General features: G+C 69.0%; 49 protein-coding genes, 1 tRNA gene and 2 pseudogenes (1 of these 52 running past the window's edge). 15 read left to right on the forward strand and 37 right to left on the reverse strand.

Translation table 11 applies throughout. From position 1 onward, the window contains the following. Positions 1-40 precede the first annotated feature (40 nt). The 5 genes from EKE94_RS09255 to EKE94_RS09275 all read right to left on the reverse strand — a co-directional run bounded on the left by EKE94_RS09255 (position 41) and on the right by EKE94_RS09275 (position 2,689). Entirely contained in the window at positions 41-982 is a 942-nt protein-coding gene (locus tag EKE94_RS09255; protein ID WP_127906349.1) for an alpha/beta fold hydrolase, read from the reverse strand. Positions 983-1,135: 153 nt separating this feature from the next. Then, positions 1,136-1,321 carry a hypothetical protein gene (locus EKE94_RS09260; RefSeq protein ID WP_127906350.1) on the reverse strand — a complete coding sequence of 62 codons (186 nt, stop codon included), beginning with the start codon at positions 1,319-1,321 and terminating at the stop codon, positions 1,136-1,138. A gap of 51 nt (positions 1,322-1,372) precedes the next feature. After that, a complete protein-coding gene (locus EKE94_RS09265; protein WP_206615049.1) occupies positions 1,373-2,062 on the reverse strand; it encodes a lysozyme in 690 nt (229 codons plus the stop codon). Between the two features lie 88 nt (positions 2,063-2,150). Further along, a complete protein-coding gene (locus EKE94_RS09270) occupies positions 2,151-2,468 on the reverse strand; it encodes a hypothetical protein (protein ID WP_127906351.1) in 318 nt (105 codons plus the stop codon). Between the two features lie 144 nt (positions 2,469-2,612). Next, positions 2,613-2,689: transfer RNA gene (locus EKE94_RS09275), tRNA-Arg, on the reverse strand. A gap of 141 nt (positions 2,690-2,830) precedes the next feature. On the opposite strand from EKE94_RS09275, the gene EKE94_RS09280 reads away from it, so the two are divergent. Then, the gene (locus tag EKE94_RS09280; protein WP_127906352.1) at positions 2,831-3,352 is read left to right on the forward strand and encodes a superoxide dismutase family protein; all 522 of its coding nucleotides are present in this window, start codon (positions 2,831-2,833) and stop codon (positions 3,350-3,352) included. A gap of 176 nt (positions 3,353-3,528) precedes the next feature. Here the strand turns inward: EKE94_RS09280 and EKE94_RS09285 are convergent, their stop codons facing one another. The 11 genes from EKE94_RS09285 to EKE94_RS09335 form a co-directional block, all read right to left on the reverse strand. Further along, positions 3,529-4,353: a GNAT family N-acetyltransferase gene (locus EKE94_RS09285; RefSeq protein WP_127906353.1), complete on the reverse strand. Its 825-nt coding sequence runs from the start codon at positions 4,351-4,353 to the stop codon at positions 3,529-3,531. Positions 4,354-4,765: 412 nt separating this feature from the next. Further along, a complete protein-coding gene (locus EKE94_RS09290) occupies positions 4,766-6,004 on the reverse strand; it encodes an MFS transporter (protein WP_127906354.1) in 1,239 nt (412 codons plus the stop codon). Continuing rightward, entirely contained in the window at positions 6,001-6,255 is a 255-nt protein-coding gene (locus EKE94_RS09295) for a hypothetical protein (RefSeq protein ID WP_127906355.1), read from the reverse strand. Before EKE94_RS09295 ends, EKE94_RS09290 begins: the two co-directional genes overlap by 4 nt. A 688-nt stretch (positions 6,256-6,943) precedes the next feature. Continuing rightward, positions 6,944-7,609, reverse strand: coding sequence for an aspartate/glutamate racemase family protein (locus EKE94_RS09300; protein ID WP_127906868.1), 666 nt, complete (start codon positions 7,607-7,609; stop codon positions 6,944-6,946). Further along, positions 7,609-8,475: an ABC transporter permease gene (locus tag EKE94_RS09305; RefSeq protein WP_127906356.1), complete on the reverse strand. Its 867-nt coding sequence runs from the start codon at positions 8,473-8,475 to the stop codon at positions 7,609-7,611. The genes EKE94_RS09300 and EKE94_RS09305 overlap by 1 nt, the downstream gene beginning before the upstream one ends. 18 nt (positions 8,476-8,493) lie before the next feature. Beyond that, positions 8,494-9,327, reverse strand: a complete 834-nt coding sequence (locus EKE94_RS09310; RefSeq protein WP_127906869.1) for an ABC transporter permease — start codon at positions 9,325-9,327, stop codon at positions 8,494-8,496. A gap of 107 nt (positions 9,328-9,434) precedes the next feature. Beyond that, entirely contained in the window at positions 9,435-10,682 is a 1,248-nt protein-coding gene (locus EKE94_RS09315; RefSeq protein ID WP_127906357.1) for an ABC transporter substrate-binding protein, read from the reverse strand. A 60-nt stretch (positions 10,683-10,742) separates the two neighbouring features. After that, complete coding sequence (locus EKE94_RS09320; RefSeq protein WP_127906358.1) at positions 10,743-11,735, reverse strand: ABC transporter ATP-binding protein; 993 nt, start codon at positions 11,733-11,735, stop codon at positions 10,743-10,745. A 338-nt stretch (positions 11,736-12,073) separates the two neighbouring features. Continuing rightward, positions 12,074-13,612, reverse strand: a complete 1,539-nt coding sequence (locus tag EKE94_RS09325; protein ID WP_127906359.1) for a tripartite tricarboxylate transporter permease — start codon at positions 13,610-13,612, stop codon at positions 12,074-12,076. Between the two features lie 10 nt (positions 13,613-13,622). Continuing rightward, positions 13,623-14,057: a tripartite tricarboxylate transporter TctB family protein gene (locus EKE94_RS09330; RefSeq protein WP_328590481.1), complete on the reverse strand. Its 435-nt coding sequence runs from the start codon at positions 14,055-14,057 to the stop codon at positions 13,623-13,625. 79 nt (positions 14,058-14,136) lie between these two features. Beyond that, the gene (locus tag EKE94_RS09335) at positions 14,137-15,126 is read right to left on the reverse strand and encodes a Bug family tripartite tricarboxylate transporter substrate binding protein (RefSeq protein ID WP_127906360.1); all 990 of its coding nucleotides are present in this window, start codon (positions 15,124-15,126) and stop codon (positions 14,137-14,139) included. 154 nt (positions 15,127-15,280) lie between these two features. Here EKE94_RS09335 and EKE94_RS09340 point away from each other — a divergent pair, with 154 nt between their 5' ends. The 4 genes from EKE94_RS09340 (at position 15,281) to EKE94_RS09355 (ending at position 20,294) form a co-directional block, all read left to right on the forward strand. Beyond that, positions 15,281-15,958, forward strand: a complete 678-nt coding sequence (locus tag EKE94_RS09340) for a response regulator (RefSeq protein ID WP_127906361.1) — start codon at positions 15,281-15,283, stop codon at positions 15,956-15,958. A gap of 175 nt (positions 15,959-16,133) precedes the next feature. Next, positions 16,134-17,699, forward strand: a complete 1,566-nt coding sequence (locus EKE94_RS09345) for a sensor histidine kinase N-terminal domain-containing protein (RefSeq protein WP_235855965.1) — start codon at positions 16,134-16,136, stop codon at positions 17,697-17,699. Then, positions 17,696-18,805 carry an ABC transporter substrate-binding protein gene (locus EKE94_RS09350; protein WP_235855966.1) on the forward strand — a complete coding sequence of 370 codons (1,110 nt, stop codon included), beginning with the start codon at positions 17,696-17,698 and terminating at the stop codon, positions 18,803-18,805. Before EKE94_RS09345 ends, EKE94_RS09350 begins: the two co-directional genes overlap by 4 nt. A gap of 313 nt (positions 18,806-19,118) precedes the next feature. Continuing rightward, positions 19,119-20,294, forward strand: a complete 1,176-nt coding sequence (locus EKE94_RS09355; protein ID WP_127906363.1) for a BaiN/RdsA family NAD(P)/FAD-dependent oxidoreductase — start codon at positions 19,119-19,121, stop codon at positions 20,292-20,294. Between the two features lie 635 nt (positions 20,295-20,929). On the opposite strand, the gene EKE94_RS09360 is transcribed toward EKE94_RS09355, so the two are convergent. Continuing rightward, on the reverse strand, positions 20,930-22,003 hold the full coding sequence (locus EKE94_RS09360) for a TAXI family TRAP transporter solute-binding subunit (protein WP_164870872.1): 1,074 nt from the start codon (positions 22,001-22,003) through the stop codon (positions 20,930-20,932). Between the two features lie 182 nt (positions 22,004-22,185). On the opposite strand from EKE94_RS09360, the gene EKE94_RS09365 reads away from it, so the two are divergent. From EKE94_RS09365 to EKE94_RS09375, 3 genes are read left to right on the forward strand one after another with little or no spacing between them, the layout of a single operon-like run. Beyond that, the gene (locus EKE94_RS09365; RefSeq protein WP_164870873.1) at positions 22,186-22,746 is read left to right on the forward strand and encodes an ATP-dependent zinc protease family protein; all 561 of its coding nucleotides are present in this window, start codon (positions 22,186-22,188) and stop codon (positions 22,744-22,746) included. Next, positions 22,746-24,281: a UUP1 family membrane protein gene (locus EKE94_RS09370; protein ID WP_127906366.1), complete on the forward strand. Its 1,536-nt coding sequence runs from the start codon at positions 22,746-22,748 to the stop codon at positions 24,279-24,281. Before EKE94_RS09365 ends, EKE94_RS09370 begins: the two co-directional genes overlap by 1 nt. 3 nt (positions 24,282-24,284) lie before the next feature. Continuing rightward, a complete protein-coding gene (locus EKE94_RS09375) occupies positions 24,285-25,235 on the forward strand; it encodes an alpha-L-glutamate ligase-like protein (RefSeq protein ID WP_127906367.1) in 951 nt (316 codons plus the stop codon). 341 nt (positions 25,236-25,576) lie between these two features. On the opposite strand, the gene EKE94_RS09380 is transcribed toward EKE94_RS09375, so the two are convergent. The 11 genes from EKE94_RS09380 to EKE94_RS09430 form a co-directional block, all read right to left on the reverse strand. Further along, entirely contained in the window at positions 25,577-26,395 is an 819-nt protein-coding gene (locus EKE94_RS09380; RefSeq protein ID WP_164870874.1) for a GNAT family N-acetyltransferase, read from the reverse strand. A 286-nt stretch (positions 26,396-26,681) separates the two neighbouring features. Beyond that, entirely contained in the window at positions 26,682-27,836 is a 1,155-nt protein-coding gene (argE, locus tag EKE94_RS09385) for an acetylornithine deacetylase (protein ID WP_127906369.1), read from the reverse strand. Positions 27,837-27,977: 141 nt separating this feature from the next. Continuing rightward, positions 27,978-29,837 (reverse strand): adenine deaminase, encoded by a 1,860-nt coding sequence (locus tag EKE94_RS09390; protein ID WP_127906370.1) that lies wholly within the window; start codon positions 29,835-29,837, stop codon positions 27,978-27,980. Further along, entirely contained in the window at positions 29,834-30,760 is a 927-nt protein-coding gene (locus EKE94_RS09395; protein WP_127906371.1) for a nucleoside hydrolase, read from the reverse strand. Before EKE94_RS09395 ends, EKE94_RS09390 begins: the two co-directional genes overlap by 4 nt. Further along, complete coding sequence (locus EKE94_RS09400; protein WP_127906372.1) at positions 30,753-31,775, reverse strand: ABC transporter ATP-binding protein; 1,023 nt, start codon at positions 31,773-31,775, stop codon at positions 30,753-30,755. The genes EKE94_RS09395 and EKE94_RS09400 overlap by 8 nt, the downstream gene beginning before the upstream one ends. Beyond that, positions 31,768-32,541 (reverse strand): ABC transporter permease, encoded by a 774-nt coding sequence (locus EKE94_RS09405; protein WP_127906373.1) that lies wholly within the window; start codon positions 32,539-32,541, stop codon positions 31,768-31,770. The genes EKE94_RS09400 and EKE94_RS09405 overlap by 8 nt, the downstream gene beginning before the upstream one ends. Then, positions 32,538-33,368 carry an ABC transporter permease gene (locus EKE94_RS09410; RefSeq protein WP_127906374.1) on the reverse strand — a complete coding sequence of 277 codons (831 nt, stop codon included), beginning with the start codon at positions 33,366-33,368 and terminating at the stop codon, positions 32,538-32,540. Before EKE94_RS09410 ends, EKE94_RS09405 begins: the two co-directional genes overlap by 4 nt. Before the next feature lie 52 nt (positions 33,369-33,420). Then, complete coding sequence (locus EKE94_RS09415; RefSeq protein ID WP_127906375.1) at positions 33,421-34,449, reverse strand: ABC transporter substrate-binding protein; 1,029 nt, start codon at positions 34,447-34,449, stop codon at positions 33,421-33,423. Positions 34,450-34,453: 4 nt separating this feature from the next. After that, a complete protein-coding gene (locus EKE94_RS09420) occupies positions 34,454-35,464 on the reverse strand; it encodes a LacI family DNA-binding transcriptional regulator (RefSeq protein ID WP_127906376.1) in 1,011 nt (336 codons plus the stop codon). A 659-nt stretch (positions 35,465-36,123) separates the two neighbouring features. Further along, positions 36,124-36,984: a 3-deoxy-8-phosphooctulonate synthase gene (gene kdsA / locus EKE94_RS09425; protein ID WP_127906377.1), complete on the reverse strand. Its 861-nt coding sequence runs from the start codon at positions 36,982-36,984 to the stop codon at positions 36,124-36,126. A 16-nt stretch (positions 36,985-37,000) separates the two neighbouring features. Continuing rightward, positions 37,001-37,807 carry a 3-deoxy-manno-octulosonate cytidylyltransferase gene (locus EKE94_RS09430; RefSeq protein ID WP_127906872.1) on the reverse strand — a complete coding sequence of 269 codons (807 nt, stop codon included), beginning with the start codon at positions 37,805-37,807 and terminating at the stop codon, positions 37,001-37,003. A 592-nt stretch (positions 37,808-38,399) separates the two neighbouring features. Here EKE94_RS09430 and EKE94_RS09435 point away from each other — a divergent pair. Then, a complete protein-coding gene (locus EKE94_RS09435) occupies positions 38,400-39,566 on the forward strand; it encodes a nucleotide sugar dehydrogenase (RefSeq protein ID WP_127906378.1) in 1,167 nt (388 codons plus the stop codon). 176 nt (positions 39,567-39,742) lie between these two features. On the opposite strand, the gene galE is transcribed toward EKE94_RS09435, so the two are convergent. Further along, positions 39,743-40,729, reverse strand: coding sequence for a UDP-glucose 4-epimerase GalE (galE, locus tag EKE94_RS09440; protein WP_127906379.1), 987 nt, complete (start codon positions 40,727-40,729; stop codon positions 39,743-39,745). 241 nt (positions 40,730-40,970) lie between these two features. On the opposite strand from galE, the gene EKE94_RS09450 reads away from it, so the two are divergent. After that, positions 40,971-42,590, forward strand: a complete 1,620-nt coding sequence (locus EKE94_RS09450) for a mannose-1-phosphate guanylyltransferase/mannose-6-phosphate isomerase (RefSeq protein WP_235855967.1) — start codon at positions 40,971-40,973, stop codon at positions 42,588-42,590. A 223-nt stretch (positions 42,591-42,813) separates the two neighbouring features. On the opposite strand, the gene EKE94_RS09455 is transcribed toward EKE94_RS09450, so the two are convergent. Beyond that, positions 42,814-43,767, reverse strand: coding sequence for a YihY/virulence factor BrkB family protein (locus EKE94_RS09455; RefSeq protein ID WP_127906380.1), 954 nt, complete (start codon positions 43,765-43,767; stop codon positions 42,814-42,816). A 288-nt stretch (positions 43,768-44,055) separates the two neighbouring features. Here EKE94_RS09455 and EKE94_RS09460 point away from each other — a divergent pair, with 288 nt between their 5' ends. Then, positions 44,056-44,991 carry a cyclase family protein gene (locus tag EKE94_RS09460; RefSeq protein WP_127906381.1) on the forward strand — a complete coding sequence of 312 codons (936 nt, stop codon included), beginning with the start codon at positions 44,056-44,058 and terminating at the stop codon, positions 44,989-44,991. Positions 44,992-45,426: 435 nt separating this feature from the next. Here EKE94_RS09460 and EKE94_RS09465 read toward each other — a convergent pair whose 3' ends face one another. Next, positions 45,427-46,344 carry an MYG1 family protein gene (locus EKE94_RS09465; protein WP_127906382.1) on the reverse strand — a complete coding sequence of 306 codons (918 nt, stop codon included), beginning with the start codon at positions 46,342-46,344 and terminating at the stop codon, positions 45,427-45,429. Positions 46,345-46,822: 478 nt separating this feature from the next. Between EKE94_RS09465 and EKE94_RS09470 the strand changes: the two genes are divergently transcribed. Further along, the gene (locus EKE94_RS09470) at positions 46,823-48,271 is read left to right on the forward strand and encodes an aldehyde dehydrogenase (RefSeq protein ID WP_127906383.1); all 1,449 of its coding nucleotides are present in this window, start codon (positions 46,823-46,825) and stop codon (positions 48,269-48,271) included. A 607-nt stretch (positions 48,272-48,878) separates the two neighbouring features. Here the strand turns inward: EKE94_RS09470 and EKE94_RS09475 are convergent. From EKE94_RS09475 to EKE94_RS09490, 4 genes and pseudogenes are all read right to left on the reverse strand, one after another. After that, positions 48,879-48,980 (reverse strand): annotated as a pseudogene (locus EKE94_RS09475) (transposase); the annotation flags it as partial. Positions 48,981-49,065: 85 nt separating this feature from the next. Further along, the gene (gene attM / locus EKE94_RS09480) at positions 49,066-49,860 is read right to left on the reverse strand and encodes an AttM family quorum-quenching N-acyl homoserine lactonase (protein WP_164870875.1); all 795 of its coding nucleotides are present in this window, start codon (positions 49,858-49,860) and stop codon (positions 49,066-49,068) included. Positions 49,861-49,953: 93 nt separating this feature from the next. Then, positions 49,954-51,114, reverse strand: coding sequence for an iron-containing alcohol dehydrogenase (locus EKE94_RS09485; RefSeq protein ID WP_127906384.1), 1,161 nt, complete (start codon positions 51,112-51,114; stop codon positions 49,954-49,956). A 20-nt stretch (positions 51,115-51,134) separates the two neighbouring features. Then, positions 51,135-52,598, reverse strand: a complete 1,464-nt coding sequence (locus tag EKE94_RS09490) for an NAD-dependent succinate-semialdehyde dehydrogenase (RefSeq protein WP_127906385.1) — start codon at positions 52,596-52,598, stop codon at positions 51,135-51,137. 60 nt (positions 52,599-52,658) lie between these two features. Between EKE94_RS09490 and EKE94_RS09495 the strand changes: the two genes are divergently transcribed. Beyond that, positions 52,659-53,477 (forward strand): IclR family transcriptional regulator, encoded by an 819-nt coding sequence (locus tag EKE94_RS09495; RefSeq protein WP_127906875.1) that lies wholly within the window; start codon positions 52,659-52,661, stop codon positions 53,475-53,477. On the opposite strand, the pseudogene EKE94_RS09500 reads toward EKE94_RS09495, so the two are convergent. Then, positions 53,431-53,904: pseudogene (locus EKE94_RS09500) on the reverse strand (hypothetical protein); the annotation flags it as partial. The gene EKE94_RS09495 and the pseudogene EKE94_RS09500 overlap by 47 nt on opposite strands. Positions 53,905-54,028: 124 nt before the next feature. Between EKE94_RS09500 and EKE94_RS09505 the strand changes: the two are divergent. Further along, positions 54,029-55,423: an MFS transporter gene (locus EKE94_RS09505; RefSeq protein ID WP_235855969.1), complete on the forward strand. Its 1,395-nt coding sequence runs from the start codon at positions 54,029-54,031 to the stop codon at positions 55,421-55,423. Next, on the forward strand, positions 55,420-56,055 hold the full coding sequence (locus EKE94_RS09510; protein ID WP_127906387.1) for an SAM-dependent methyltransferase: 636 nt from the start codon (positions 55,420-55,422) through the stop codon (positions 56,053-56,055). The genes EKE94_RS09505 and EKE94_RS09510 overlap by 4 nt, the downstream gene beginning before the upstream one ends. A gap of 521 nt (positions 56,056-56,576) precedes the next feature. Here the strand turns inward: EKE94_RS09510 and EKE94_RS09515 are convergent. Continuing rightward, positions 56,577-56,801, reverse strand: the final stretch of a protein-coding gene (locus tag EKE94_RS09515; RefSeq protein ID WP_127906388.1) for a zinc-dependent alcohol dehydrogenase. 804 nt of this gene lie beyond the right edge of the window; 225 of the gene's 1,029 nt are visible here — the last part of the coding sequence; the start codon falls outside the window, past its right edge; its stop codon occupies positions 56,577-56,579.

Below are 56,801 nucleotides of genomic sequence, written 5' to 3' on the forward strand. Positions count from 1 at the left end.
AACTCAATGAGTCCAGAGCCTAGATGGCGGCACTGGCTATCTAGGCGCGCCCATGTTGCCATGCCGTGATTTTCGATGCCAGCTCGATATCGGCGGCGGCAAAGTCGTCTTTGTTTTGTCTTGGAGCGGAAGAAGGCGCGGCGATCTTACCAGGAGTCGCGTTTAACTCATAGTGTGTCTGCATCAGGGCGTCCGCGTCAAAAACCTGCGACATCAGAATTGCTTTGATCCATGGCATGAATGCCTCCCTGGGGACGGATCCGCTGTGCCCAAGCTTGCCCCAATACCCGCTATTTAGAATGAAACTTCTATCTTTATCCGTCACCTTCAAGTTAGAAAGGAACGGAATGAGTTGAGTTACAAAGTGCTTGTGATCACCCGTACTTTGCAAGTAAATCACCGTATTCGGTATTCTTTGCGAGTACAAAGCACCGACATCCGTACAAATAGTGTTCGATAGCGCTTCAATACCTGACATGCTGGGCCATCCTTCTGCTAGGTAGCGGTCCACATGCCTTTTATAATATAGCGCGAGGCAAGTCTGGGGGCACGCGGCAACGCACACGCTGCCGGGGAAGTGCCAAGAGTAATAAAGCGATGCAAAACCGCCGCTTGATGCCCCCAAGAAAATTACCTTATCAACATCAAGAGCCTCAATGATATCTTCGAAGACTTGCTTCAGGATATCTTGTGTCTTAAAGCCCTCATGCCCAGCATACCATGACATGCTAAAGCTACCTTCAACAAGCATGGTGGGATCTGAAACTGAAACCTGATGAGCCAAGTTGCCGATTCCTGGAAGGAACGGCGCATAGGCAGGAATACGGCGTGTTGTACGATCTATTGCGCCATGGAATGAGAAAATTACAATGCGCGTTTTGCTGCCAGCACGTTTGAAGTTCACAGGGATTTTCCCACCCTGGACCTCAACATCAAACGCCCCACTTTCAGAAAGGCTGCTTGCTAGATCAGTTTTGCTCATATCTACAAACTCGCTTTTAAACTCTGCTCTTATTTTCGTAATTAGAATGCGAATACGAACACGTCGGTTCGGACGGCTTCGGGTAGGACTTAGCGGCCCGATGCCGAGTCGTATAGCCCTACCCGGTTAGCTCTACCTGCGTTCCTTGGTGACCTATCCGGCGATCGCCGCGCCGGCGGCCGTCAGCACCGCGGCGATCTCGGGCCCGATGATGTCGCCGGCGCCGGGCACGTAATGCTCGACGATCGTCACGCAGAGCGCGGTGACGAGGCCGCCGGCGCCGGCCGCGGTGACCTTGCGGGTCGGCCGCCGGGTGGCTTGGGTGATGAGCTTGGGCATGGGAATTGTCCTTTCGAGGTTGCGGCAGGCGACGCCCACCAGGGGATCTGGTCAGGCCGCCGCGGCCAGTTCTGCGCCGAGACGACCGTGGGCCTCGGCCAGCACCTCGCGGGCGGCTTCGGCATCGGCCAGGGCGCGGGCGGCGGCGAAAAGGTCGGGCATCGGCGGCAGCGCGTCGGGCAGCGGCTTCGCGCGCAGGCGCTCGAGGAGCTCGGCCCCGCGGATCGTCGCCATGATGCCGGCGAGCTTGCCCGCGCCGTTCGTGCGCCAGATCGCGATGCGGTCGCCGTTGGCGTCATAGTCGCCGGTCTCGAAGAGCCGCTTTTCGGCCGTGCGGCGATCGCGGATCTCGGGCGGGCGCAGCCAGCCGAAGAAGTGTTCGGCCGCGTCTGCGTCGCCGCGGTTGATCGCGGCGGTCAGATTGGCGCGATAGATCCCGCCGGTGTTCAGATCGAAGGACACGAGCGCGTCGTGTTGGTGCTGCGCCAGCGGGACGGTGATCGCTTCAGAGACCCGCGCGTCATAGCGCGCCACGTCGAGACGGAACTGGTCGAGGACCGTGTCGATGGCCGCGTCGAGGTCGTTCGGCATGGCCCGCGCCATCTTCGCAGGGTCCGGGTCCCCTGCCCCCTTGGTGTGGCCGATGCCCCAGGTCCCGACGCCGACGCTGTCGCGATAGGGCGCGGGCACGATGCCTTCGTGTTCGGCGATCTCGAGAAGACCGCGGTCGCTGAGCTGCATGGGGATGTCCTCCATAAGCAAAAGCCCCGCACGATCGGCGGGGCTTGGGGGTGGTGAAGCGGTGTCGGATGGGTGTTCGGCCGCCGCCCTAGGGCGTGGTGCCGATCAGGGTCGGGGCGGTCTCGGGGTCGATGGTGAAGCTGTAGGTGACGGGCCGCAGCGGCAGGATGCCGAAGGCCACCACCCGGCGGGTGTAGCTCACCGTGATCGGCGGCCCGGCGTCGAGGCAGGGCACCGCCCAGGCGCCCACCTCGTAGCGCACCAGGTCGTTGTCCTGCGGCTCGTAGGTGCCGGCCGCCCCGGGCGGGCTGATGCAGATCCGCCCGGCCTCGCGCCCGACGACACGCACCACGCCGTGCCAGCGCGCCTCGACCGCGCCGAAGGGCGTCTCGCGCACCACGGTCATGATCCAGGCACCGGCCTCGTCCCGGACCGGCCGACCTCAGAAAGGTCATCACCGGGGTGCAGATTCCCAACTCTCTGGAAATTCCCAACTAAGCGCCTCGCAAGGCCCTGATTTCAGGCGGCAAATAGGAACGCCTCGTTTGGGTGGCGACCCCGGTAGGACTTGAACCCACAACCTCGGACTTAGAAGGTCCTTGCTCTATCCAGTTGAGCTACGGGGCCGGCGCCCTTCTGGTAACGGCCTTCGGCGCGTCTGACCAGATCCCGCCCTGCGAAAACGTGATCGGTGCTGCCCGGACGCACGGAACGCGTCGCCCGGGGTCCTTGTTGACGGGGCAGTAGTCACCACGAAGGAGACACCCCATGACCATCCGCACCACCCTCGCGGGCCTCGCTCTTGCCCCGGCGCTCGCCCTGCCCCTGGCCCTGCCCGCGGCCGCGCAGGACATGAACACCGCCACGGCGGCGCTCATGAACACCGAGGGCGAAGAGATCGGCACCGCCACGCTGGAGGAAACCGCCAGCGGCCTCACCCATGTCACGATCGAGGCCGAAGGCATCTCGGAAGGCATCCACGGAGTGCATATCCACGAAACGGGCGATTGCGGCGACGGCGACTTTTCGGCTGCCGGCGGCCACCTGGCCGGCGACATGGAGCATGGCCTCGTCGAGGGCGGTCCGCACCCGGGCGACCTGCCCAACGCGCATGTCCAGTCGGACGGCGTGCTTGCGATGGAGGCATTCAAGTCGGATCTCGACTGGGACATGCTGATGGACGACGACGGCGCGGCCTTCGTCATCCACGCTGGCGCCGATGACTACGAAAGCCAGCCCTCGGGCGATGCGGGCGATCGCGTTGCCTGCGGCGTGTTCGAAGCCGGCTGAGGCACAGTTCCGGGCCAGGCTCGCATGCGAAAGGCCCGCGCGGATTGCGCGGGCCTTTCCGTTTGTGGCGGGGCAGGTGCGGTGCGGTGTGGCAGGGCGAGCAGGTGCGCGACCGGAAGGCCCTGCAGGTGGCGCCGCGCGCAGGGTTCGCGCTCCGCCCCACGACCGGCGGCGATCTACCCCAGCTCCAGTGTCGCGACACCGTATTCCATCCCCGTCCCGCGGGGCGGCGGCGGGCCGTTCCACATCCGCGCCGTCTCGAACACCGGGGCCAGCCCGAGGCTTCGTGCCAGTGCCGCGGCGTCCGGCTGGTCATCGGGGACGTCGATCATGATCCGGTCGCCCTGCGCCAGCGCCACGAGGTCGTGCAGCACCGCCCTTGCCGCCTCCGCAGACCTGGCCAGCAGCGGGCCGATCTTCCAGCCGACGTCGCAGGCGCGCAATACACCGACGGCCGCGGCCTCGGTCCCGTCGCGGATGAGATGAACGACATGTCCGTCCCGCGGCTGCATCCAGACCGAAAGGAAGCCGGGCCGGTCAAACCCCGTGGCCTGCCGGTCCAGCGCCCGTATCGCGGGAAGATCCGCCGCCACTATCGCCTCGCTGCGCCCCTCGTCGCCGCCCGAACGCGCCGGGGCGATGCCGGCGAAGCGCAGCGTGCGGTGGGTGGCGCGAAAGCCCTGCGCGGCATAGCGCCCCTGTTGCGCCACGACCCCGTCCAGCCCGACCGAGCGGCCCTGGGCCTGCGCCATCGCCGCGTCCCACAAGGGCCCTGCCAGCCCGCGCCCGCGCAGATCGGCGCGGCAGATGAAAAGGCCGAGAAAGGCGTGCCCGGGCCCGACCCCCACCAGCGAAATCGACGCCGCCGGGGCGCCTTCGTGATCGGCGATCAGAAACCCTTCGGGGTCGGCCGACAGGAACAGACGCGCGTCGTCGCGCCCGGGGTTCCAGCCCTCCTGACGCGCCCAGTCGAGCGTTGTGACGAGGTCTTTCTGGTGCATTCGGCGCGGTGTCATGGCGTAATCAAGGCTCCGGGGCGGTGCGGCGGCGACCCGTACGCCGGCAGGACGTCAAAAGGATCGCCCGGACAGGACAGGCCGGAAGGCTGTGCCGGGCAGGATACCACGCACCACGGGGTGGGCCAAAGGCCCGTTTCAGCCCGGTGCGCAGGGCCTGTCCTTCGCCCCCAGCGGCAAAGGTCGCCCCGGCCCAAACGATGGGGATCGAAGCTCCGCGCCCCGAGGAGGCGCAATGCCGGCATCGTAAGGGGACAGGCCAGGCCTGTACCGCCCGACCGTCGGCCCACCATCCGGCGCCGGATCCGCCGGGGCCTCAAGGGAAGGCCATCCGGCCCGCGCGCCCCGGGGCCGCAGGCTCTCTGGCCGCCAAGCCGCAGTGTGGCGCTGCATGCCGCTAGCGCGCTCCGCCAGCGAGCGCCGCCCCGGGTCGGGCTCTGAGCGCCAGCATGGCACAGGTGCCCAGGACCGGCCCCCGCACAAGGAACAGAAAGGCCCACTGCCACCCGCCGATCCATTCGGCAAAAAGCGGCAGCGCCCAGATCGACATGACGGTCAGCCCGTAGCCCACGCCCATTTGCAGCGCGAGCGCCGTCCCGACGAACGCGCTATCGGCCAGCTCGGTCACCGCGGCCGAGAACTGGGCGCTGTCGCCGATGACGGTGACGCCCCACAACAAAGCCAGCAGTGCCAGAGCCAGGGGCGGGCCGTCGAAGAACGCCCCGATCAGGACAGCGCAGGTGCCCGACACGATCATCATGCCCGCGCAGGTCAGGCAGCGGCCGATCCGGTCCGACAGCCACCCGCCGGAAAGGCATCCGATCACCCCCGAGGCGACGACCGCGAAACTGAGCATCGAGGGCGAGCCCATCGGGAAGGTCTGCACCCCGGCCTCGGTCACGGCCTCGGCGGCGGACGCGAAGGCGAGGATCCATGCCCACATGGCGTAAAGCTCCCACATGTGGCCAAAATACCCGAGATTTGCGAGCAGCAGCGGGCGGTCGGTCAGGACGGCAAGCGACTGGAGCGGGTTGAAGGTGGCCCGGCCGAAGGGCGCCGGCCCCTCTCGCGCGAAGGCCCCGAACACCAGCGCCCCGCCCAGCGCGGTGGCCGAGGTCGCCCAGACGACCGCGCGCCAGTCGACACCATCGGCCACCGCCCGCACGAGGTGGGGCATCGACGAGCCGAAGGTCAGCGCCCCGATCAGGAAGCCCAGCGCAAGGCCACGCCCCTTCACGAACCATGTCGCCATGAGCTTGAGCGCGGGGGGATAGACCCCCGCCATGGCGATGCCGGTCACGACGCGGGCGATCACCGCGCCCTCGGGGCCGACGAAAAGCAGCGCCGCGTTCGACAGCGCCGCCAGAAGCGCGGCCCCCGCCATCAGCCGATGCATGGGCAGGATATCGGGCAGGTTGACGAGCGAGGCCCCGACCGCGCCCGCGACGAACCCAAGCTGCACCGCGTTCGTCAGCCACGCCGCCTGCCCCGGTGTCAGCTGCCAGTCGCGGATCAGCTCGGGCACGATGGCCGTGGCCGAAAACCACGTCGCCAGCACCCCGACCACGCCAAGACAGAGGATCGCCAACATCCGCCAGCGCCCCCTGGCCTGCGGCATCGCCGGGGCATCGGTCATCTCAGAAATCCTTCAAGCGTCATCGTCCATCTGGTCTTCGGGCCCATGCCGCAGGCCGCCCCCGGGGCCTCGCCATCCGAGACCCTGAGGCCGCAGACCGATCTATCCGCGCCCAGCCCGACGATTTCAACACGGCCGGTGATCGTTTCGCCCAGACCGGCGGGCGTCCCGAAGCCAACCCCGGCCTGCAGGAACACGGCCCCCGGGCCCGTCGGACCCTCGGCCAGTCGGGCCCCGAGGGTTCTCGGCATCACGCCGCCCTGCCCGATCTGCCTGCCGAACGCGGTCTTTCCAGCCGGGGCCGGATCGCCCGGGACCGGCTTGCGGCCCCCCCCAATTGCGGTGATGGCATGGATGTCCTCCACCCGCGTCGTGCGGCCGCACCCGGCCGATTGGGTCCTGTTTCGGCATGCCGTTGAGGGTAGCCGGCCATCTGCCGTGACGCTTGCGATCTCGCCCCCCTGTCAGGCTTACGTCGGGCGGCGGCGGCGGGTCCAGCGACCTTTGACCGGGCCGGGGCATGCCCACCCCGGGCGCATCCGTCAGGCTATGGCTCGGCATCGTCGGCTCCAAGGTGCAGGGCGTCGCGGCGCCACCTCATAGGACCGGCCCGGAAGACGGGGCCGCACCTCTTCGATCGCCCTCCTGCTTCGTCAGGGCAGCGGGCCGCCCCCCGGGCAAAGGCTCGCCTTCTCTGGCGTCGTCACCGCGATGACCGTGCAGCAATCATGTAGGCACAGCCGCGACATGCGGCGGGCGGCACGGGCCTGGCCGACAGCGCGCGCCATCGAAAGTTTCAGCGGCCCGCGCTTGGGATCGGGATGCAAGGGACCGGGCGTCGCGGCGCAACCATCGTCGCCCCGGGGGCGATGTGGTCGGTTCGCCGGTATTGCAGACGTCAGGGGCGGGGCTGGCACGCCTCCTGACTTCTGCGGGCGATCACGCCAGCCGCAGGGTCCGGTGCCCCAGCCGGGCCAGCCCTTCGGCCAGCACCACGGCGGCGGCGACACCGTCGATCACCGGGCGCCCCAGCTCGCGGCTCAGGTCCCCCGCCAATGCCGCCATTCCGCCGCAGCCCAGCACCAGCGCCGCGCCGGGATGGTCGCGGGCCGCGCGGCGGACAGCCTCGGCCACCGGGTCCTCGGCGCCCGCGGCATGTCCCCCGATCTCCAGCACCGGCACCCCCGCCGCCCGCACGCCCGCGCAACGGGCGATCAGGCCGGTGCGGCGTAGGTTGGCCTCAAGCACCGGGACCGAGATCGCGGCCGAGGTGACGACGCAGAAGCTGTCGGCCAGCTGCGTCGCCAAAAGGCACGCCGCCTCGCCGATGCCCACCACGGGCGCGCGCACCAGCGCCCGCGCGGCGTCGAGCGCGGTGTCGTCGAAGCAGGCGATGACATGCGCGTCGGCCTGTGTTCCGGCAATACGGTCCAGCAGGAAGGGGGTCGCGTGGGCGCCATCGAGCGGCCCCTCGATCGAAGCGGGCGCGCCGGTGGCGGTGGTGGCGACGATCTCGGTCCCCGGCGCGGCGGCGGCGCGCGCGGCGGTGGCGATGGTCGCGGTCATCGCTTCGGTCCCGTTGGGGTTGGCGACGTGGATCCGCATCACCCCGCGCTCCGCCTGCGGCGCAGCACGAAGGCGCATGTCAGCAGCACCCCCACAAGCAGCAGCGACGCGCCCGTGGTGAGGGTCGCCAGCGCATAGATCTCGGGCGTGGTGACGGTGGTGGTGAGCGCGGCCAGCTGCATCGGCAGCGTGTTGGTCGATCCCATCACCTGGCTCGACCGCGCCAGTTCGTCCCACGACAGGGTGAAGCCGAAGACAGCGACCCCGATCAGGAAGGGCGCGATGATCGGCAGCGTGACATGGACGAAGGTCTGCCAGCGGCTTGCGCCGAGGTCGCGCGCGGCCTCTTCGTAGGACGGGTCGAACCGGTTGAAGACCGCGAACATGATCAGCAGGCCAAAGGGCAGCGTCCATGTCAGGTGCGCGCCGAGGCCCGAGGTGAAGGTGCCCAGAAGCGTGACGAAGTTGCGCTGCGCCCAGTCGCCGCCGAGGCTTTGGACCAGCCCGTCGAAAAGCCGGAACTCAAGCCCGATGCCCAGCGACACGACGATGGACGGCACGATCAGCGACGCGATCGCGATGTAGAGCAGGACCATCGCCCCCGGGAAGCGACGGCGGAACGCCAGCCCCGCCATGACCGAGATCACGACCGTCAACACCATCACGACCAGCGCCAGCCGGAACGACCTCCAGAACGCACCCGAGATGTCGACCGAGCCTTCGTTCGACCACAACACCGCGAACCAGTGCAGCGACACGCCGCGCATGGGGAAGACGAGCCCCCCGTCCGGCCCCTGGAAGGACAGCGCGACGATGGCGACCATCGGCCCCCAGAGGAACGCCACGAAGAGCGCGAAGACCGCGGCCAGCGCATAGAAGGATCGGGGGCGGGGTCCGTCTTTCATCCCGGGGCTCCTGTCACGTCAAAGCTCCTTGCGGATGTCGACCATGCGCAGCAGCGCGGATATGGCCAGCATCACGGCGATCAGCAAAAGCACCGCGTTGGCTGCGGCCAGCGGGAATTGCAGGTACTGGATTTCGGTCTGGATCGTCTTGCCGACGCTGGCGATCTGCTGGCCGCCCATGATGCCGATGGTCAGGAAATCGCCCATCACGATGGTCACCACGAAGATCGACCCGATCAGGATGCCGGGCCGGGCCAGCGGGATCACCACGTTGGTCAGCGTCTGCCGCCCCGAGGCGCCGGAATCGCGCGCCGCCTCGATCAGCGCGGGGTCGATCCGCATCATCGAGTTGAAGATCGGCACCACCATGAACAGCGTGTAAAGGTGGACGAGGGCCAGGATCACCGAGAAATCGGAATAAAGCAGCCATTCCAGCGGCTGGTCCGTCACCCCCATGCCCATCAGCGCCTGGTTGACCAGCCCGTTGCGCCCCAGGAGCGGGATCCACGCGATCATGCGGATCACGATCGAGGTCCAGAAGGGGATCGTGCAGATCAGGAAGCACGTCACCTGCATCGGCAGGCTGCGCACGTGGAAGGCCAGGAAATAGGCGACCGAGAACCCGATCACCAGCGTCACCGCCCAGACGAGGAAGCAGAACTTCAACGTCGAGAGATAGGTCTTGAGCGTCGTGCAGAGATAGGGAAGCCCGTCGATGCAGCCGTCGAAGAGGTCGGCGTAGTTTCGCAGGATGAAGGCGGGTTCGATCGAATACTGCGTGAACTCCCAGAAGCTGACGACCAGCGTCACCGCCAGCGGCAACAGGAAGAACAGCGCGAAGACCAGCCACATCGGCAGGGCCAGGAGCAGGCCTTCGCCCGCCCCCTGCCCCCGCCTGAGCCCGAGGCGCGGGATCGCGCGGCGGATGCTCCGCCGCGCGCCGGTGTCGATCGTGTCGGTCACGCCGCGATGAACTCGTTCCACTTGCGGACCATGTACTGGTTTTCGTCCATGACGGCGTTCCAGCACGCGACCGCGCCCATGCGGTCCTCGTAAGAGCCGCCGTCGCGGGTGGCGCCGGCCTCTTCCAGCAGGTCGCCCGAGGGGGACATGATGTCCTGCTCGGCGGCCGCGCCTTCGTACCAGTAGGCCCATTCGTAGGGCTCCATGTACTCCTTGGCGGTGTCGAGCACGGCGGGATAGTAGCCCTGCTTGGACAGGTGCGCGCCCGCCCAGCCCGACAGGAACCAGTTGATGAACTCGTAGGCCGCGTCCTCTTTCCGGCCGTCCAGCGTGCGCGGCAGACCGAAGCCGCTGGCCCAGGCGCGGTAGCCTTCCTTCAGCGGCTGGTACTTGCAGGCGATGCCCTGGGTGCGCACGGCGGTGACGGCGGGCGACCACATCGACTGGATCACGACCTCTCCGCTGGCCATCAGGTTCACGCTTTCGTTGAAGTTCGACCAGAAGGCGCGGAACTGGCCCGCGCGCTTGGCCTCGATCAGCTTGGCGATGGTAAAGTCGATCTCTTCGCGGGTCATGTTGCCCTTGTCGCCATAGGTGATCTCGCCCATCGCCTCGATCGCCATGGCCGCGTCCATGATTCCGATGGACGGGATGTTCAGGATCGCCGCCTTGCTGGCGAATTTCGGGTCGAGCAGCGCCGCCCAGGAATTCACCTCGCCGTCGATCAGGTCGGGGCGGATGCCCAGCGTGTCGGCGTTGTAGGTTGTGGGGATCAGGGTGATGAACTCGGTCGGCTCGGACGAGAACGCCTTGCCGTCCGCCGCGTCGAGATAGAGCACCTCGAAGGGCGCGGTGCCGTCGGAGCCGACCGCCTTGCCGCCCACGGTGCCTTCGCGGATCACGCTGGCGATCTGGTCCGCGCGGTCGATGCGCGTCGCGTCCATGCCCTTGAGGTTGCCCGAGGGCACGAGGTTCGGCAGCGCGAAGTACTCGGTATCGACCAGGTCGAAGGAATTCGGCTGCGTGATCACCCGGCGGGCCACGTCGTCGGTGGTGACGGCGATATACTCGATGTTGATGCCCAGATCCTCGCTCGCCTTCTTGGCGATGCCGGGGGACTGGTTCACCGCGGTCGACAGGTAGCGCAGCGTCACCGCCTCCTGCGCGTGGACGTAGGGCGCGGCCAGCGTGCTGGCACCGAGCGCCGAGGCGCCTTTCAGAAAAGTACGGCGGGTCGTGGTCATCTGGGGGTCCCTCCTTGGTGGCTTGGACGTTTCTTCTTGGTTTCTCTGATCGGCCGGGCGTCAGACCTCGGCCGCGACATGGTGCAGATCCTCCGGCGCCCAGTGCAGGGCGACCGCGTCGCCCGGGGCGAAGGGATCGGCGAAATAGGTCCGTTCGGGCAGGATCGCGGCCATGTCCTCGCCCGTCTCGGTGGCCAGCGCGACATGCACCTGCGGGCCCTGGTATTCGACATCGCGCACCGTGGCGCGGCGGTGGGCGTCGGCGTCCCCGCGGCTAAGCCGGATCGCGTCGGACCGCAGGGTGACGGTGCGCCCGCCCTGGGTCATCACGTTGTGACCGCCCATGAACTGCGCGACGAAGGCGGTCGCGGGGCGGTTGAAGATCTCGCGCGGGGGGCCGGCCTGCACGATGCGGCCGTCCTTCATCACCACCGCCAGATCGGCCAGTGCCATCGCCTCTTCCTGGCTGTGGGTGACGTGGATGAAGACGATGCCCAATTCGCGCTGGATGCGCCGCAGCTCGGCCCGCATCCGCCCCCGCAGGAAGGGGTCGAGCGCCGACAGCGGCTCATCCAGCAGCAGAACGCTGGGCCGGGTCATCAGGGCGCGCGCCAGCGCCACGCGCTGCTGCTGTCCGCCCGACAGCTGCGCGGGCACCCGCGCCGCGTAGTCGGCCATCGACACGAGATCCAGCATCTCCATCGCGCGGCGGCGCCGCTCGGCCTTGGGCACGCCCTGCATCTTCAGCGAAAAGGCGACGTTGTCGAGCGTGTCGAGATGCGGAAACAGCGCGTAGCTTTGGAACATCATCGCCGTGCCGCGGCGGGCGGGCGGGTCGTCGTTGACCCGCCGGTGGGCGATCAGGATGTCGCCGTCCGACACCGCCTCGTGCCCCGCGATCATCCGCAGGGTCGAACTCTTGCCGCAGCCCGACGGCCCCAGGAGGCAGCAGTACTGGCCGCCACGGATCCTCAGGTCGATGCTGTCGACGGCCCGGGTGGTCCCGTAAAGCTTGCTGACGGACACCAGCTCGACATCGTTTTCCTTGGCCATGATCCCCCGGTTCGCCCTGTCCAGTTCGCGGTTGCCTCCCGACCATCGGACAGAGCGGCGGGGATGCCGCGGAAAAAGCCGCCCTCCCGCGGCCCAAGACACGGGGTGCCGCAGGATTGCCGTCTCTGACCGGGCGTCGCCCATTTCTTGGGCGGACTCCGGCCGGTGCGGGACCGCTCTGCCCCGCATGCAACCGCCGGGCGGTGTCGCGCGGCGGGCGGCGTCCCCTTCCGGGCGAAGGGCCCGGGCTGCCATGCGAAAACGGCGGCCCCGGGTGCGGGACCGCCGTTCCTCTTCTCCGCGACCTGCCCTGCCCGCCCGTAGGACGGGACGGGGCGTCAGTCGCCGATGCGTTCTTCCTCGGCCTCGCGGATGCGGCGCTTGACCCGCTTGCCCATGAAGATGGGCGCGACGAAGCCGAAGATCGCGATGGCCCAGAGCGCCAGCGCCAGCCAGCTGTCGAAAAGCGTGCTCCACTCACCGTTCGAGATCGTCATCGCGCGGCGCAGGTTCACCTCCATCTCGTTGCCCAGAAGTATGCCGAGGATGATCGGCACCAGCGGCACCTCGAACTTGCGCAGGATCCAGCCCAGGATACCGAAGCCCACCATCATCGACAGCTCGAAAGTCGACCCGGTGATCGAGTAGATCCCGATGAAGGCCACCATCGCCACGATCGGCATCAGGATGTGCGTCGGGATCAGCAGGACCCGGGTGAACAGCCCCACCATCGGAATGTTCAGCGCCAGCAGCATGAAGTTGGCGATGAAGAGCGCCGCGATAAGGCCCCAGACGACGTCGGGGTTCTCCTGGAACAGCATCGGCCCGGGCTGGATGTTCAGCGTCAGCAGCACCGCCAGCAGCACGGCCGTGGTCCCCGATCCCGGCACGCCCAGCGCCAGCATCGGCACCAGCGCGCCGCCCGACGCCGCGTTGTTGCCCGCCTCGGGCGCCGCGACGCCGCGCGGATCACCCTTGCCGAAGCTGCGCCCGGTGGGATCGACGACCTGCTTTTCCACCGAGTAGGCCAGGAACGACCCCAGCGATGCCCCCGCGCCGGGCAGCACGCCCGACAGGAACCCCAGGCCGGTCGAGCGGAGCATCGTCGGCGTGCAGCGGCGCAGCATCGACCAAGGCGCGGTCAGCCGGCCGATGGTCACGGTTTCGCGCGGCGCCTCGGCACCCCGCGGGTCGCGGTGTTCGAGAAAGACGAACACCTCGGAGAGGGCGAACAGCCCGACGATGGCGATCAGAAAGTCGATGCCGTCGTAAAGATGCACCTCGCCGAAGGTGAAGCGCTGCACCCCGGTCTGGGTGTCGACGCCGATCATCGCGATGCCGATGCCCAGCGCTGCGGCAAAGGCCGACTTGGCCTGGTTAGTGGCGGCGATCCCGCCCAGCGTGGCGAAGGCCAGAGTGTAGAGCACGAAGTACTCCGCCGGCTTGAAGAGCAGCGCGATCTTCACCAGCTGCGGGGCAAGGAAGACCAAGCCCCATGTGGCGAAGAACGCGCCCACGAAGGACGCGATCCCCGACAGGGCCAGCGCCTCGCCCGCGCGGCCGGCCTTGGCCATGGGATAGCCGTCGAGACAGGTCATCATCGCCGGCTCGTCACCGGGGATGTTCAGCAGGATGGACGAGATCCGACCGCCGTACATCGCCCCGTAATAGACCGAGGTCAGCAGGATCAGCGCGGCGGTCGCGTCCAGTTTCATGGTGAAGGCCAGCGGGATCAGGATCGCCACGCCGTTCGCGGGGCCAAGCCCCGGAAGCGCGCCCATCATGGTGCCCAGAAAGCAGCCCGCAAGCGCCAGCAGCAGGTTCTGCCACGTCAGGGCGACGGCGAAACCGTCGTAGAGGGAAAGGAATGTGTCCATAGGATGCGCCTCAGAAACCGAAGCGGCCGTCGGCCAGCGACAGGCCGAAGATCAGCTCGAACAGAATGAAAAGCCCCACCGAGGTTCCTACGCCGTTGAGCAGCGCCGTGACCGGCCGCGCCCCCAGCCGCCACGTCAGGTAGGCGGTGGCGAGCACGGTGGAGATGACGAAGCCCAGGACCGGCAGAACCTGCGCGTAAAGGAACATCACTAGAAGGGCGAAGCCGATCTCGGCCAACCGGTTCAGGCTGGGCCAGCGAGGGTCGGGGTCGGGCTTGAGCACGAAGTAGAGGGAGGCCAGCGCCAAGATGGCGGCGATCAGCATCGGGAATGTCGAGGGGCCGATCGCGTCCTGCGCGAAGCTCTCCGGAATGATGGTCGCGGCCCAGATGTAGAACGCCGCGAGGGCGAGCCCCACCAGGCCGAGCACGCGGTCGCTCATCATGGCGACGTCCTCCGGTCTGAATGTCGAAAAGACCCCGCCCGGGGCGCCCGGGCGGGGAGGAAGGCGTGGCGCGTGGCCGTTACTGGATCAGGCCGATCTCGCGCGAGATCTCCTCGATCTCGCTGACCGAACCGGCGACGAACTCTTCGAACTCGTCCCCTTGCAGGTCGAGATCGGCGAGACCGTTGTTCTCCATCACGGTCTTCCACGCGTCGCTGGCATAAAGCGCGCCAAGCTCGCCGACCCACCAGTCATAGGCCTCGTCGCTCATGTCGCCCGGGGCGTAGAAGCCGCGCCAGTTCGCGCCGACGACGTCCAGCCCCTGTTCCCGCGCGGTCGGGAACTCGGCGAAATCGCCTTCCAGCCGCTCGGGCGCGAGCACGGCGAGCACCCGCAGGTCGCCCGATTCGACAAAGCCCATCGCCTCGGACAGATCGCCCGTGTAGGCCTGAAGCGAGCCGGCCAGAAGCTGGCTGATCGCCTCGCCGCCGCCGGCAAAGGCGATGTACTTGATCGCGCGCAGATCCTCGACGCCCGCTTCCTGCGCGGCCATCAGCACCTTCAGGTGGTCCCAGCCACCGATGGCCGAGCCGCCGCCGATCGACACCTGGCGCGGGTCCTCGGCCAGCACGTCCATCAGGTCGGTCAGCGTTTCGAAGTCGGAATCGGGCCGCACGCCGATCACGCCGTAGTCGGCACCGATGGTGCCCAGCCAGCGGACCTGGTCCATGGTGTTGCCCGGATAGGCGCCCTGCGCCAGCCGCGTGGCCGTCGCGGTCGAGGCGGCGACAATCAGGTCGTCCTCGTCCCCGCGCTTGTTCACGACCTCGGCGAACGCCACGCCCCCGCCGCCGCCCGACAGGTTCTGCACCCGCATCGTGCCGTCGATCATGCCGCCTTCGCGCAGCACCCGCGCGACCTGACGGCAGGTGAAATCCCAGCCGCCGCCGGCCGCCGCGGGGGCGATGCACTCGGGCTGGTCGGGCGTGAATTCCTGCGCCGTGGCGCCCAGCGGCAGCCCCGCCAGAACCGCCAGCGCAAATCCTCCGGTCACGATCTTCTTGATCATGTCACTCTCCTCCACTTGAACTTGTCCGGGCCCGCAGGTCCCGATGGTTCGCGGACCATAGCCGTTAAGCCTGTCATCAAGCTGTCACGCGCGACCGGGGCGCTTTCCCCGCGGCGTCCGGGGGCCTAGACTGCCGCATCGGGGAGGAACCTTCATGCGCGTGCTTCTGGTCGAGGACACGACCGACGTGGCCGAGACGGTGGCGGCCTATCTCGTGCGCGAAGGGATGGCCTGCGACGTGGCCGGCACCGAGGCCGACGCCGCGGCTTATCTCGACGTGCAGTCCTACGACCTCGTGATCCTCGACATCCAGTTGCCCGACGGCGACGGGCGTGCGCTGCTGCGCGATCTGCGGCGGCGGCGCGACGGGACGCCCGTGCTGATGCTGTCGGCGAATTTCTCGGTGGAATCGCGGGTGGGGTCGCTGGACGAGGGGGCCGACGACTACCTCGTCAAACCCTTCGACCTGCGCGAACTCAGCGCCCGCATCCGCGCCCTCAGCCGGCGGCGGTTCGACCGCTCGGTGCCCGAGATCGTTGTGGGTGACATCGTGCTCGACCCCTCGGCGCAGACGGTGCGGCGGGCGGGCACGCTGCTGCCGGTGACCCGCCGGGAACTGGCGCTGCTGGTTCTGCTGATGAGCAACGCGGGCAGGATCGTGTCGAAGGGCCGGCTGTTCGAAGGGCTCTTTTCCTTCGACAACGCCGATGTCGGGCTGAACGCGATCGAACTTTACGTGGCCCGCCTGCGGAAGAAGCTGGCGCCCTCGCAGGTGCGCATCCGCACCCACCGGGGGCTGGGCTATTCGATCGAGGCGGCCGCCGATGAGTGACGGGCGCCTCAGTCCTGACCCCGGTCCTAGTCCTCGCACTGGTCCTGGCCCCGGCACTGATCCTGGCCCCGGCCCGGGACCTGCCTCCAGCGCTCCGCCCGACCCGGCCGTCCCGCGCGGGCCGGTCGCGGCCGGCGCCACACCCCCCGGCACCACGCTGTCGCTGAAATCCCGGGTGGCGGTCGCGGTGGCGGCGGTCGTGCTGGTGGGGGGCGCGGTGGTGCTGGCCACCGCGCTGGCCTACGGGCGCCATGCCGCGCGCGAAGCCTATGACAGGCTGCTCGTCGGTGCGGCAAGCGACATTGCCGAGTCGATCACCATCCGCGACGGCACGCCCGAGGTCGACATGCCCGTTTCGGCCTTCGAGCTTCTGTCGCTGGCGCGCAAGGACCGCATCGCCTACCGGGTGATCGACCGGGCCGGGCGGACGCTGACCGGCGATGCCGCCGCCCCCGCGCCCGAAACGCTGCGCGACCTCAGCCTCTATTCCGGGGCCTTCGGCGACGAACCGGCCCGCTATGCCGCCGTGGTGCGCCGCTTTGCCGAACGCGGCTACTCGGGACCGGTGCAGATCATCGTCGGTCACACCCTGCGCGCCCGGCAGGAGCTTGCCCGCGACATCGCGCAGAACGCGCTGGCGGTGCTGGGGGCGGCGGGCGCGGCGATCGCGCTCTTCGCAAGCCTCGCCGTCGCCTCGGCGATGCGGCCGCTCACGGATATCGGCGCGGCGCTGGCGCGGCGCGATCCCACCGACCTGACACCGCTGCGCGCGCCCGCACCGCGTGAAATCGCAGCGCTGCGCGATGCGCTCAACGCCTTCATGGCGCGGCTCGACCGGCAGCTGCGCGCCAACCGCGACCTGATCAGCAACGCCGCGCACCAGCTGCGCACCCCGCTGGCCGCGATCCGAGTGCAGCTTGAAGCCGCCGCCGACGACCCCGACCCCGCCCGGAAGGAGGCGCTGCTGACCCGGGTGCACGAACGCTCGCGCGCCTATGGGCGGCTGCTGGACCAGCTTCTCAGCCAGGGGATGGTGCTGCACCGCGCCGACGCCATCGCAAAAGAGCGGATGGACCTGCGCGACGCCGCGCTCGAAATCTACGAGCAAAGCGATATCGAGGTCTTTGCCACGGGTCTGCGGCTCAGGCTCGACCTGCCCGACGACCCCGTGACGGTCGAGGGCGACCTGCTGTCGCTGACCGAGGCAGGGAAGAACCTGCTGACCAACGCGCTGCGACACGGCACGCCGCCGATCGCGCTGGGGGTCGCGCGCACGGGGGGCGAGGCACGGCTGTGGGTGCGCGACGCGGGCCCCGGCCCGGCCCCCGGCGTGCTAAAGCGCATCGGCGACCGGTTCGCCCGCGACGGCCTATCGCGGGACGGCGGCGCACCGGGCGGAGTGCCCCATACCAGTAGCTCCGCCGCCGGAAGGTCCGAGGGCAGTGGATCCATGGCCAGCGATGCCGTTGAGCCAAAGGTAGGTGGCTCCACGGACAGAGTTTCCCCGACTGCAGCCTCACCAGACGGCGCTTGCCCCGCCGACGCACCCCCCTGCGGGGCGACCCCGGGCGGAGCCCCCCGCGGCGGGGGGGCACCACAGACAACGGGGGCGGCAATGGGGGGCGGGCTTGGGCTTTCCATCGCGCAGACGGTGGCCGACAATCACGGCGGGCGGCTGTCCCATGGCACCGATGCGGCGGGGTTTGAAATCGCCATGATCCTGCCGGTGGCCCCGGCATGACCGGCCTGCGCATCCTGCGGGCGATGGGGATGGCCTTGCTGGCCGCCCTCGCGGTCCCGCTCGCGCCCGTCCGGCCCGTCGCCGCGCAAGAGCTGGCGCAGCGGCTGGGTCCGCCGGACGCCACGCGCAGCGTCACGCTGCGCAGCACCACCGACCTGGACGTGCTGCGCCCGGTGCTCTCGGCCTTTCTTGCTGACCGGCCGCAGGTGGCGGTGCGCTACGAACAATGGCTGTCGAACGGGCTTTACGCCCGTGCCACCGCCGACTGCCTGCAACGTCGTGCCGGCGCCGACCTCGTCATCAGCTCGGCCGTGCACCACATGGTCGACCTCGTGAACCGCGGCTGTGCGGCACGCCATGTCTCGTCCGGCACCGCCGCCCTGCCCCCGGCGCTGAACTGGCGCGACGAGCTTTGGGGCGTGACGCAGGAACCGGCGGTGATGGTCTATAACCGCGACCTTGTGCCCGAGGCCGACGTGCCACGGTCGCGCTTCGACCTTCTGGACCTGCTGCGCTCGCCCGACAGCCGCTACGCGGGTCGTGTCGCCACCTATGATATCGAGGCGTCGGGCCTGGGATACCTCTTCGCCTACGCGGATTCGCTCGAAGCCACGACCTTCGGCGGGCTGATGGAGGCCTTCGGCCGCACCGACACCGTCGCCACCTGCTGTTCGGCCCAGATCATGAGCGGGATCGTCAGTGGGCGCTACCTGATCGCCTACAACATCATCGGCTCCTACGCGATGGAGCGGGCGCGCGACGACCCGCGGCTGGGGATCGTGGCGCCCGACGACTATACCCTGATGCTGTCGCGCGGCGCGATGATCCCGCGCGAAGCGCCGGACCGCGACCTTGCCGGTGAGCTGGTCGACTTCCTGCTGTCGGTCGAGGGGCGCGCCGCGCTCAAGGACGCCGCGTTGCTGACCGACCTCGACGAGCTGACGCGCACCGGCGCGGCCACGGCTGGTCAGGGCGCGTCGCTGCTGCGTCCGGTCGAGCTGTCGCCAAAGCTTCTGGTGGCCTCGGACCGGCACAAGCGGATGCTGTTCCTCAGCCGCTGGCGCGACGCCTTTCCCACCGTCGAACCCGTCGCCCCCGCCCCCTGACTTCGGCGCTTCGTCTGGGCGGATGGCATGGGCGCGTCGGCATGGCGGCGGCGGGCACGCAATCCGCGCCCGGCCCAACGGGTCGGCGAGAGGGGCAGGATCGGACAGGGTGCCCGGTCGAACCGCCCCGCCCGGGGACGCGCACGGCCCTCGCGAGTCCGCGCCGATGATCACCGCCCCTTTCCCGCGCGAGGTCGCGCAACGCCCCCGGCCCCATTCACCACCGCGCGGGCGGCAAGCCGGTGTGGCGACTGCCCCGGCCGATCTGCGGGGACGGCTTTCGCCGCGCCTCCGGCCCGCATAGAAGGCCGGGATGGAGTATGATGCGATCATTCTGGGCGCCGGCGGCGCCGGTCTGCAGGCGGCCTTTACCGCCGGGAAGGCGGGGGCACGGGTGCTGGTGCTGGATCACGCCGAGAAGGCAGGCAAGAAAATCCTGATCTCGGGCGGCGGGCGGTGCAATTTCACCAATACCGGGACCGAGCCCGGCTGCTACATCTCGCAGAACCCGCATTTCGCGAAATCGGCGCTCAGCCGTTACACGCCTTGGGATTTCCTAGCCCTCGTCGAAAAGCACGGCATCGCGTGGCACGAAAAGACGCTGGGGCAGCTTTTCTGCGACGGCTCCGCGCGGCAGATCGTGGCGATGCTCTTGGACGAATGCGCCCGCGGCGGGGTCGAGATCCGGCTGGGCACGGAGCTGGGCGAGATCGGCCATGCCGATGGCCGGTTCCGCGTCGCGGGGCACAGCGCGCCGCAGCTGGTGATCGCCACCGGCGGGCCGTCGATCCCGAAGATGGGTGCCACGGGTATCGCCTACGACATCGCCCGGCAGTTCGGGATGAAGATCGTGCCCCCCCGCCCCGCCCTGGTCCCGCTGACGCTGGGCGAGGACGCCGCCGCGTTTCGGGCTATCTCGGGCGTGGCCTGCCCGGTCTCGGCGCAGGCGGGCGCATCCGGCCCCGCGTTTTCCGAGGCCGCGCTTTTCACGCACAAGGGGCTTTCGGGGCCAGCCATCCTGCAGGCCTCGTCCTACTGGAGCCCCGGCGACGCGGTGACCCTGTCGCTGGCCGCCGACGCGGGCGACAGGCTGCGCGACGCGCGGCGCCGGATGCCGCGGTCGCATCTGCGCGCGGCTTTGGCCGAGTTCCTGCCCAATCGGCTGGCCGAGGTTCTGGCCCAGCGCATCGCCCTGCCGCGCGAACTGGGCAACACCCCGGATGCCGAGCTGGACCGCGCCGCGGGAATGCTGACGGCGCTGACCTTCCACCCCACCGGAACCGAAGGCTATGCCAAGGCCGAGGTCACGGCGGGCGGCATCGAGACGGACGGCCTGTCGTCGCGCACGATGGAGGCGCGTGCCGTCCCCGGGCTTTACGCCATCGGCGAGGCGGTGGATGTCACGGGCTGGCTGGGCGGGTACAACTTCCAATGGGCCTGGGCCTCGGGCGCCGCCGCGGGCACCGCCATCGCGGCCCGCATGGGCTGACCCGCAGGGGCTGCCATTGCAGGTCCCGCCAATGCCGTCGTCCCGCCGGCTTTGGCCGGACCCGCCATTGCCTCTCGAGCCCTGCTCGCCCCTGCGTCATCGGACAGAGGAGCGCCCCTTCCGCCATCACCCTGACCGAGCACCACGCACCCCGCTGCCTGCCGCTTGGGGGGATGGTGACGGCCATGGCGAACCGGCTTATCCAGCGCGGCTGAGCCGCGGACGCGGACCAGAAGGTGCAGGCCATGCTCCCCGTCCAACATCGGACGCTGTCTCGCGCCCCGTCTGAGAAAGCGGGCTCCGGGCTAGGACGTTGCCCCTTCCGCCGTCACCCAAACCAAACACCACGCACCCCGCCGCCTGCCGCTTGGGGGCCAGTGGCAGCCATGGCGAACCGACCTATCCGGCGCGGCTGATCCGCGGGCGCCGTGCCTGACGTGCCGGTCCGGCTGGTCCGTCCTGCGTCCGGTTCCGTCTCGCACGCGGTCTGGCCCCCAGTCGTCGGGCCACGGTCATCGGGCCCCGCTCATCAGTCCATGGGGCGGCCCAATCGGTTGTCGTCCTGCCCGCACGGCTCGCGGTCCGCGCCCCGCAGCCCGGGACAGGGGACGGCGGTGCGCGGCGGAGGGGGGGCGTCACTCAGCCTGCAGGACAGCGGTAAAGCCCGTGACCTCGTAATAAAGCGCCGCGGCCCCGTGCAGCGGAATGCCCTCGGGCGGGGTGGCCATGGCTTCGGGCGTCAACCCGGCCAGGCTGGGGCCGCTGGCGCGCAAGAGGTCGAGATCCTTCATGACGCGCGACAGCAGAGCCTCGACCCGGGCCGTCGGCGCATCGGCGGTGGTGACCAGAAGGACGGGCATGCCCAGCGTCGGCACGTCTGACGTCACCGTCTCGTAGGTGCCGGAGGGGATCGTGGCGGGACGATAGGGACCATCCGCGGGCACCAGCGCCGCGACCTCGTCCCGCGAAATCGGCAGGACCGCCAGGGGACACCGCGACAGCGCGTCGTCGATCACGCCGGAGGGCGAGGAGAAGACGAACCCCGCGGCCGCGATCCGCCCGTCGCACAGCGCGGCGATGCGCGGCACCCCGTCAGCGGGTCCCCCCTGCGCCGAGGCATCGGCATCCCCCGCCGCGGCGGCGCTCTGCTCGGCCTCACCCACGGCTTTGTCCCCGTCCCCCGTTGGGTGCTCGCCCCCGGTCCCGGCATCGCCCGCGGGGTCGGGCACCCCCTCCACCGCCCACCCTCCGTAGGAAAGCACCTGCTGCATCGTCGCGCGGTGGCCCGAGCCCTCGGGCCCTAGGCTGACCTTGCGGCCGGCAAGATCAGCCAGCGCGGCGATGCCGCCGTCCCGCCGGGTCAGGATCGTCAGCATCTCGGTCTGCAACGTCATCACGCCACGCAGGTCGGCAGGGCCTTCGGCCTCCGCCTCGTCCAGCGCGGCGCGCGCGACGTCACCCTGCACCAGCGCGAACCCGGCCTCGCCCCGGCGCAGGGCGACAAGGTTCTCGGCCGACCCCGCCGTGGGCAGGTTGCGGCAGGGCGGCGCGCCGTCGGCATAGCGGTTGGCCAGCGCGCATATCGCGCCGCCTAGGGCGTAGTAATTGCCGTCGGGCGCGCCGGTGGCGATGCGATAGCCCTCTTCGGCCACGGCGGCCCCCACGGGCAGAGCGGCCGCGCAAATCGTCGCGGCAACACCCCGCCTCATCCCTACACGTGGCCTCACCATTTCTTGATCTCCGTCGATACGGGCTATCTGGCGCCCCGAACCTAGCCCCGGGAACCCCGGGCGCAACGCCCGCCCTCATGGCCCCTCCGGCCCGGGGGGGCGCCGTGCGCCCGCCTGCGTGCATGCGCGCGCCCCGGCCAGAGAACAGGACAAGGACACGCGTGACCAAGCCTCACCCTCTCCTCCGCCTTCGCCAGCTGTCGATGGCGCTGCCCGCCGTTCTGGTCGTGGCCCTGGCCGCCGCCCTGCCCGTCGCCGTGGCCCCGGGGCCGGTGGCGGCGCAGGACAACGCGCTGCACATCATCGGCGCCTATACCGACGTGGAAATCACCGCCGGTGGCCACGATTTCCAGCTTTTCGCCAAGATCGACACCGGCGCCGACAGCAGTTCGATCGACGCGCGCGACATCGAGACCTTCGAGAGGGACGACGACGACTGGGTGCGGTTCCGCGTGCCGCTGGGCGAAGGCGACGAGATGGTCGAGATCGAGACGCCCGTGATCGACACCGTCGGCATCGTCGGCGAAGAGGATGACCGCCCCGTCGTCGAGATGGAGCTTTGCGTGGGCGAGGTCCTGATGACCGCCGACGTCAACCTGGCCGACCGGTCCGAGCTGGACTACCGGATGATCCTCGGGCGCGAATACCTCGCTCGGGGGGGGTTCCTCGTCCATGTCGCGCAGCGGGGGCAGCTTCGCCCCGCCTGCGAGGACGACGACTGATGCTGCGACTCCTCTGCGCCGCCCTGATCCTGTGCGGGGCGGGCCTGTTCGCCTACCGCGCGCTCGTGCTGGAATTCCCGTTGCAGCCCAACCAGAACTCTCCCATCTGGTCGCTGGAGATCCGCGCCGACATCCCCGCCACGCCCGACGGCGCGCGGGTGTCGATGTTCGTGCCGCCCGAGTTCGGCCGCTACCAGCCGCTGCACGAACAGTTCCTGTCTGACCGCATGTCCCTGACGATCCGCACCGCCGACGACGGCAGCCGCCGCGCCGTCTGGACCGCGGCCCAGCTGAACTCCGGCACCAGCGTCTACTATCGCGGCACCTTCTTCCAGAAACCGGTGCTGAGCGAAACGCGCCCGCAGACCCGGGCCCCGGCCGAGCTGCCCAGCGACTTCGACTTCGTCTCGCCCCGGTCGATGGCCGAACGCACGCTGGCCAACCGCATGATGGCCGAACTGGACCGCCAGGCCTATGACGACGACACGCTGACCTCGCTTCTGATCGACCGGCTGCGCGACGGTACAGACGACCTGGCGCGGCAGCCGATGGACGGCCGCGTCGGCACCACGCCCGTGGCCGAAACCGCGGCCTACGTCCTGAACCAGCAGGGGCGGGCCGCGCGCGCGGTCCACGGCATCCCGCTTGAGGAGACGGGCCAGACCTCGCGCCCGATCTCGTGGCTGGAACGCTGGGACGGCGAGGGGTGGCGCAGCTATGCCATCGACACCTCGGACCCGTTCAACCCCGAGAACCGGCTGACGCTGTGGCGCGGCGACGCTGACCTGGCCGAGGCCGAGGGGACCCGGATCGAAGATGTGCGCATCGCGCTCGACCGGCGCGAAGTCGGCTCGGTCGAGGCGCTGTCGCAGCGGCAGGACGATCCGAACCGCCCGCTGGTCCTGGCCACCCTGCTGGATCTGCCGGTCAACACGCAGCTGGTCCTGCAGACGCTTCTGGTGATCCCGATCGGCGTGCTTGTTCTGGTCTTCATGCGGCAGTTCGTGGGCATCCCGACCTTCGGCACCTTCATGCCGGTGCTGATCGCGTTGTCCTTCCGCTCGACCAGCCTGGTCACCGGGCTTCTGATCCTCGCCGCGGTGCTTCTGGTGGGGATGTCGTTCCGGATGTTCTTTTCCCGCCTCAACCTGCTGCTCGTCCCGCGGCTGGCGGCGATGCTGACGGTGATCGTCATGGCGATGATCGGCCTCAGCGTGCTCGCCGACAGCTTTGCCCTGGGCACCGGCCTGTCGGTCACGCTGTTTCCCATCGTGATCCTGACCATGACCATCGAACGCCTGTCGGTGACGTGGGAGGAAAACGGCCCCGTGGACGCCAGCAAGGAATTCGCGGGCTCGGTCGTGGTGGCCGTCGCGGCCTACGCGGTGATGGGGCTCGAAGAGGTGCAGCACCTGTTCTTCATGTTCCCCGAGCTTCTGCTGGTGGTTCTGGCCGTGATGCTGGCGATGGGTCGCTATTCCGGCTTCCGCCTGTCGGAACTGCGCCGCTTCCACGAATTGTCGGGACGGAGCTAGGCCATGCTGACGACACCATGGGCGCTGAAGCGCCGCGGCGTTCTGGGGATCAACGCGCGCAACACCCGCTATGTCGCCGACGGCAACCCGCGCCACCTGATGCCGCAGGTCAACAACAAGATCGCGACCAAGCGGCTGGCCGCGAAGGCCGGTGTGCCCACGCCCGAGCTTTACGGCGTGATCGAGATCCAGGCGCAGGTGCGCCGGCTCGACCGGATGCTGGAGGGGCGCGAGGATTTCGTGATCAAGCCCGCCTGTGGCGCGCAGGGCGACGGCATCCTGGTGATCTCGGGACGCAACAAGAAGGGCCGCAGGCTGGCCGGCGGCGGGGTGATCGGCGAACCGCAGCTGGCGCACTTCATCTCGAACGTGCTGTCGGGGATGTACAGCCTGAACGGCCTGCAGGATCAGGCCATGCTGGAGGAGAAGGTCGACTTCGCCGACGTCTTCGAAGGCCTGGCCGAGGCGGGCGTGCCCGACGTGCGCATCATCGTCTATCGCGGCGTGCCCGCGATGGCGATGGCGCGGATCCCGACAAGGGAATCGGGCGGCAAGGCGAACCTGCACAAGGGCGGCATCGGGCTTGGCATCGCGATGGACAGCGGTCGGACCACCCGCGGCGTCTATCACAACCGCATCATCGACGAGCATCCCGAGTCCGGCCAGCCGCTTTCGGGCATCCAGTTGCCCGACTGGCACAAGATCGTCGAGATGTCGGCACGCTGCTACGACCCCACGGGGCTGGATTACCTGGGCGTCGACATCGTCTTCGACGAAGAGAGGGGGCCGCTGCTTCTGGAACTCAACGCCCGTCCCGGCCTTGCCGTGCAGCTGTCGAACGGCGAAGGGCTCGACACCCGCCTGCGCCGCATCGCGGCCTGGGTCGATGAGCGTCCGCGCGACACCGAAGAGCGCATCGCCTTCGGCATGACGCTGAGCGCCCCGGTGCCCTGACACTCACCGCCCGGAACGGGGCGCGGGCGGCCGGTCCGCGCCCTTTTCCAGCCCTTTCCCGCCCCGTATCCTTTCCCGCCCCGCACCCTTCTGCGGGCCTGCCCTGCCCCGGCGATGCGGGCCGTTGCGTCCCGCCCCCACGGTCGTTCTGTCCGGAAGCGACGAAATATCCCGGCACGCATGGGCACGCCCGGCCGGCTGAGCAGGCATCGGCCGGAGGCAAGCCCGAATGCCCCGGCGACGCATCCCCCCGGGCCGAAGCCTCGCGATCCGGCCCCCATACGGCACGTATCGCGGAACCGGATGACAGGCCCCCTGGAGCGGCGCCTTGCGCGGCGGACCTAGCCCAGCGCCTGCGAGACCAGCGCATAGGCGCGCAGCCCGGGCGAAGACAGGGCAGACGGCTCGTCCGCCGGAAGCGGCGCCCGGGCCATCGCGATGCCGGTCCCGTCCGCGGGATGTAGGCCCAGCGTCGTGGCGTGCGCGACAAGCGCCTCGGCCTGCGGCAGCGGCATGTCGATGCGCAGATCCGCGCCCGCGCGGCGCCGCGCGGCCTCGGACAGCAGCGCCCGGGCGGCCGCGTCGCTGCGGGCCAGCAGCGGGCCCACGACGTACCCCGTCCCGAACCGGCGCAGAAGCGCGATGCCGCCCTCGGTCTCAAGCAGGGTGCCCCGCGCCGCGATCCCGGCCAGAAGGTCGGCGCGCGACAGGCCCGTTGCGGCCCGGTCCGCCGCCGCAAGCGCCGCGACCTTTGCCGACCCCGCCGCGACGACGGGACGCTCCGGCGTGGCCGCGCGGGCCGTCCCCGAGCATTTCAGGATGCGCCCGGTTTCGACGAACCCGAACCGGCGGTAAAGCGGCAGCCCCATCTCGGTCGCCACAAGCCGGCAGCTACGGCCCTCCGCCAGCTTAAGCAGGGCCGCCATCAGGCGCCGACCCAGCCCCGCGCCACGCAGCCCCGTCTCGACGATGATCATGTTGAGCGCGGCCACCGGTCCGAGATGCGCGCAAAGACCGGTGCCGACGACCTGCCCGTCCTGCATCGCCGCGACCCCGCGCGACACCGACAGCGTCAGCGCCCAGTCGGCCTCGCGGTGGGGCCAGCCCGCGGCCTGCGACAGGCGCTGCGCCCCCGGCAGATGCGCGGCGGTGAAGGGCACGAGTTCAACCCTCGCCACGTCGGGCGGGGCCGCCCGGGGATGCGTCGCGTCGCCCCGCGCGGGGCCGGGGTGGGTCGCGCCGGGTTGCTGCGGGTCCGAAGACGGCAGGTCCAAAGGCGCGCGGCCGGTCGCTGCGGACCCGGGTTGCGCTGACTTGGGTGGCACGACGTCGCGCGAACCGGGGCCGGGTGCCTTGGACGCGGCGGACCCGGAATCCTGTGGCCGGGAGGCGGAGCGCATACTGTCGGACATGCTGATCTGGTTCGCTTCTGTAGCCGTGCCGCGGTTAGTGCGACAGGTGCCGCCCCAGCGCAAGGACGAGGTCCCGTGCCGCGGCAAGCTCGTCGCGCCTCAGGTATTCCTCGGGCAGATGGGCCCGCGCGATGTCGCCGGGTCCGCAGACGATGGCGGGCAGGCCCGCGGCCTGGAACAGCCCCGCCTCGGTCCCGAAGCTGACCGCGGCGTGCGGGCGCCGCCCGCCAAGCTCCGTGGCGAGGCGGGCCAGGGGCGCGTCGGGCGGCAGGTCCAGCGCGGGGTAGCTCGACAGCCACTCGACCTCGCAGTCACGGGCGGCGGCGACCACGGGCTGTAGCAGGGCGGCGGGGTCGACGCCCGCGATGGCGCGCGCCTCGATCCGCGCCTCGGCGGCGTCGGGAATGATGTTGAGCGCCTGCCCGCCCGACACCGTGCCGACTTGCAGGCTGGACCACGGCGGCGCAAAGCGGTCGTCCAGCGGGCCTGTCTGCACCTCGGTCGCGCGGGCGACAGCGGCCGACAGCACCGGGATCAGGCGATGGATGGCGTTGTCCCCCAGGTCCGGGCGTGCGCTGTGCCCGCCCCGGCCCTGCGCCCGCACCCGCAGCGCGGCCTTGCCCTTGTGCGCCAGCACCGGGTGCAGCCCGGTAGGTTCGCCGATGATGCAGCCCAGCGGCGGGGCGCAAAGCTGCGGCAGCGCGGCGATAAGGTGGGGCACACCGCGGCACCCGGCCTCTTCATCGTAGGACAGCGCGATATGCACCGGCGCCGAAAGAGGCATCGCCGCCAGATCGGGCAGGGCCGACAGGACGGCGGCGACAAAGCCCTTCATGTCGCAGGCACCACGACCGATCAGCCGCTCTTCGACCCGGCGCAGCAGGAACGGGTCGCCCTTCCAGCCCGGCTCGTCCGCCGGCACGACGTCGACATGCCCCGACAGGACGTAGCCCGGGACGGAGGGGTCGCCGATAGTGGCAAAGAGGTTCGCGCGGTCGCCCTCGGGGCCCATGAGAACGCGGCAGGAGACGCCGGCGGTCGACAGCATATCGGCCACGTAGGACATCAGGTCGCCGTTCGGATGCCCCACGACCGTGGGAAACCCGACCAGATCCGCAAGGATCCGCTCGGCGTCCGCCTGCCGGCGGCCCGCCTCGGCGCCCGTTTCGTCGCCCGCCCGGTTGCTCATCTCGTCATTCCCTCCGTTCGTCTTGCCTGCCCGCCTTTCCTTCCGGAAGAACCCTATCGGCAAGCGGGAGGCCCCGCATCCCCCTGCCCCGGGATCGACGTCGTGGCCGGGCCCGAACCCAGGCCCGGCCACGGCCCGCGGTCAGGCCGCGACGATGGGCGGGCGGACCTCGCCGGTCAGGCCGTCCGCGATGCCCAGGTCGGTAACATGCGGCCCCGGGTTGCAGGCCAGGCTGGCGCCGACCAGCGACTTGAACGTCATCACCGGCGGCTGCCATGGCGCGACCTCGGCCGCCGCGCGGCGCAGATCGCGCAGGGTCTGAGCCACCTGCGGCGCGGGGGCGTCGCTCAGAAGCCCGCAGACGGGCAGCGGCAGAAGCGCGGTCACCCGCCCGCCGCGGGCCACCGCCATGCCGCCGCCGCAACCGATCAGCGCGTTGGCCGCCGCCGCCATGTCCGCCGGGTCGCGGCCGAAGACGGTCAGGTTGTGGCTGTCATGCGAGACGGTGGTCGCGATGGCCCCGGTCCAGTCGCCCCAGCCTTCGAGCACGCCCAACCCAATTCCGCCGCCGCGCCCGTGCCGGTGCAGCACCGCCATCATCAGCGCGCCCTCGGGCAGGATGACGACGCCGTCCTCGACCCGCGCGGCAAGGGTGCTCCACTCGGTGAAGCGCGGACGCTTCACGGTGTTCAGCGTGACCGCGGCCGCGTCCGACGCAAGGGTAAAAGCCTCCCCGCCCACCGGGGCCAGGCGCATCGTGTCGGCAAAGGCCGTGCCAGCGTCCGTCCCGACCGGGGTGGCGATGCGGCCGCCGCGCGCGACGACGCGACCCGACGCGACGGTCAGGCGGCAGGCGAACCCCTCGAGGTCGGCGAAGACGGCGATGTCGGCGCGGCGTCCCGGTGCCACGCGGCCCAGATCCTCGCGCCCCAGCCGGTGCGCGGCGTTCAGCGTCGCTGCCTGCACCGCCGCGACCGGGTCCAGCCCGTAGCCCACCAGCCGCCGCAGCACATCGGCCATGCCGCCGCGGTCGACCAGGTCGTCGGGAAAGACGTCATCGGTGCAGATCGTCACCGTCGAGGGAAAGCGCGGCAGGCCGTTCAACGTGGCGACCGCGCCGGGCAGCACGTGGTCGTGGCTGCCGCGCAGCTCGATCGTCAGGCCGGCGCGCAGCTTGGCCAGCAGATCGTCGCCATCGGTGATCTCGTGGTCCGAGCCGATGCCGGCGGCGGCAAAGGCCTGCAGGTCCGCCCCCGAGAGCCCGCGCGCATGGCCGCAGACCAGCTTGCCCGAGGTCAGCCCCGCACCGACGATGTCGCGCATCCGCTCCGACCGGTCCAGCACGCCGCGCATGTCCATCACCTCGGCCACGCCATGGATGTCGGGCCAGCCCAGCATCTGCGCCATCTCGGGACCATTGACCTCGGCCCCCGCGATTTCCAGCCCCGGGGCCGAGGGCACGCAGGAGGGCGCAAGCGCCAGAAGCCGCAGCGGCAGGTCGCGCGCGGCGTCGATGGCCCAGCGGACGCCGTCCAGGCCCGCGACGTTGCCGACCTCGTGCGGGTCCCAGCAGACGGTGGTGGTGCCCTGCGGCACGACGGTTTCGGCATAGCGGCGGGGCGTGACCATCGAGCTTTCGACATGCATGTGCGTGTCGATCAGCCCCGGCGTCACGATCGCGCCGTCCAGCGCGACGACCTCGGCCGCGTCGTTGCGGGTGCCGGGGGCATGGACCGAGGCGACGAGCGGCCCGGTGATGCCGATATCGGCCGCGCGGATCTCGCCCGTGGCGACATCGACCAGCCGCCCGCCCGTCAGCAGCAGGTCGAAGGGCGTGGTGCCACGCGCGGCGGCGACGGCACGGTCGCGCAGGCCGGGGGCGTTGAGGTCAGCGTCGGGCAGATCCGGCCGGGGCTGATCGGGGCTGGAGATATCGGGGCCGGCGATATCGGGGGCTGTAAGATGAGGGGCGGTCGGGCCGGTGGCGGTCACGTCGGTCATGGCAGGGCCTTTCGGGCGGCGTGGGCAAGCCCCGCGCCGAGGAGTTCCTTGATCCGCGGCGCGTCGGCGCTGCGCGAGACATGGGCGTTGGGCGCGGCCTTGCGGGCGCGCCATTCCACGACCGTCATGCCCCGGGTGTGGGTGCCGGTCAGCTCCGCGTCGATCCGCGCGGGCGAGAAGGTCACGCAATCGGGCGCGGCCAGCGCCGCCGCCGCGACGGGATCGTAAAGCGCCATGCGCCCGGTCTTCGAGATGTCGACATAGCCCTGCATGAGGTCGGCCAGCAGCGCGGCGCGCCCGCCCGCCAACGCGCGCAGGGGGGCCACGTCGGAGGCGTCGACCGTGACCTGCCGGCAGGTCTCAAGATCCACCATCCGCAGGTCGAGCCCCGCCGCCAGCATCTCGGCCACCGCCTCGGGGTCGGCGGCGGCGTTGAACTCGGCCGCGGCGGTGTGGTTGCCCGGCCCGGCAGAGCCGCCCATCCAGGTGATCCGCAGCCGACCCGCCGCGGCAGGCGCCGTGCGCGCCAGATGCGCGATGTTGGTCAAAGGCCCCAGCGCCAGCAGGTCGCGCCCGCCGTTCTGGACAAAGCGGGCGATGGCATCGGTGGCGGGATCGGGCTCGACCCGCCCCGCGACGGGCGTCAGGCTGCGCCCGGCGGTGGGCATCCCCGTCTCGCCCAGAACGTAGCCCGCCGTGATCGGGGGCTGCGTCAGCGGAGCGTCGGCGCCGTCATGGATCGCCACGTCCCAGCCGAACGCCGCGCGCGCGGCCAGCGCGTTCGCGGTGACCTGCCGCAACGGCGCATTGCCCGCCACGGTCGACAGACCCGCGAGGGCACGGCCCGCGCCGTCAGCCAAGCAGATCGCGGCGAGGTCGTCGAACCCCATGTCGGTGTCGACCCAGATCGCGCCCTCAGGCATTGGGCAGCACCACCGCGCCCGACAGCGGCAGATCGAACTGCACCTCGGTCCCCGGCGCGTGGCGCGGCTCGGCCGCGGGGCGTTCCGCCTTTACTTCGCCCAGAGGGGACTCGAGCAGGTATTCCACGCTTTCGCCCTGGTACGAGGCGCCGATGATCCGCCCCTCGTGCGGGCCCGTGCCCAGCGGCACGGATTTCGGCCGCCACGCCAGCCCGCGCGTGCCCGCAGGCACCGCGAACCCCGTGGGCACGGGGCCTGCAGAGCCCTTGAGCATGTCGCCCTCGGTCTCGAACGTGTTCTCGAACCCGATGAACTTGGCCACGAAGGGCGAGGCGGGGCGTTCGTAGATATCCTCGGGCGTGCCGATCTGTTCGATGGCGCCGCCCTGCATCACGATCACCCGGTCGGCCAGCGCCAGCGCCTCGACCTGGTCATGGGTGACGTAAAGCATCGCGATCCCCAGCTCGCGCTGAAGCCGGGCGAGTTCGGTCCGCATGCCCAGCCGCAGCCGCGCGTCGAGATTCGACAAGGGTTCGTCGAGCAGTAGCAGGCGCGGCTCCATCACGATGGAACGTGCCAGCGCCACCCGCTGCTGCTGCCCGCCCGACAGCGCGGCGGGCGCGCGGTCGGCGAAACTCTCCAGCCCCACCGCAGACAGGGCCGAGGCGACGCGTCGGTCGCGTTCGTCCGCCGGGGTGCCCGCGATGCGCAGGCCGAAGGCCACGTTTTCGCGCACGCTCAGATGCGGGAACAGCGCGTAGGACTGGAACACCAGCCCGATGCCGCGCTTGTTGGCGGGCACCCGGGTGATGTCGCGCCCGTCCAGCAGGATGCGCCCCGACCGCGCCTTCATCAGCCCCGCGATCGACCGCATGGTCGTGGTCTTGCCGCAGCCCGAAGGCCCCAGCAGCGCGACCAGCTCGCCCTCGCGCATCTCGAAGTTCAGGCGATCGACCGCGATGCTGTCGCCATAGGCCAGCGTCAGGTCGTCGAGTTTCAGGAAGGGTTCAGACATAGTGCGACAATCCCAGCAGACGTTCGGCGACCAGCACCACCGTCAGCGACATCAGCGCCAGAAGGCCCGACAGCGCGGCGATCGAGGGGTCGAAGTTGAATTCCATGTAAAGCAGCATGTCGACGGGCAGCGTCGCGACGCCCGGCCCCGTCAGGAACAGCGAGGCGGGCACCTCGTTGAACGAGGTGATGAAGCCGATGATGAAGGCCGCCATGATCCCGTTGCGGATATTGGGCAGCGTCACCCGCAGGAAGGCGCCAATCCGCGAGGTGCCCAAGAGGATCGCCGCCTCCTCGATATCGGGGCGCAGGTTTTCCAGCGAGGCCGAGACGACGCGCACGGCATAGGGGATCAGCAAGGCGGAGTGCGCCAGGAAAAGCGCCAGCCGCACGCCCAGCCCCGAGGGAATGACCAGGTGCCGCAGAAGGGCGAGACCCACGATGATGCCCGGCACGATGATCGGCGCGGTCAGCACGTTGCGGATGGCCTCGCCGCCGGGCACGTCGTAGCGCGCCAGCGCATAGGCTGCCGGAATGCCCAGGATCAGCGCGAAGAGCGTCGCCCCGATCCCCAGCGCCAGCGACAGGGCAAAGCTGGACCGGAAGCTTTCGATCTCGAACACGCGGATGACCCAGCGCAGCGACAGCCCCTCGGGCGGAAAGGCGAGCGATTCACCGGCCGAGAGGCCCGCGAAGCAGATGATGACGAAGGGGCCGATCAGGAACAGCATGACGGCGGCAAGGAAGAGGTGTCCGGCAAGTTTCATCGGGCGGCTCTCCGGGTCGTGGCGATGCGTTTGAGAAGGAAGTTCGTGGCGATGCTCATGGCGATCAGGATCACCGCGATCACCCCGGCCGAGGCATAGTCGTTCGCGACCGACACCCGCTGGTACAGCAGGGTCTCCAGCATCAGCACCTTCGAGCCGCCCAGGATCGCGGGCGTCACATAGGCGGTGAGCGAGCCCACGAAGGTCAGCGTGCCGCCGACCACGAGGCCTTCGCGCGTCAGGGGCAGGATCACCCGCCAGAAGATCGCGAACCACGAAGCGCCCAGCACCCGGCCCGCGGGGATCACGTCGCGCGGCAGGTTTTCCAGCGACGACAGCAGCGGCAGCACCATCAGCGGAAAGAACAGCTGGATCAGGCCGATAAAGACGGCGGTTTCGGTGAAGAGGATGCGCAGCGGTTCATCCGTCAGGCCCACGGTCTGAAGCGCGGTGTTGAGAAACCCGGTCCGGCCCAGGATCACCAGCCACGCATAGGTGCGCGCCACCGGCGAGATCATCAAGGGCAGCACCAGCAGCGCCACCAGACGCCCGCGCCAGGACGGCGAGGTTTCGGTGATCGCGATGGCGGTGATGTAGCCCAGCACCGCCGCAACGGCCGTCACCGTCAGGCCCAGCCGGAAGGTGCGGAAGAAGACGTCGAGGTAGAGCGGCGTGGTGAAGAACTCGACGAAATTGCCGAGGCTCCAGCCCGCATCGGTGCGGAACGCCCCCGACAGCAGGACGCCCACTGGCAGCAGGAACCCCACGAGGATGAAAAGCGTGGCGGGCGCGATCAGCATCAGCCCCGCGCGTCTGGTGTCGGTCATGGCATGCTCCGGTCTGGTCGGGCGGCCCGGTGCGGGGCCGCCCGGGGATCGCTTAGCGGGCGACCTTTTCGTTCCACTGGGCCAGCCAGTCTTCGCGGTTCTCGATCTGCACGGCGGGCGGCAGGAAGTGGATCTGCTCGGCCATGTCGGCGCCGTAGGTCAGACCCTCGGCCTGGTCGTCGCTCAGCTCGACGCCGGTGTTGACGGGGCTGTCGGCCCCCATCTCGGCCAGCTTGGTCTGGACCTCCTCGCTCAGCCAGTAGTCGATGAAGCGGTGCGCCTGCTCGACGTTCTGCGCCCCCTCGACCACGGCCAGCACGTTCAAGCCGCCGGACTGACCTTCCTCGGGGATGATCCATTCGGCCCCCACGGGCAGGTTGGCGACGCCCGGCCAGGCAAAACGGCCGATGGCGGTGGCCAGGATCTCGCCCTGCTGCATCAGCTGGGGGATCTGGCTGGAGCGTTCGTAGAAGGTCACGATCTCGTCGCGATGCTCGGCCACCAGGTCGATGGCGCCGGTGAAATCGCCCGCCTCGGCAGCCTCGGGGTCCAGCGCGCGCTGGATCATGTAAAGTGCCAGCGGGCCTTGCGTCGTGGTGATGTTGGGCAGCGCCAGCCGGTCGACCACGCCGTCGGACAGAAGGTCGGTCCAGCTTGCGATCTGCGCCTCGCCCGCGACGGCCACGGTCGAGGTGGCGTAGAAGGTATAGCCCAGGGCCATGCCCCCGCCGATCGGGTCCTTGGCAAAGTCGTAGATATCTTCCGCATTGGGCACCTGCGCCATGTCGAGCGGCGCCAGAAGACCGGCATTCGCGGCTTCGAGGGCGGCGGCGTCGGAAAACGCGATGACGTCGATCACGGGCGCGGCCGCGTTGGCCTCGAGCTTTGCGAGGCGTTCCGAGTTGTTGCCGGTCTCGACCGTCAGGGTGCAGTCGCACATCTCTTCGAAGGGCTCGTAGAGCGCCTCGCGGTATTCGTCCTGCGCGATGCCGTAGACCGAGATGGTCAGGTCCTGCGCCAGCGCGGGCGCGGCGGCGAGGCCACCCAGAAGGGTGGCAAGGGTCGTGGTGCGTATGGCCATGATGTCACTCCGTGTCGGTTGTGGTTTCTTGCGGGTCTCGGGGTCGTTCTGGCGGCGCGGCGGTCGAGCCGCGGGCGACGAGGGTCACGGGGAACAGCCGCGGCCCGGCCTCGGCGGCCCCCGTCGCGATGTCCAGCGCGCGCTCGGCCACGAGGGCGAGGTCCTGCGCCACGGTGGTCAGCGGAGGGTCGACGATGCGCCCCCAGATGACGTCGTCGAAGCCAGTCACCGAAACGTCGCCCGGCACGGCGACCCCGCGCGCGCGGAACGCGGTGATCAGGCCCACGGCCTGCGCGTCATAGGCCGCGGCGCAGGCCGTGGCGCCCCCCAGGTCCAGCCCCTGCCCCAGGTCGAGCGCGGCGTCGAAGGTCGGCGCGCAGGCGACACGGCGGACCGAGACGCCCGCCTCGGCAAAGACCTCGCACAGGCCCGCCTCGCGCGCGTCGCTCACATGCGACGCGGCGGCCGACACCACGACCAGCGCCTCTCGGTGGCCCAGGTCGACGAGGTGCCGCGCGATCTGCCGCCCGCCGTCGCGATGGTCGCTCGACACCGCGTTCATCGGGTTGGCGGCGGCGTCGACCACCACCAGCGGCACACCCGGCGTCATCCGGGCGCGGTCGGTGTCGCGCACGGGAATGACGATCACCGCGTCGACGCCGCGCGCCTCGAGATCGCGGATCGCGGCGGCCTGATCGCCGGGCGTGCCCATCGCGTCGGCCACCATCAGCGCCAGCCCCCGCGCCCGCGCAGCGGCTTCGAAGGCCTGCACGAAGGCGGGAAACAGCGGCATCGAGAAATCCGGCACCACCAGCCCGACATTCGCCGAGCGACCGTTCCGCAGGCTGCGCGCGGCGTGCGAGGGGACATAGCCCAGCCGGTCGGCGGCGGCGCGCACCCGGTCGCGGACCTTGTCCGACACCCGCCCCGTTCCGCGCAGCGCGTTCGAGACGGTCGCGGGCGACACGCCGATGGCATCGGCAATCTGCTGAAGCGAGACGGTCGAACGGCCCATGCGACGCCTGATTAAAGGTTTCACCAATCTGCTTTATCGTTTTAGCAAACCGTCTTCCGACGCAACCCCCGCGGCCGGATTCCGGGCGATTGCCGTCAATTTCAGCGCTCGCAACGCGGATACGCGCAGCGCGCGGGCAGGCCGGGAACGGAATCCTCAACCCATGGCAGATCCGCCGCGCGACGAACCCGCATAGGCCGACCGACGCCGGATCAACTGGCACGGTGCCGTCGCTGTGCGGGGCAGGTCGGCGGGGGTTACGCCGGGGGAGGGCATCGGCATGCGCGGCAAGCAGCAAGAGGCGAGCGCGGTTCTTCGGATATCCGGCTGATCTTCGGCGGGTCGACAGGCGCGCGCGGGGCGGGTCGGGGCGGAGCGGGGACCTTCCCCAAGCGCGCACCCTGTCGAGGCGGACGAGACGGTGCCTGATACCCGCACGCGGGCTTCGGGCGACGGTCGGGCGCCCGGACCGGCGCGGCAGCAGGCCCGCCTCATGCATGCCGACCGGCGCCCACACCTGACCGGCCCGATGCTCCGTGGGCGTCGCCCTCCGCCCATGCCGTGCCCGGCAGACCGCGCAGCGGCGCAGCCTGCACCGCGCCGGCGCGATCCACGCGCGCCACGGCCGGACATGGGTCAGGGGACGCGGACCGGACCGATCAGGGCGCGGTCTTCGCCAGCCTGTCGAAGCCGGACAGCCGATCCACCAGCGCCCCCATCTGGTCGACCGGGATCATGTTGGGACCGTCCGAGGGCGCAGTGTCGGGGTCTTCGTGGGTCTCGATAAAGACCGCCGAGACGCCGACCGCGCAGGCGGCCCGGGCCAGGACCGGCGCGAATTCGCGCTGGCCGCCGCTGGTGGTGCCCTGCCCGCCGGGCTGCTGCACCGAATGGGTGGCATCGAAGACGACGGGCCAGCCGGTGCGGCCCATGATCGGCAGGCCACGGAAATCCGACACCAGCGTGTTGTAGCCGAACGAGGTGCCGCGGTCGCACAGAAGGATCCGGTCGTTGCCGGTGCTGGCGATCTTGTCGGCGACGTTGGCCATGTCCCACGGCGCCAGGAACTGGCCCTTCTTGACGTTGATCGCGGCGCCGGTTTCGCCCGCGGCAAGCAGCAGGTCGGTCTGGCGGCAGAGGAACGCGGGAATCTGCAACACGTCCACCGCCTGCGCCGCGGCGGCGCACTGGTCGGGGCTGTGCACGTCGGTCAGGACCGGGCAGCCGAATTCCTCGCGGATGGCGGCGAGGATCTCGAGCCCCTTTTCCATCCCCAGTCCCCGCGCGGTCGAGATCGACGAGCGGTTGGCCTTGTCGTAGCTCGACTTGAAGATGAAGCCGGTGCCGCTGGCCGCGCAGGCCTCGGCGATGCGCCCGGCGATCATCCGGGCATGGTCCAGGCTTTCGAGCTGGCAGGGCCCCGAGATCAGCACGAAGGGCAGGTCCCCGCCGAGACGCAGATCGCCGATCTCGACGATGCGCGGGGCGGGGTTGGAGGCGGAGGTTGAGGCGTCGGGCATGGGTCGGTCAGGCCTTCTATGTGTCTTGCAGCAGAATGCGTTCGATGCGCGCGACGTCCTGCGGATTGTTCAGCTCCCAGAACACCCGGCCGCGGGCCGCAACCTCGACACAGGCGATGCGGCGGCCGTTCTCGGCGAACCGCAGCTGCTCCAGCCCTTCGTGCCGTTCCAGCGGACCGGCCTGCCAGCCGGCATAGGCGCGCAGCGCGTCAGGGCGATAGGCGTAAAGCCCCACGTGGTGAAAGACGTCACCGAAGGCGGCGTCGCGCTTGGCGGGATCGATATAGGGAATCACTTCCTTCGAGAAATAGAGCGCGTGACCTTTCGCGTCGAAGACGGCGGTGGTGCCGCCGACACGCCCCTCCTGCCGGTCCTCGACAAAGTGGCGATAGGTCGTGGCATCGCAGCGCACCACGGGTGTGGCCACGTCGGCGCCCTCATCCCCGCGGGCGATCTCGGCCTCCATCGCGGCGATCAGGTCCGACACGAACCATGCGGGCGTCAGCGGCGCGTCGCCCTGCAGGTTCACCACCAGATCGGCCTCGATCCCGCCCCGCGCGATCGCGTCGGCGCAGCGCAGGGTGCCGTTCTCGCAGTCGGGCGAGGTCATCACGACGCTGGCCCCGAAGGCCTGCGCCGCGTCACGGATGCGGTCGTCATCGGTGGCGACATGCACCTCGGCCACGCCGGGGACAGCCTGCGCGGCCTCCCAGCTACGCTGGATCAGGCTCTTGTCCCCGTCGGCGCCGCGCAGCCGCGCCAGCGGCTTGCCGGGGTAGCGGGTCGAGGCATAGCGCGCCGGGATCAGGATGACGGTACGCAGGCTCATGCGCGACCCTCCGGGCGCGCGGGGCCGGAGGGTCGCGCCCCTGCCGGCGTCCTTGCCCAAGCCGCCTCCGTCGCAGGCGCCCCCGGGCGGGCCGTGGACTGGATGGCGTCCCGCGTGGCCGCGGGCCCGTGCCTCGACACACCCCGTTCGGCCAGCGGGCCTTTCGCGTCACTCATGTTGATCCCCCGGCGCTGCGATGTTCTTCCCCTCGCTATATCGCCCCGGGCCGACGTCGTGAAGTTCCGGCTTTGCCGGGACCGCGCCACGACAGCCGGGAAAGCCCCCCGACCTCCGGGAACGCCGGAACCTCACGACACTGGCCCCATCGTGACGCGGATCTGGCGGCACCGGGCAGAAGGCTTTATGTCAGCGTGGTGAATTTCCATTAGCGACCCTCGGGTCCCGGCACCTTGCCGCCCGGCATTTGACGACGACAGGACATTTCCGATGACGACACAGACGGGCATCATTCCGGTCGGCGGGCCCTGCAACCGGCCCCGCAACTGGCCTTCTCGCCCTGCCTGCCCCGGGCAGCCCGGGGCCACCGGGCCGATCGAAACCTGATCCCGCGGAAAGGGGCGAAGACATGAAGATCACCGTCGCCGGGCTGGGCTATGTTGGCCTCTCCAATGCCGTCCTGCTGGCCCGCCGCCACCAGATCACCGCGATCGACATCTCGCAGGAGCGGGTCGAGAAGGTGACCGCCGGCAAGAGCCCGATCATCGATCCCGATATCGAGGCATGGCTGGCCCAGGGGGGCCTGTCGCTGACCGCGACGACCGACAGCAAGACGGCCTACGAGGGCGCCGAGCTTGTCATCGTCGCCACGCCGACGAACTACGACACCCGCACCAACCGCTTCGACACAAGCTCGGTCGAGGCGGTGATCGAAGAGGCCCGGCACTTCGCCCCCGACGCGACCGTGGTCATCCGATCGACCATCCCCGTGGGCTTTGTCAGCCGGATCCGCGCCGAACTGGGCCACGAGGGCGTGATCTTCGCCCCCGAATTCCTGCGCGAAGGCCGGGCGCTGCACGACAACCTGCACCCCAGCCGCATCGTGGTGGGCGACCGCGGGCCGCGCGGCGAAGGCTTCGCCCGTCTTCTGGCCGAAAGCGCGGAGGATGCGGATGTCCCGGTGATTCTGACCGACCCGTCCGAGGCCGAGGCGATCAAGCTGTTCGCCAATACCTACCTCGCGATGCGCGTGGCCTATTTCAACGAGCTCGACAGCTACGCGCTGAGCCATGGCATGGACAGCCGGCAGATCATCGAGGGCGTCAGCCTCGACCCCCGGATCGGCCAGCACTACAACAACCCCTCCTTCGGCTACGGCGGCTACTGCCTGCCCAAGGACACGCGCCAGCTGCTCGCGAATTACGAGATGGTGCCGCAGAACCTGATCCAGGCGATCGTCGACGCCAACGCCACGCGCAAGGATTTCCTGGCCGACCAGATCATCGCGCGCGCGCCTGCCGTGGTGGGGGTGCACAGGCTGGTGATGAAGGCGGGGTCGGACAATTTCCGCGACAGCTCGATCCAGGGGATCATGAAGCGGATCAAGGCCAAGGGGATCGAGGTGATCGTCTACGAGCCCGCGCTCGACGATACCGAATTCTTTCGCTCCGAGGTCGTGCGCGATCTCGACAGCTTCAAGCAGCGCGCCGACCTGATCGTGACCAACCGGCTGGTGCCGGAACTGGCCGACGTACGGGACAAGATCTTCACCCGCGACCTGTTCGGGCTGGACTGAAACCGGGCCCCCGGCAGGCCCTGCGCCCCATCGGGGCCCTGGCCCGGCGGAGCCTTTTCGGCGCCGCTATGCCCGTGCCCCTATGCCCGCGCCGGAACCGCCGCCGGTTTACCCCGACCCTCCGGACCCACGATTGCGGCAGCGGCCCAGCGCCCCCCGGGGGCCACGCGGGCACATCAGCCGTCGTAGTGCCCGCTCTGATGCCAGCGCCAGGCGTCCCGCACCATCGTCTCCATGGTCGAGCGGTCGGGGCGCCAGCCCAGTTCCTCGCCCGCGCGGCGGCTGCCCGACACCAGCGCCACGGCGTCGCCGGGGCGGCGCGGCCCCTCGATCACCGGCACGTCCTTGTTTGTGATCCGCCCCGACTGCGCCACGACCTCGCGGACCGAGAAGCCGGTCCCGGTGCCCAGGTTGAAGACCCGGCTGTCCTTGCCCTCTTCCAGCCATTTGACCCCCAGCACATGCGCATCGACCAGGTCCATCACGTGGACATAGTCGCGGATGCAGGTGCCGTCGGGGGTGTCGTAATCCGTGCCATGGATCGTCAGCGCGTCGCGCTTGCCGTCGATGGCGTCCAGCATCAGCGGGATCAGGTGCGTCTCGGGCTGGTGATGTTCGCCCACCTCGCCTTCGGGGTCGGCGCCGGCGACGTTGAAGTAGCGGAAGATCACGTGGCGCAGGCCGTGACTGGCCCCGAAATTGACCAGCATGTCCTCGATCGCGCGCTTGGAGGCGCCATAGGCGTTCAGCGGCTCCTGCGCGCAGTTTTCGTCCAGCACAACGCCGTCCTGGTCCCCGTAGGTGGCGCAGGTCGAGGAGAAGACGATATCGCGGCACCCCGCGGCGACCGCCGCCTCGATCAGCGTCAGGCTGCCGCAGACGTTGTTGCGCCAGTATTTTCCCGGATCGGCCATGCTTTCACCAACCTGGGAGAGGGCCGCGAAATGCATCACGGCGGCGGGCTGCCACTTGGCAAAGACCGCGTCCAGCCGGTCGCGGTCCAGCAGGTCGCCCTTCTCGAAGGGGCCGAACTTGACCGCGTCGCGCCAGCCGGTGGCGAGGTTGTCGTAGGTCACCGGGGTATACCCCGCCCGGGCGAGCGCCTTGCAGGCATGGCTGCCGATATAGCCGGCGCCGCCGGTGACCAGGATGGGGGTGCTCATGGGATATGTCCTTCGCAAGTGGCGGGCGCAGGGGGGGTTGGCGCGCACCGTCTTTCCCGCCCGACGGCCCTGCGTCAAGCGGAACGGCGCGGTCTTCAGGGGCGTGGAGGCCGTCGGCGCGCGCCCGGGCGCCGCCCGCGTGGGGGATGATTCGCGCGCGAATCGCTAAAATTCAACTTAAAGCCGATCTTGCTTCGTGTCCCTGTCCCGGTAACCTTGGCGTGGGGTGCATGGAGATGCCATGATTACTCCGATCCTTCTTGGCGGCGGATCGGGCACCCGGCTCTGGCCGGTGTCGCGCCGCAGCTACCCCAAGCAGTTCGCGCCCCTTTTCGAGGGTCTCAGCCTGTTCCAGGCCACGGCGCATCGCTTCGACGCACCGGGCTTCGCCGCCCCCGTTGTCGTGACGGCCGAGCCGTTTCGCTTTGTCGCCCAGATGCAGTTGCAGGCATGCGACATTCCCCCCGCCGCGCTGGTGGTCGAGCCTGCCCCGCGCAATACCGCAGCTGCCGCGCTGGCCGGGGCGCTGATCCTGGCGCCCGAAACGCTGCCGAAGGGCGCCGCCCCGATCACCTGGGCCGCGCCGGGACAGGCCACCATATGGGAGGCTCCGGTCCAGGACGTCACGATGCAGGACGTCACGAGACAGGATGCCGCGCTGCAAAACATGGGCGCCGGCTTCGCCGAGGCGCCCGTGGGCCGCTTTCCTTTCCTCCCGCCCGGGACGGCCCCCTCGGCAAATGGCTGCGGCGCCGACCCGCTCTTGCTGCTGACGCCCTGCGACCACGCGATCCCGGACCCCGAGGGGTTTCGCGCGGCGGTCCTGCGCGCCGTCCCCGCCGCGCGGGCCGGGCGGATCGTCACCTTCGGCATCCGGCCCGACGGCCCCGAGACGGGGTATGGCTGGCTCGACCTCGGGGATCCGCGCGGGGGCACGGGGCTGCGGGACCTTCGGGGCTTTGTAGAAAAGCCCTCGGCCGAGCACGCGGCGCGGATGCTGGAGGCGGGCAATTCCCTGTGGAACGCGGGCGTCTTCCTGGCCCGGCTGTCGACCTTGCGCGCGGCGTTCCGCACCCATGCGCCCCGGGTCGCGGCCACGGTCGAGGCCGCGATGGCCGACGCCCGTCCCGACATGGCCTTCCTGCGCCCCGACGCCGCGGCCTGGGACCACGTGCCCGACATATCGATCGACCACGCGGTGATGGAGAAGGCCGGCAACCTGAGCGTGGCGCCCTATGACGACGCGTGGTCCGACCTGGGCTCGTGGGAGGCGATCTGGCAGGAGATGCCGCAGGACAACGCGGGCAACGCGCTTCAGGGCGCCGCCACGGCGATCGACTGCTCGGACACGCTTTTGCGCAGCGAGGCCGAGGGCATAAGGGTCGTGGGCATCGGGCTTGAAGACATGATCGCGGTGGCGATGCCCGACGCCGTACTGGTGGCCCCGCGCGCCCGCTCGCAAGAGGTGGGCCGGGCGGTGACCGCGCTGCGCGCTCACGGCGCGCGGCAGGCCGACGCCTTTCCCCGCGATCACCGCCCCTGGGGGTGGTTCGAGACGCTGGCGCTGGGCGACCGGTTCCAGGTCAAGCGACTGCACGTGGCCCCGGGCGCGGCGCTCAGCCTGCAAAGCCATGTCCACCGGGCCGAACACTGGGTGGTGGTACAGGGCACCGCCCGCGTGACGCTGGACGACGACATCCGCCTGCTGGGCGAGAACCAGTCGATCTACATCCCCCTCGGCGCGCGCCACCGGCTGGAAAACCCCGGGCTGATCCCGATGATCCTGATCGAGGTGCAGACGGGCAGCTACCTGCAGGAAGACGACATCACCCGGTACGAGGATATCTATGCCCGGTCCTGACAGGCGCGCCGGGCGGGCCCTGAGGGCCGGCCGGGGCGCATAACCGATCCGCCGCGAAACGGTCGCGGACGCCCGGTGGGGCGGCATCGGGATGCGACCGGCGACGGCGCTGGACATGCGGATCTTCGGGGGGGCCGGGCCGCTGCGCCCACGACGGCCCACGCAGCCGGGCCTCAGGGCCGTTCGGGCCGCGCGCGATGCCGTCTGGCGCGTCCTGCCGTCCTCAGCCCTCTTCGTGGTCCTTGCGCCGCAGGGCGTAGGCGAGGCGCCGGATGCGCACGGCACGGTTCAGCTCGCCCCCGAAGATCAGGATCAGCGCGGCAAGGTACATGAAGTAAAGCGTCGCCACGATCCCGGCGAGCCCGGCATAATAGCTGGTATAGGCCGCAAAGGTCGACAGATAGACCGAGTAGAGCGCCGTCAGGATCGTCCACGCGGTCACGGTAAAGAGAACCCCGGGCCAGATGCTGGAGAACCGCGTCCGCCGGGCGGGAAGGATCGCATGCGCGGCAAAGAGCGCGGCCAGCAGTATCACCGCCGCCGCCGGATAGCGGATCAGCCCGACCGTCACCGACGCCGGGTCGAAGCTGGGCAGAAGTCGGTGCAGGAGCGACCCCGCCCGCGGTGCCAGCACCAGAAGATAGCCCACCAGCACCAGCACCAGCCCCGCGAACAGCACCACCACCGCCTGCACCGCGTAAAGCACCGGTGCCGGGCGCGTTTCGCGCACGCCGTAGGCGCGGTTCAGCCCGACGCGCACGCCGTCCACCCCGCCGACGGCGAACCAGATCGTCAGCAGGATCCCGATCCCCAGCGCGCCGCCGCGCTGGACCGTCATCACCTTCTGCACCTCGGACACCATGGGCTCGACCAGGGTTTCGGGGACGATGGCGATCAGGAACCCGGTCAGGTCCTCGGCCATCGACGCGTCACCGATGAAGGCGGTCAGCGAACTGGTGAAGATCAGGAAGGGAAATATCGCCAGCAGCGCCCGGAACGCCACGTTGCCGGCCAGCCCGAAGGCATCATCGCTCCACAGCCGCAGGACCGCCTCGCGCAGGACGGCCAACGCCACGCGCCAGCCCCTGCCGGTCAGCAGGTCCTCGGGGTTGGCGCTGACGATGCCGTGGGTCATCGCGGCGTCGCGGACGGTCTCGTGGCCCTGCGGCGGTGTCATGGCCGTCCTCTGTGCGGTCTAGACAGGATCATGCTGCGACCGATTAGCGCGGATCGCGCTGCCGTGTAAGAGCGGGCGTCACCGGGGCGCGAGACCCCGCCGCCCCGGCCCGGGCAGTCGGCGCAGCCGAAGTCCGGGGGACATCCACCGTGCCGCCCCGTGCGGCAGCGGTGGCGGGAAATCGGGCAGGGACGGGAAAAGCGGCGCCCGACCCCGCAGGCCGGCTTGCCAGCCCGGGGCCCCGTGCCCTTGACTGCACCACGCACCCTGACCTGTCCGGAGACCCCCATGCCCCGCCACCTCGCCCTCCCGCTCACCCTCGCCCTGGCGCTGCCGTCGATGTCGGCCGCGCAGGACAGCCCCGGCCTTTGGGGCGCCTACGACGCGATGTTCCGCGACGCCCGCTACATCGACCTTACCCATGCGTTCGAGCCCGTGCAGGCGGTCTGGCCCGCCTTCGGTCATGCGCAGTTCCGCGCCGCGACGGCGGGCAACGCGATCGAGGGCTATGTCGACGTGGGCGAAGCCTTCACATACGAAGACCACGGCTTCGTCGCCACGGCCTATGACCTGCCCACCGACCAGTACGGCACCCAGCTGGACCCGCCGGCGCACTGGAACCCGATGGGCGCCACGATCAGCGACCTGCCCGCGACCTACGCGATCCGTCCGCTGGTCGTCATCGACATCTCGGGCAAGGTGGCCGAGGACGCGGGCTATCACCTGCAGGTCGCCGACATCGACGCGTGGGAGGCGGCGCATGGCAGAATTCCCGAGGGGTCGGTCGTCATGGTGCGCTCGGACTGGCACAAGCGCTGGGACGATATCGAGCGGTTCAACCAGAAGCCCTTTCCGGGCGTCGGGCTGGAGGCGCTGAAGCTGCTGCACGAAGAGCGGGGCATCCTGTTTCACGGGCACGAGCCGCTGGATACCGACACGACGCCCGACCTCGAAGGCGAGTACTGGCTGATGCACAACAACTACGCGCAGGCCGAGGGCGTCGCCAACCTGGACGAGGTGCCCGAGGCCGGCGCGCTGATCATCGTGGGCTTTGCCAAGCCGCTGGGCGGAACGGGGGGCTATGCCCGCTATGTCGCCGTGGCCCCGGCCGACTGGGAGCATGGCGTGACCATCGACGAGATGCCGGGCGCACCGCTTCCCACCCAGACCGCCCCGCTGGCCCGGGACGAACACGGTGTCATGCGCCCGACGCCCAGCGAGTGACCCCCGGCGAGTGACATCCGCGCGGGGCGCGCGCAGGGCGCCGGGTGGCTAGGAGACACGCCGCCCGGCCGCCCGCCGCGGGGCGCGCGCACGCAGGTCGGCGGCAAAGGACGAATCGGAGGTTCAGGGGAGAACCAGGGACGTGATCAGCAGGAAGGCTCCGGAGACGGCAAGGCCTGAACGCCAAGCCTTCCTGTCCTGGCGCCTTCCGCAGGGCGCCCGGCGACTGCGCAGGATGCGTTCATGGACGCGCACGGATCGACCCACGACCGAGGGCCGCCGCGCTGCATTTCTGTTCGGGCCGGGCATAAGCCCGAACATATCAGGCCATCGCGTGACACCCGCGGGCGCGATGTCCCTGCCCCCGCCGGCGGCCCGGGGCGGGACTGTGCCCGGGCCCGCGCCACGGCCGGGGCGCAAGGGGCTGTCGCCGGCTCAGCCTGCCTCGGCCACGGCGATGTCGGCCATCCGCAGGACGGCATCGCGCGTGGCGGCGACCGCGATGAAACGACCGTTGTGGCAGAACTTCGCCCCCGGCACGCCCGACGCGGCCTCGAGCGCGGCGTCGGTCAGGCCGGCCCAGGCGGCGGGCAGATCGGCGCGGGCTTCGAAACTGTCGGCGCTCTTGCGGATGGTGGTCAGCGCCCAGTCGTCGCCGCGGGGATGGACGACGAAGAGCAGGTGATCCGCGCCGGCGGCCTCGACCCCCGAGCGGAAGGGCATGCCCATCGGCAGTTCGAGAACCGGCGACGTTCCGGCCGCCTCGATCGCACGCAGCACGGTCGCAGCGGCGCGGCGCCTCGCTGCCTTGCCGGCGATCGACGCCTCGACGAAGGCGCGGGCGATGGGCACCGCGTCCAGGAAGGCCCGATCATCCGCACCGGGCGCGCGGTCGTCGTAGACGGGCTTCAGCGTCTCCAGCAGCTTCGGCAGCGTCAGCCCCGACAGCGGCCCGGCGGCCGCAGGGTCCAGCGCGCCGTTGTCCAGAAGATCGACCGGCAGCACGAAGCCCGCGTCGAAGCTGGCATGGATGTCGGCCACGTCCTCTTCCGGCACCGACAGCGCGCGCAGGTAATCCGCGCCGTAATGCGCCCAGATCAGGCCGAACGAACTGTAGGGCTGGCCATCCTCGCGCAGCGGATTGGGGCGCTGATGGTGGTCGAAGATCCGCGCCTCCGGGTCGTAGTTCCCGCCCACGTCGTAAACGATCCGCCCCTCGCCCGGCGTGATCCAGGCCGCATCGCGCGACCGGACGATCCGGGCGTCGGGGAACAGCCGCGTGAGGATCACGGAGGACAGCAGTTCATCGGCGTGGAAACCGCCGGAATGGGTCACTAGGTGGGTAATGGTCATGGGCCGTCCTGAGGGTCGGTGGGAAAAGTGAACTCCGGCGCCGACGGCCCCGGTGGCGCGGTCGATCCGGCACCGGGGCCGAACGGGGGCCGACCGGGGCGGGCCGAACCGGCCCGGGCCGCCATCCTGCGGTGCCGGACCCGGGCCCCGCCGCGGCAAGAGTGTCCGGGAAGGGTGAAGATCGGGAGGAAGGGTAAAGCAGATCGCGCGGGGTTACAAAGCGTTTCGCCCCACCCTACCCGGCCGCGTGGCGGCCCGGTCAGGGGCGTGCGCGGCGCCCCCCTTCGCAGTCCTCCGCCCGCCGTCCCGTCGCCCTGCCCACACGCCGTCGCGTCGTCGCGTCGTCCCGTCGCACGGAACCTCGGTCGACGCGGTTGGATTGGGCAGCGACACCGTGGATACTGGCGGCGTCGCGCGCAGCGGGCCCCGCCATGGCGGGCCTGTCGCCGCCAAACGAACCCCGAGGGAGGAGACAGAGATGGACGTCGGATTGCTGATCGATAACGAGGACGTGGCAGCCAGCGGCGGAGGCCTGTTCGAACGGGCCAACCCCGTCGACGGTGCCGTTGCCACCAAGGCCGCTGCCGCCAGGGCCGAGGATGTCGACCGGGCCGTGCAGGCCGCCCATGCAGCTTTTGGCCCGTGGTCCGCCACCGGGCCCAGCGAACGGCGCAAGATCCTGAATAAGGCCGCCGACCTGATGGACGAATGGACGCCGAAGTTCATCGAGGTCGGCATCGCCGAAACCGGCGGCACCGGCGCGTGGCACGGCTTCAACTGCATGTTCGCCGCCAAGATCCTGCGCGAGGCCGCCGCCGCGACCACCCAGATCAAGGGCGAGGTCATCCCCTCGGACCGTCCCGGTTCGCTGTCGATGGCCTACCGCCAGCCGGTGGGCGTGCTGGTGGGCATGGCGCCGTGGAACGCCGCCCAGATCCTCGGCACGCGGGCCTTTGCCCTGCCGATCGCCTGCGGCAACACGGTGGTTCTGAAAGCCTCGGAAAAATGCCCCGCAACGCACCGGATGCTGGCCGACGTGATGACCGCCGCCGGCCTGCCCAAGGGGGTGCTGAACGTCGTCACCCATGGCGCCGACGACGCGCCCGAGGTCGTCAACGCGCTGGTCGACCATCCCCTGACCCGGCGGATCAACTTCACGGGCTCCACCCGCGTTGGCCGGATCATCGCCGAACGCGCGGCAAAGCACCTCAAGCCCTGCCTGCTCGAACTCGGGGGCAAGGCGCCCCTGGTGGTCTTGGACGATGCCCACATCGCGGGCGCGGTCAACGCGGCCAATTTCGGCGCCTTCATGAACTCGGGCCAGATCTGCATGTCGACCGAGCGGATCATCGTCGATGACAAGGTGGCGGACGCCTTCACCAGCGCCTTCGCGGACAAGGCCGCGGCGCTGGTTGCGGGGCCGCCGACGGAACAGGTCCACCTGGGCAGCGTGATCGACGCCTCCTGCATCGAGCATGTCGCGGCGCTTCTGGCCGATGCCGAGGAGAAGGGCGCCAAGCGGCTGTGCGGCGGTCTGCCCGAAAGCGGCACCATCATGCCCGCCACCATCCTCGACCACGTCACGCCCGAGATGCGGATCTATGGCGAGGAAAGCTTCGGCCCCATCGTGTCGATCATCCGCGCGCGGGACACCGACCATGCGGTTGAGCTGGCGAACGACACCGATTACGGCCTGTCCTCGTCTGTCTTCGGGCAGGACATCCGGCGGGCGATGGACGTGGCCCGCCGGATCCAGGCCGGGATCTGCCACGTCAACGGCCCCACGGTTTTCGACGAGGCCCAGATGCCCTTCGGTGGTGTGAAGGACAGCGGGTACGGTCGCTTCGGCGGCAGCGCCGGCATCGACGCCTTTACCGAACTGCGCTGGATCACGGTCGAGGATCCCGAGCAGCCCTACCCGTTCTGACGGCAGCCCCCGCCCGTGCAGCGCTCCGGCGTTCGCACGGGCGACCCCGACCACTCCGCCGCCCGTTCCTGCATCCCCATCGCGCAGGCCCGCCGCCCGAAGGTAGCCGGGGGCGTGTGGCACTCAGTAAGTCGGGGCAAGGTCGTCTCTATGCGGCCTGAAAAATAGTCTGAAATTAATGAGTTAATTTAGAGCATTTCGGACTGCGACGGCGTTGTTGCGGGCCTCACCCCTGAGGCATGACTCAGGGCTTACCCCTTTGATGTTATGCACCGCGAAGGATCTTGGGGTGCCGAGTGCATCGAAGCGGTTCATGAGTGCGACGGGGATGTGGATCCCGGCTGTTCGGCGGTCAGGACCCCGGGCAGCGATGCGTTCAGCGAAGGCTTTGAAACCTCGCATCTTCGCCACGACGCGGTTCAGCACGTGGCATCCTGCCCAAGGCTTCCAGACTGCGCGACCGGAGTATTTCATGACGCGCAGCGTCTCGCTGAGCCTTTGCCGCCGGGCAATCTTCCTGCCGGGCGCGCCCGGTCTTTTCGAACGCGGCAGCCAGCCGTTCGGTGATGGCCGCATGGAAACGGCAGGGTGAAGGGCGTCGTGGAAACAGGCCGGTGGTCTGCCTTGAGGGCAGTTTGAACAGACCCTTTACCGACAAACAGAACTGGATGGCGGCTTCCGAGAAGACGGGTGGACGGCCGGGCCGCCCTTCGTGCGGCACCCCCGAAGAAGGCGCCGCTTTTCTTGGTTCGCCAGTCATGCACAGGCGGTCAGCCCAGATGCATCGTGGCCGGTCAGCTGTAGTATTCCGGCGCCTGCTTGAAGCCCGGCCAGGCGTCCGGGTCATGGCCGGTCACGACGGTTGCGCCGGTCTTTTCGGCGAGGGCGCGCAGCTTTTGCACCGAACGCACCGCGTCCACCGTGGAAGCCAGGAACCCCGGCAGCGATTTCTCCTCCCAGTGATCGGTCGTGTAGGCGGCATCGATGGCCAGCAGCATCGGACCAGACTGCGGCAGGTTCACGAGGATGGACTGGTGCCCCGGCGCGTGGCCGGGCGAGAACACGGTGATCAGAGAGCCGTCGCCGTAAACATCGAAATGATCGTCGGCCGTGCCCTCGAGAAACTGCCACTTGAGGCCCGGCTTGTCGAAGTCCTTGCGGATGTAGCCCCCCGCGGCAAACCAATCGGGCGTGTAGGCATATTCGTACTCGGCCCGCTGGACGATATGTGTTGCATTCGGAAAGCGGCCGATGGCGCCGGTGTGGTCGAGATGCAGGTGCGACTGAAGGACGTACTTCACGTCTTCGGGCTTCACGCCGATTTTCTCAAGCTGCGCGACGCAGCCCTCGTCTTCGGACATTTCGGGCCAGTAGACATCGCAGATCCCGCCCCAATGACCGCGCGGGTCGGTGGCGCATTCGACGGCATTGCCCCCGTCGATGATGGTGTGGCCCTTGGGGTGCGTAAGCAGGAAGAACGGCACTGGGATGGCATAATCGGCGCCGTTCCCTTCGTTCATCTTGATGTTGTGGACCTTACATTTCAGCGTTCCGGTCTGGAACATGTAGAGGCGGATATCATCGGTCATTCAGGTGTCTCCTCCTTGATCTTCTGGCCTCGGCAACCCCGGCCGGGGGTATCGCACCGGCGGGCAGGATCGCCCGCCCTGGATGCGCCGTCCTCAATAGGCTTCGCGGTAGAGCTCGAGCGCGACATCCTCGGTCACCTCGACGGGGTTGTTCACCAGCAGGCGCTGCTGCTTCATCGCGTCCGAGGCGAGCATCGAGAGACTGTTATCCGTCACATCGACATCTCTCAGGCGGCGCGGCGCACCGCTTTCGTCCATCAGCTTGAGCATGTGGGTCACGAACGCCTCGGACCGCTCCTCGGCGTTGCCCTGGCCCGGGACCGATACCGCGTCTGCCAGCTCGGCATAGAGCGGGGCGGCGACCTTGGCGTTCATGCGCAAAACAGGACCCAGCATCAGCGCGTTGGTCAGCCCATGCGGAAGGTGGAAATGCCCGCCCAGCGGGTAGGCCAGCGCATGCACGGCGGCAACGGGCGAATTGGCAAAGGCCTGGCCTGCCAGCATCGCGCCCAGCAGCATGTTTTCGCGCGCTTCCCGGTTTTTCCCGTCCTTGCACGCATCAAGCAGGCTGCCGCTCAGCAATCTCAGGGCCTCTCGGGCCAGCGCGTCCGACAGCGGGTTCTTCTTGAACTTCGACGTATAGGCTTCGATCGCATGCACCATCGCATCGATGCCGGTGGCTGCGGTGTGAAGCTGCGGCAGGCCAACGGTCAGCTCGGCGTCGAGCAGCACGAAATCGGCATAGAGCTGGGGCGACACGACACCCATCTTCGTGGTCTCGCCGGTGGTGATGATCGAGATGTTCGTCACTTCCGAGCCGGTTCCGGCGGTCGTCGGCACCAGGGCCAGCGGCACGCGGTCGCCCGTGACGTTGCCGATGCCATACATTTCGGAGAGTGGCTGGTCGGATCCGATCAGCACCGCGACAAGCTTGGCAATGTCGAGCGATGAGCCGCCGCCGAGACCCAGCACGATGTCCACGCCGTGGTCGCGGGCCGTTTCCGCGCAGCCACGCACGATCCTTTCGGGGGGATCCGCGACAACCTCGTCAAACAAGGTTACCGAAAACCCAGCCTCGGTCAGCGCGGTCTCGATCGGCGCGATCAGTCCGGCATCTATCAAGCCACGATCGGTGACCAGAAGCAACTTCCGCGCCGAGAACCGCTCGGACAGAAGCGTGCCAAGCTTGGCGGCGCCGCCCCATTCCAGGTGCATGTGCGGCACGGTCGAAAAGCTGAAAGGTACAAGTGTCAAAACGCGTCCTCCTCCTGCGCTCAGCCCACGGCCGAGCAAAGATATTTGAGTTCGAGGTACTCCTCGATCCCGTGATGCGATCCTTCGCGGCCAAGCCCCGATTGCTTGATCCCCCCAAAGGGCGCGACCTCGTTGGAAATCAGGCCAGTATTGTGGCCGACCATCCCGTATTCCAGCGATTCCGACACACGCCAGACACGCGCTGCATCGGTGGTGTAGAAGTACGCGGCGAGGCCGAACTCGGTATCATTGGCCATGGCCACGACCTCATCTTCGGTCTCGAAGCGGAACAAGGGGGCGACGGGACCAAAGGTCTCTTCCCGAGCGACCCGCATGGATTGCGTCACCCCGGTCAGAATCGTCGGTTCGTAGAAGGTCGCGCCTTCGTGCGAGCGTTTGCCGCCCAGCTTTACCTTCGCGCCCTGGGCCAGAGCATCCTCGACATGCGTTTCGACCTTGGCCAGCGCGTCGTCGTCGATAAGCGGGCCGATGGTAACGCCCGCCTGGGTCCCCGCCCCGACCTTAAGCTGTGCGACACGGGCCGAGAGCTTTTCGGCAAACGCATCGTAGACGCCGGACTGAACGTAGATCCGGTTGGCGCAGACACAGGTCTGGCCGGCATTGCGATACTTGGCGATGACCGCGCCCTCGACGGCCGCGTCAAGGTCGGCGTCATCAAAGACGATGAAGGGCGCGTTGCCCCCAAGCTCCAGGGAGAGTTTCTTGATCGTCGGCGCCGACTGCTCCATCAGGATGCGCCCGACCTCGGTCGAGCCGGTAAAGCTCAGCTTACGCACCAGGTCGGATTTGGTGAGAACGCCACCGATCTCGCGTGCATCCCCGGTGATGACCTGGAAGACGCCGGCCGGAATCCCGGCCATCTCGGCCAGTCGCGCAAGGGCCAGCGCCGTGAGCGGCGTCTGCTCGGCCGGCTTGACGATCATGACGCAGCCCGCGGCAAGCGCCGGGGCCGCCTTTCGGGTGATCATTGCTGCCGGGAAGTTCCAAGGCGTGATCGCCGCAGTGACACCGATGGGCTGGCGAAGCACCATCAGGCGGTTGCCTGCAATCGGGGACGGGATCGTCTCGCCGTAAACGCGCTTGGCCTCTTCGGAGAACCACTCGACGAACGAGGCCGCATATAGCGCCTCGCCCTTGGCTTCGGCCAGCGGCTTGCCCTGTTCGGCCGTCATCAGCACGGCGAGATCGTCGGCATTCTCTGTCATCAGATCGAACCAGCGGCGCAGGATTTGCGCACGTTCCTTCGCGGTCTTTGCCGCCCAGGCTGGGAAAGCCGCGTCGGCATCGGCGATTGCGCGTTCGGTCTGTGCGGCGCCCATCCGCGGCACCCGGGCGATCTCGAGACCGGTGGCAGGGTCCGTCACCGCAAAACTCTGCTCGGCGCCGGCCCAGCCAGAGGCCAGCCAGCATTCGCTCCGCAACAACTCAGGATCCGTCAATTTCAACGTTGCATCCTCCCCCATGCGCTGTATGGTTCAATATATAGAACCTGATTCGCTATATTGATTATCTGGATCGTACTTATGCCGTCAAGCGAAGCAGCAAAACCGAAAGGCGGAGAACCGCGGATCACAGGGGGAACAAGCGTTCCGGCCCTGCGGCGCGCCGTTGCGGTTATGGATTGCATTTCAAGGGCTTCGGGCGAGGTTACGGCGGTCGCCCTTGCGCGCGAACTCGGGATCCCGAAAAGCACGCTTCATGGGCTTCTCGCTGCCATGGAAGAGCTCGAGCTGATCTATCGCGACGCGCATGGAGCGATTCAGACGGGCCCTCGTCCCCTTGCCTGGAGCCGCGACTTCATCGCCCGGTCGGATCTGGCCGGGGCCTTCAATCGCTATTTCGCCAGCCGGGTCGAGAATGCGCAGCGTCTGGCGGGCTACACGATCACCATGACGGTGCGCGACGGACGGGACGTGGTCTACATCGCATGTTCCCGCGCCAGTCAGCCGCTCGGCGTCGAATTCCAGGTCGGAATGCGGCTTCCCGCGCCCTTCACCGCGACCGGCAAGGCCTTGCTTGGCATGCTCTCTGATGAAGAACTCCACGCGCTCTTCGAACCTGAGTTCCCGCCGCCACTGACCCGGTTCAGCGTAAGGGGCATCTCGGCGCTTCGCGACAGCATGCAAGGCCAGGACGAGCGCGGCTACTCGATCGATGACGGCGAAACCCGGGAAGGCATGATTTGCCTCGGCTCAACGGTACACGACCATAGCGGCCAGGTGCGCGCCGGACTGGCCCTGTCGGTCACCCGTACGGAGGCGAAGTCGGCCGGTACCGAAACGCTCGGCGCGGCTCTCAAGGCTGCAGCCGACGATATTTCGGTCCTGCTTGGAGCTCCATAGGCTTCGCTGAAGAGCCCATTCCGCGAAGACGACAGCTTCTGTCCTTCACCCGCCTCCAGACGCAGCCTTGGGCTGTAGCCGGCGAAACTACTGCCCAAGATTGTCCACGGCCCAAGTCACGCCGTGGCTGACCAGAAGAGCGGTCGCTCGCCGCGGCCTGTCGATAGGTCAGGACGGGCTCGAAGGCGACCTGCGCCGACGCAGCGGTTCGGGCGCCCGGCAGCCCGCCGCGGCCGTCGCTCACGGCACGAAGCCGTCGGTCATGCCTGAAACCGGCGCCGCCTTGCCCCTTGGTGGAAGTGAGCTGCCCCGCCTCCCGCAGGTATGCAACGGTGCGGCGCACAGCGGTGGCGTTGGCTCCCAGCATCACGGAGATCTCTTCGGACGCAACCGGGCGGTCCATGTCGACCATGTGCAGAAGCACATGAAGGGCGGTTGTCGGTTCACCTGATACCCCTCACGATACTTCCTATGATACGGGAGTTGTCCGCCCGCCAATCAAGTGCCATAATGTGTTACGAAAGATTCGATCCAAGCACCAGAGTTCAGACATGACCGTGCCCACTCCGCGGGCCCGATGGCTTGCCATGGGGTTCCTCTGCCTTGGCAGTTTCATCAATCTCCTCGACGTAACCATTGTTACCGTCGCCTTGCCGCGCATTCAGTCTGACCTGGCGGCCACGCCGACACAGCTGGAATGGGTGGCGGCTATCTACGTGCTGGCGCTGGCGGCGGGGCTGCTGCCCATGGGCCGGTTCGGGGACAGTTGCGGGCGCAAGCATCTCTTCATCTTGGGGATGGTCGGTTTCACCCTCGCGTCCGCTGCATGCGCAGGGGCTTTGAGCATCACCATGTTGATCGGCGCACGTCTGGCGCAGGGGCTGTCAGCGGCGGTGATGGTGCCACAAGTGCTGGCCATCTTGAACGTGACCTTCCCGCAAGAGGAGAAGACCCGTGTCTTCGGCCTGTTTGCGGCGGTTTCCAGCCTTGCATCGGTTGCCGGACCGGTGCTTGGGGGTGGGCTAATTGCGCTCGATCCTTGGGGCTTGGACTGGCGCGCCATCTTCATGGTGAACGTGCCCTTGGGGATTGTGGCCGTCATAGGCTCGATGTTCACGGTGCCAAGAGAACGAGGCGTGTCGCGAGCGGTGGATTGGACCGGCACGACGCTTTTCGCGCTGACGACTGTCTGCCTTGTCCTGCCCCTGGTCGAGGGGCGCGCGATGGGCTGGCCATGGCCGAGCATCGTTTTGCTTGTTGCGTCCTTGCCGCTGGCGGGATTGACCGTGGGCCACATGCTGCGGCGGGGCCGTCGCGGCCGGACAGCCCTGATCCCCACCATTCTTTTGCGAAATGCGTCCTTCCTGCAGGGCCTTTGCCGGGTCGTGTTCGTGTTTTCCGGCATTCCCGGCTTCTTCCTCGTGCTGACGGTCTACTTGCAATCGATCCTCGGCTTGACGCCTCTCCAAAGCGGGCTTTCCACGGCAGCCTTTCCGGTGCGGGTCATGGCAGCCTCGATGAACGCATCGCGCTTGGGCGGTTGGCCGTTGCCTAGAAGGATCGGGATTGGCGCAGGGCTCCTCGTGGCGGGCATGGTGCTGACTGCTCTGGTGCTGTTGCAAATCGGAGCCGGCATTGCGCCGTTGCACCTTACTGTCCCGCTCCTTGCCTGCGGACTCGGGATGGGAACGGTTGTAGTGGCCTTGTTCCAGTCCGTGATGGCGACGGCCGCTCCGGCAGAATCCGGCGCTGCTTCGGGTGCGTTGCAGGCGTTTCAGCAGATCGGAGCGGCACTGGGTATCGCGATTGTCGCTGGCATCTACTTCGGCCTTTCGGCGAGGAGTGCTCCCCTCCCTGCCATGATTGCCGCCTGTCTTTATCCAATGATCCTCTTCGCGCTCCTTGGCCTCGACAGCCTGCGCCAACACGGAAGGAAAACCACGTGAAGCCGACCATACTCGATACCGACACCGCGGAAAGCTTCTGGGATCGCCATTGGTCCGGGATGACCCGGCCGAGCAGTGGAACCCCCTCCGCAGCACTCGAACGCCTCGTTGCTGGGCGTCCGGCCGGCCGCGCCGTGGACCTTGGCTGCGGGCGTGGCGATGATGCGATTTGGCTTGCCAGGAACGGATGGCAGGTGGTTGCCGTCGATGTATCGCAGACAGCCCTCGATACGGTTCGACGCAGCGCCGAGACGGCCGGGGTCGGAAGGCAGGTCACCTGCTTGCGTCACGACCTTTCCACGACGCTGCCTGACGGCCCGTTCGATCTGGTTCTTTCGATGTTCACCCATACGCCATTGGAATTCGATCGTACCGCCCTGCTCCGTGCCGCGGCTACCCTCGTTGCACCAGGGGGTCTCCTTTTGATCGCAGGGCACGGAAGCCTCGCCCCCTGGGCCTGGAGCGATCCGGAGATACAGCTCCCCAAGGCGCAGGACGTAGCTGATGCTCTGGCGCTGTTCGACTGGAACGTGATCGAGATCGCGGACCACCCGCGCGACGCGCGCGGTCCCGATGGCCAGGTCGCGCAGGTCCTCGACAGTGTTACCGCCCTGGAACGCCCGTTCGGCTAGGCGTTTCAGCTAGGGCCGGCATTGTCGCTGAACTCCGGGTCCGCATCGCTGTCCTGAAGGGATACACCGCGCTCGGCATACCCGTCACGGAAGCCATGGAATGAGTATGTCCGGGCAAAGGGAAACCTCGACCATCACCCGATTTGCGCAACAGGGTCCTGCCCTACCATCAGCCATCCCCTTGCCCCGCAAAAAGGTGCCGAAACCCCCGAAGTTCTGCACGGGGTGTCGGGAGCAGCCAGTTCGCTGACCACCGGAGAGGCGGCAAAGGGCCACAGAACCCTCCGCTTAAGGAGCGTCTTCCATGACAAACGTGTCGACCCGTGGGGCGTGGTTCGAATTCTGCGGACGTCGGCTCGGCGTCCTTTTTCAGTGTAAAGAACGGATTACCAAGCCCGGCCCACCAGAACTCTGCCGCCCGGGAACAGATGCGGACCCCGCGTGACGCAGGCCCCGGCGGCAGCATCGTCGTTAGACCGTCAACAACGCGGCGGCCCCGAAGCATCCAGCTTCGCGTGAGATCAGGATGATGACGCTACCCCGGGGCAGACCATGGTCTTGCAGGCCGTCGTCTTTGCGTAGAGGGCCGCGAAGGCGTCCGGCGTCGCATCGAGGGGCACCCGGTCTGTGACCAGAAGCTGCGGGCGCGGACCTGTCTCGGTCGAGAGAGCGTCGAGCGCCATCTCGAATTCGGCCATGTCGAAGAAGGCGGACATCGTGATCGTGGCCTCCTTGTGCAAGGCGGC

The organism is Mesobaculum littorinae, assembly GCF_004011175.1.
GTDB lineage: Bacteria > Pseudomonadota > Alphaproteobacteria > Rhodobacterales > Rhodobacteraceae > Tranquillimonas > Tranquillimonas littorinae.

Excerpts from the sequence above, each read along its gene's own strand:
- EKE94_RS09255 (WP_127906349.1), bottom strand. The coding sequence starts at position 982 with ATGAGCAAAACTGATCTAGCAAGCAGCCTTTCTGAAAGTGGGGCGTTT.
- EKE94_RS09260 (WP_127906350.1), bottom strand. The coding sequence starts at position 1,321 with ATGCCCAAGCTCATCACCCAAGCCACCCGGCGGCCGACCCGCAAGGTC.
- EKE94_RS09265 (WP_206615049.1), bottom strand. The coding sequence starts at position 2,062 with ATGCAGCTCAGCGACCGCGGTCTTCTCGAGATCGCCGAACACGAAGGC.
- EKE94_RS09270 (WP_127906351.1), bottom strand. The coding sequence starts at position 2,468 with ATGACCGTGGTGCGCGAGACGCCCTTCGGCGCGGTCGAGGCGCGCTGG.
- EKE94_RS09280 (WP_127906352.1), top strand. The coding sequence starts at position 2,831 with ATGACCATCCGCACCACCCTCGCGGGCCTCGCTCTTGCCCCGGCGCTC.
- EKE94_RS09285 (WP_127906353.1), bottom strand. The coding sequence starts at position 4,353 with ATGCACCAGAAAGACCTCGTCACAACGCTCGACTGGGCGCGTCAGGAG.
- EKE94_RS09290 (WP_127906354.1), bottom strand. The coding sequence starts at position 6,004 with ATGACCGATGCCCCGGCGATGCCGCAGGCCAGGGGGCGCTGGCGGATG.
- EKE94_RS09295 (WP_127906355.1), bottom strand. The coding sequence starts at position 6,255 with ATGCCGAGAACCCTCGGGGCCCGACTGGCCGAGGGTCCGACGGGCCCG.
- EKE94_RS09300 (WP_127906868.1), bottom strand. The coding sequence starts at position 7,609 with ATGCGGATCCACGTCGCCAACCCCAACGGGACCGAAGCGATGACCGCG.
- EKE94_RS09305 (WP_127906356.1), bottom strand. The coding sequence starts at position 8,475 with ATGAAAGACGGACCCCGCCCCCGATCCTTCTATGCGCTGGCCGCGGTC.
- EKE94_RS09310 (WP_127906869.1), bottom strand. The coding sequence starts at position 9,327 with ATGTGGCTGGTCTTCGCGCTGTTCTTCCTGTTGCCGCTGGCGGTGACG.
- EKE94_RS09315 (WP_127906357.1), bottom strand. The coding sequence starts at position 10,682 with ATGACCACGACCCGCCGTACTTTTCTGAAAGGCGCCTCGGCGCTCGGT.
- EKE94_RS09320 (WP_127906358.1), bottom strand. The coding sequence starts at position 11,735 with ATGGCCAAGGAAAACGATGTCGAGCTGGTGTCCGTCAGCAAGCTTTAC.
- EKE94_RS09325 (WP_127906359.1), bottom strand. The coding sequence starts at position 13,612 with ATGGACACATTCCTTTCCCTCTACGACGGTTTCGCCGTCGCCCTGACG.
- EKE94_RS09330 (WP_328590481.1), bottom strand. The coding sequence starts at position 14,057 with ATGATGAGCGACCGCGTGCTCGGCCTGGTGGGGCTCGCCCTCGCGGCG.
- EKE94_RS09335 (WP_127906360.1), bottom strand. The coding sequence starts at position 15,126 with ATGATCAAGAAGATCGTGACCGGAGGATTTGCGCTGGCGGTTCTGGCG.
- EKE94_RS09340 (WP_127906361.1), top strand. The coding sequence starts at position 15,281 with ATGCGCGTGCTTCTGGTCGAGGACACGACCGACGTGGCCGAGACGGTG.
- EKE94_RS09350 (WP_235855966.1), top strand. The coding sequence starts at position 17,696 with ATGACCGGCCTGCGCATCCTGCGGGCGATGGGGATGGCCTTGCTGGCC.
- EKE94_RS09355 (WP_127906363.1), top strand. The coding sequence starts at position 19,119 with ATGGAGTATGATGCGATCATTCTGGGCGCCGGCGGCGCCGGTCTGCAG.
- EKE94_RS09360 (WP_164870872.1), bottom strand. The coding sequence starts at position 22,003 with ATGAGGCGGGGTGTTGCCGCGACGATTTGCGCGGCCGCTCTGCCCGTG.
- EKE94_RS09370 (WP_127906366.1), top strand. The coding sequence starts at position 22,746 with ATGCTGCGACTCCTCTGCGCCGCCCTGATCCTGTGCGGGGCGGGCCTG.
- EKE94_RS09375 (WP_127906367.1), top strand. The coding sequence starts at position 24,285 with ATGCTGACGACACCATGGGCGCTGAAGCGCCGCGGCGTTCTGGGGATC.
- argE (WP_127906369.1), bottom strand. The coding sequence starts at position 27,836 with ATGAGCAACCGGGCGGGCGACGAAACGGGCGCCGAGGCGGGCCGCCGG.
- EKE94_RS09390 (WP_127906370.1), bottom strand. The coding sequence starts at position 29,837 with ATGACCGACGTGACCGCCACCGGCCCGACCGCCCCTCATCTTACAGCC.
- EKE94_RS09395 (WP_127906371.1), bottom strand. The coding sequence starts at position 30,760 with ATGCCTGAGGGCGCGATCTGGGTCGACACCGACATGGGGTTCGACGAC.
- EKE94_RS09400 (WP_127906372.1), bottom strand. The coding sequence starts at position 31,775 with ATGTCTGAACCCTTCCTGAAACTCGACGACCTGACGCTGGCCTATGGC.
- EKE94_RS09405 (WP_127906373.1), bottom strand. The coding sequence starts at position 32,541 with ATGAAACTTGCCGGACACCTCTTCCTTGCCGCCGTCATGCTGTTCCTG.
- EKE94_RS09410 (WP_127906374.1), bottom strand. The coding sequence starts at position 33,368 with ATGACCGACACCAGACGCGCGGGGCTGATGCTGATCGCGCCCGCCACG.
- EKE94_RS09415 (WP_127906375.1), bottom strand. The coding sequence starts at position 34,449 with ATGGCCATACGCACCACGACCCTTGCCACCCTTCTGGGTGGCCTCGCC.
- EKE94_RS09420 (WP_127906376.1), bottom strand. The coding sequence starts at position 35,464 with ATGGGCCGTTCGACCGTCTCGCTTCAGCAGATTGCCGATGCCATCGGC.
- kdsA (WP_127906377.1), bottom strand. The coding sequence starts at position 36,984 with ATGCCCGACGCCTCAACCTCCGCCTCCAACCCCGCCCCGCGCATCGTC.
- EKE94_RS09435 (WP_127906378.1), top strand. The coding sequence starts at position 38,400 with ATGAAGATCACCGTCGCCGGGCTGGGCTATGTTGGCCTCTCCAATGCC.
- galE (WP_127906379.1), bottom strand. The coding sequence starts at position 40,729 with ATGAGCACCCCCATCCTGGTCACCGGCGGCGCCGGCTATATCGGCAGC.
- EKE94_RS09450 (WP_235855967.1), top strand. The coding sequence starts at position 40,971 with ATGATTACTCCGATCCTTCTTGGCGGCGGATCGGGCACCCGGCTCTGG.
- EKE94_RS09455 (WP_127906380.1), bottom strand. The coding sequence starts at position 43,767 with ATGACACCGCCGCAGGGCCACGAGACCGTCCGCGACGCCGCGATGACC.
- EKE94_RS09460 (WP_127906381.1), top strand. The coding sequence starts at position 44,056 with ATGCCCCGCCACCTCGCCCTCCCGCTCACCCTCGCCCTGGCGCTGCCG.
- EKE94_RS09465 (WP_127906382.1), bottom strand. The coding sequence starts at position 46,344 with ATGACCATTACCCACCTAGTGACCCATTCCGGCGGTTTCCACGCCGAT.
- EKE94_RS09470 (WP_127906383.1), top strand. The coding sequence starts at position 46,823 with ATGGACGTCGGATTGCTGATCGATAACGAGGACGTGGCAGCCAGCGGC.
- attM (WP_164870875.1), bottom strand. The coding sequence starts at position 49,860 with ATGACCGATGATATCCGCCTCTACATGTTCCAGACCGGAACGCTGAAA.
- EKE94_RS09490 (WP_127906385.1), bottom strand. The coding sequence starts at position 52,598 with ATGGGGGAGGATGCAACGTTGAAATTGACGGATCCTGAGTTGTTGCGG.
- EKE94_RS09495 (WP_127906875.1), top strand. The coding sequence starts at position 52,659 with ATGCCGTCAAGCGAAGCAGCAAAACCGAAAGGCGGAGAACCGCGGATC.
- EKE94_RS09505 (WP_235855969.1), top strand. The coding sequence starts at position 54,029 with ATGACCGTGCCCACTCCGCGGGCCCGATGGCTTGCCATGGGGTTCCTC.